We start from the raw sequence: 55,266 nt of genomic DNA on the forward strand, positions 1-55,266 counted from the left end.
ACGGCCGACACCACGACGAGCATCCTCAATAACGCGCCACGGTGGTCCCATCCTCATGGCAACACGGCGGTCCCATAGCCGTGGCAAATGACAACTCGGTAATCGCAGCCCTTGCAGCGATCTGAGGATGAGTCGTCGGCACCAGCCGGCGTGAGCCGCAGCGGCGAACCGATCGCGTCACAATCTCTCAAGGCCCCTGGGCGACCGACAGCTCCGAGAAGTGCAATTCCGCGATCTGGGCCGGTTACTCGGGTGTTGTGTCTCCCCTACCGGTTGGGTCTCGGATGAATATCCCCTGCCGTGACTACCGCTCCTACGCCGACGCGCTGTCAGACATCGACAACTGGCCCGGCTGGCACTACTGGCCGTAGGTGTATCGCAGGTTGGCGTTGATCAGGGTGCCGATACGTTGGTAGAGGTGACGCAGTTGGCGATCATCCGGTGCGGGCTGGTCGGTGAGCAGCGTCCACCGCAGATCGGTCGGTATTGAAGGCAGCGATGATCGCCTTGACTCGCAGCGGTCAGGTCCTCAGCGCAGCGCGGCCACGACCTGATCGGCCATCGCCTGCTGGCCACGAACGTTGGCGTGCATCGCCGGGAAGCTGACGGCTCCCAACGTCGGCTCCACCCATCGCCGATCGCCCGCGCAGGCATCGTGACCGGCGGAGACCTTGGTCATGTCGACAAAGGTCGCGTGAGTGGTCGCGGCGGCTCGGCGCATGGCGTCGTTGAGGGCCGCAAAGGCCCGGTGCAGATATGCGGTGTCTCCGGGTGCCGTGAGCAGCGACGCTGAGCAGAGCACACTCCCGGCGGCCGGGAAGATCTGCGGATACCCGACGAGCATGACGCGGGCGCGCGGCGCGGCGCGGTCGATGTCACGCAAAGCGTTCACCAGGGCGGGGTAGGTCGAGGAATTGATCTTGTCCACCAACGAGGTACCGAACTCATCGCGGCACGGGGCGGCCGACAACGGCGCGGACATCCAGGCCTGCTGGCAGGCCGAGGTCGAGTCGTTGAACAGACCGTTGTTGTTCGCGCCGATCGTCAGAGTGACCAAACGGGTGGCCGGTCCCACCGCGTTGATCTGCGGTCCCTGCCATCGGTATTGCGATTGGGTCAGGTGCTCGGTCGTCGCACCCGCGCAACTGACGTCGGTGACCGGGGTCCCGCGTCGCTTGGCGACCAGGCTGGAGTAGTTGACCAGCGAGTTCGAACAGAAGGTTGCCGCCCGCGTCGCCTGAGGGAACACTGCTGCGCCCGCGCTGTAGCTGTCACCGAGATTCACGTACGGGTACCCGTCCGCTGCATGAGCCCCGCCGGCCTGGGCGAGTCCGCCGACGAGGGCGACGGCGGTGGCCACCGCGGCCACCACGGTTCGGATGCCGAGGCGTCGGCGAGGGCTGCGGCCGTACGACATAGGCATTCGATAGCTCCGGATCATGGTGCTCGAGTTACTCAAGTTACTGATGGTGCTTATGATACTAACACTATCGGGTCGACGAACCCGCCTCGTCTGCGCGTGGTCAGAGCGCGGCGACCAACAGTGCCGGGAAGAGCAGTGATCACCGACCGGAAACGTCAGTCCCCCAGTCCTGAAGCGATTCGTTCGATCCGCGGCAATGCGATTGCCAGTACCGGCAGGTAGGCCACCGCCCAGGCCGGCGCGCCTAAGCTGAGAACGCAGCCACCCGCCACCGGGATCACCTCGTGCCGTGTCGCGTTCACGCCGGCCACCTTCCAGGCCCACGACCGTCCATCGACGAACTCGGTGATCTCAAAGGGCAGGGGCACCCCCGCGATGGTCGTGATCGTGCCGCGTGTCCCCGACGCCAACTCGACGTCACCATCCACACGTGCGCCGACGACCGTGGGCCCCCATGACGGCCAGGCCTGCACATCGGTGATCGTGGCCCACACCGCCTCCGGGGGCAGGTTCGTTCGCAAGTCGGTGGTGGGCATGCCACGCCGCAACCCAGCTCGAACTCTCAGCGCCGACCGCAGCGGGGTGTGAGTCACCGAACGTCCGACCCCTCGGAGAGGCACTCCCAGGTCCGCTCATCGGCTCGTGGCATTCCCACCCATCCCGGTTGATCCGGAATACCGTGGCCGAACGCGTTTCGCATCATCGACCCATCGTCGCAGAAGGATCCCGGCCCGGCACCCATGGACCTGATCCCGCGACAGCACACCATCGGTGGATACAGCAGTCGAGCCCACCGTGGTCCAGCTTTGTCGAACCGTGCAGGTGGGAATGGACATGACCCGGCCAGACCTCACCGTGCGATGGTTCGCGGCTCCTCGACCCCAGCGAGCTTGTCCGGATTGCGCATTGCGTAGATCTGTTCGATCACGCCGTCGACAATGTGGAACGTGAAGACGCCCTGCAGTTTTCCGTCGAAGTACACGATCATGCCCGGTTCGTGATTGAGCAGGGCCACCTCGGCACGATAGTCGTCGATCGTCGTCCCCAACCGTGCGAAGCCGGCGAGCAGGCGTGCCACCGGCAACGAGCCCTGGATGGGCCGCTTCACCGCCGTGGCCTTTCCGTCGCTGTCGGCGGTGAACACGACGTCGGGTGAGAGCAGCGCGATGAGCGACTCGATCTGACCCGACTGCGCGGCGTCGAGGAACTCCTCGACAACCGCTCTGGCCCGTTGCGCGTCGACCGGGTCGAAACGGGGCCGCCGTGACTCGACATGCGACCGGGCGCGGTGCGCGATCTGGCGCACCGTGGCCGGAGGTTTCGAGACCATCGACCCGATCTCGGTGTAGGAGAAGCCGAAGACCTCGCGCAGCACGAACACCGCACGCTCGTCGGGACTCAGCGACTCCAGCACCACCAGCATCGCCGTGGACACCGACTCGGCGAGTACGACGTCGTCGGCGAGGTCACGATCGTCGAGCAGGATCGGCTCCGGAAGCCACGGGCCGACGTACTCCTCACGACGCCGCGAGCGAGACCGCAGCGCATTGAGCGCCTGGCGTGTGACGATCTTCGCGAGGTAGGCCTTCGGATCGACAACATCGGCGTCATCGACCTCCGCCCACCTCAGGTAGCTCTCCTGCAGGACGTCGTCCGCGTCGGCCGCGGACCCGACGATCTCGTACGCGACGGTGAACAGCAGCGGCCGGAGGTCGGCGAACCGAGCTGCGCGACGGTCGGATTCGCCGTGTGCCATGGACACCCCCTTCTCCGTCCGTTCGCTGGTCATCGCCCTGCCGGTTCAGGCTCGACGGCTGTTGCCTTCGCGCCGCTGAACCAGCTGAACCTACCGGGTCGCGCGGCCTCACGCCGGATGTTCGCCACGGTCTGGCGGCAGACCAACTCCTTGGTCAAGGCCGCGAGGCGACCTGTCACCACGGCACGCGTCGGTGCATCGTCACGGCGCGTGAACTGCAGAGTGGCCGCGTGTCGGCCGATGCTGGCGCACTGCGCGACGAAGCCCTGGTCGACGAGGTTCGGCTGCTCACCGGCGATCCTCGCAAGCACCGCGTCGGCGGCCTGAGCGCCCAGCGGCTCGGCGGCCTGGCAGCTCATCCGCAACGAGATCCCCTCGACCGCAACCGCATCACCGGCGCCGACCACCCGATCGTCGTCGATGCTGCCCAGCGTTACGCCGGCGCGGAGACGGCCGATCTCGTCGGTCGCCAGGCCGCTGGCGGCTGCGAGTTCCGGAGCCTCGAAGCCGGTGGCGAGAATCGTTGCCGCGCTCGGAAGTACGGTGTGTTCGCCGTTGAGGTCGACAGTGACGGTCCGCTCCCCTATCTCGACCGCGCGTCCCTGATCCACGACATCGACACCGAGTCGGTGCAGCTGCTTCTCCGTGGCGCGCCGGGCCCGGCCGCCCACCGAGGTCGCGATCCCTCCGCCGCCCACCAGCCGGACGTCGTGTCCGCTCTCGGCGAGTTCTGCTGCGACTTCGATCCCGGTGAGCCCCCCACCGATGACAGTGACCGTCTCGTGCGCCCCCAGACCCCCGACGCGTTCCCGGATGCGTTGTGCACTCGCCCAATCGGCGATGAACAGAGCATGTTCCGCTGCTCCTGCGATGTCCGGGGTGCGGTGCCGGCTCCCGATCGCGTAGATCAGGTAGTCGTAGTCGAGGTGTGCGCCCGACGCCAGATGAACCCGACGCCCGCCGGTGTCGATGAGCGTGGCGGTGTCGACGACAACGCGAATGTCGTCGGCCAGCATGTCGTCGAGTCCGACCTGGGGATCACCTGTTCCCGAGGCGAACTGGTGAAGCCGGATGCGCTGCACGAAGAACGGTTGCGGGTTCACGATCGTGACGGCAACGGAGGGGTTGCGCCGAAGCCTGTTGGCCGCCATCGCGCCGGCGTAGCCCGCGCCGAGGACGACCACGCGTGGCCGTTGCGGGTCGACCCGCTCGTCGTCGATCCGTGTGATGCCGGTGGTGTTCATGATCCTGCCTTTCGTCGATGTTCGAAGTGCTCTCACCCCCAAGACACCGACGGCATCGGGAATGTGACAGCCGTCGACCGCGACATCGACATCTGCGTCGTCTGCGGCCACCACCCAGGACGCGGCCGCGACCGCTGCGACGATCACGTCGTCCGTTCAAGCGGCTCAGGCGTTCCTGACCACCCTGACCGACGAACAGCGTGAGCAGGTCACCTACGACTACGACGACGAAACCAAGACGACGTCATGGTCGAACTTTCCGGTCACCCTCGTCGACCGCGCGGGCGTGAATCTCGCCGATCTGAGCGAACAGCGGACCGCCGCACTGAGAGTTCTCGATGCACTGCTCAGCGACGAGGGGTACGCCACAGTCACCGGAATCATGGGTGGCGACGAGTACCTTCACGAGAAGAGCAGTTCGACAGAGGACTCCCTCGGGCAGTACTACATCGCCTTCTTCGGCGACCCATCTGACTCGAGTGCTTGAAAGATTCAGTTCGGCGGGCACTGACTCGAGTGCCTGGGAGATTCAGTTCGGCGGGCACCACCTCGGCATCAACGCCACCCTCGACGGTTCGATCGACGAAATCATCTTCGCCCCGACACATCTGGGGATCCAACCCGCGGTGTACACCGCTGGCGACGGCACCGAGGTTCAACAGATCGCGGCATCTCTCGACGAGACCTACGTCAATTGGTCCGGAGCCACCACCTACGACATGACCCAGGGTGACGGAATCTACTTCCAGATCTCCGGCCCCGATGTATACATCGAGTTCGCCGCGCAGCAAGGTTCGGCCGGCGCCGATGTCGACGGTGTCACGACGTCGGGCTGGGGACACGTCCACACGATCTACCGTGACCCGATTGGCGACTACGCCGGCAGCGTCACCCAGCAGGCCGCCACCGGAATGGGTTCGGGCGGTCCCGGCGGCGGCCAGCCTCCCGTCGGTGCAGGACCTACCAGGGGCTAGCTGTACTGACCCGGGACGTTAGGTACGGGGTTCGGCGAGCCTGCGTGACATAGGGAAGACCTCCGAGTGAGGTGTGGAGCTGTCTAGGAACCGCTCCTCATCCCGGAGGTCTTCATGTCTCACCGTAATTCACCGTTGTCCCCAACTGGTCGGCTGCGTCTGGCTCGGTGTGTTGTCGAGGACGGGTGGCCGCTACGGCGTGCGGCTGACCGTTTCAACGTTTCGGTCACGACGGCCAAGCGGTGGGCCGACCGCTACCGCAACCTGGGGCCGGCAGGGATGGTGGACCGATCGAGCCGGCCGCGGTCGTGTCCGCATCGCACCAGTCGCCGCCGGGAACGCCGGGTGGTCGGGTTACGCGTGTCGCGTCGCTGGGGACCAGCCCGGATCGGGTTCCACCTGGGGTTGAACGTGTCCACGGTGCACCGCATCCTCACCCGCTACCAGTGTGTGCGGTTGTCGTGGACCGACCCGGCCACCGGAGCGCCGGTGCGTGCACGACGACGTGAGGTTCGCCGGTATGAACGCGACGCTGCCGGGGACTTGATCCACGTCGACATCAAGAAGCTGGGCCGCATCCCCGACGGTGGTGGGCATCGCGTACACGGCCGCGCCCAGGGCACCCGCAACTCCAGTGCTCATCGCGATGCTTCGCGTCCGCGCACCGTGCATGGCCGTCCCAACCTGGGATACGCCTACCTGCACCACGCCGTCGATGATCACTCCCGGTACGCCTATTCGGAGATCCTGGCTGATGAGAAGAAGGAAACCGCGACCGCGTTCATGGCGCGGGCGGTGGCTCACTTCGCCTCGATCGGTGTTCCCACGGTACGGGTGATGACCGACAACGGGTCGTGTTACCGGTCGAGAATGTTTCGGGAGTTGTTGGCAGGCAACGGGATCAAACACAAATGGACGCGACCGTACCGGCCGCAAACCAACGGCAAGGTCGAACGATTCAACCGCACACTGCAAGAGGAGTGGGCCTACGCCCGCCCCTACAGCAGCGAGTCCGAACGCGTGGCCGCCTTTGACGAGTTCCTGCGCATCTACAATCACGAACGCGGCCACACCGCACTCAGGGGCAACTCACCCGCCGACCGCGTACCCAACCTGGCGGATCAGTACAGCTAGCCCGAGCCGCCGGAATCCGGATCGACATCGGCCCGATGATTCGGGTGGTTCCTGCTCACGGAGCCTGCTTCCACCATGCGATGACATACAGCGCGAGCGATGCGACGAGACCGCCGAGGACCCAGAGCACCACCGAGTAGTCGACCCACGACCCGAACGGAGGCGATCCGGGAAAGATGTTGCGCAGCGGGAGCACGGCGAACAGCATCACCGCGAACCAGGTGACCATCGGGGGTTGAAATGCCTTGCGACGCCGCACGGTTTGAATGGAGACGAAGAGAGTGCAGATCGGTAAGACGACCAGCATCACGCACAACGCGAGATCGAACGTCAGGGATCCGGCCGTCCTCGACGACGTGATCGTGAACGCCTGCCCACCGGCGTAGTCGCTGTCGGCCGCTCCGACGTGCCAGCCGATCAGTGAGTCGGTGACAGCGACCTCCGTCGGCAATTCCACGTCACCCGGGCCGTACGCCTGGACGGTGACCGAATCCGACACGTAGCTGTCGAATGGCCACAGTCGGATGTCACCATCGCTGTACATCGTCACCGGGAGGGTGCCCGGCCGCGTACCCGCAGAGAACTTGAGTTCGGTCGACGAGGTCAGCGGTGAGACGTCGATCGTCACATCCTCGTCGAGGTCACCACGCGCATCGAGCAGATCGTCCCCGGCATAGACCGTGATGTGACCGCCGATTTCGAAGGCGCCACCGTTCACGGCGTCGACGTCGACGTACACGAGTACCCCGTTCGCCGCGGGTTTCCGTGTGTCCGAATCATCGCCGGAATCGCCGGCGGCATAGACCGCCAGAACGGCGACGTACAGAATCAACAGACCGACAACGATCGCCAGACCCTTGACCCACGCCTTGTGCTCACCGGCTTGCGCCATCCGCCAGCCTCCACGATCGTCGTCGTTCGGCGGCCGCGGATCAGGCGCCGGTTGGCGGTGAGTGTATCGGCAACTCTCAGGAGCCGACGATCGATCCGGAAACGTCCGCCGTGGTGGCGTCGAGATGCTGCGATTCTGTGCCCATGTGTCCCATGCCGACCAGATCACGCCCACCGTGGGTCCCGGCCGACCGATACTGATCCCGTCCAGATCACCTTCACCGAACGCGAGGAGAACCGATGTCGATCAGCGAGCCCGCGGGCGGCCGCGGCACATTCTTCGGCGACCCGATATCGATCGATGAGCGCACCACGATGATCCCCGTGTCGCGCAGCGGGTTCCGCGGTCGACCGGTTGCGATCGGCGCCTATACGGTGACCGATGGCGCGACGACCTGGACCCCGGCAGTCGACGGCGGCCAGGTAGCCCTCATCGGGGTGATCACCGGCCTCGTCGCAGCAGCACTGGGATCGGCCGCGGTCCTGCGGCAACCGCCTTGGCCTCGCATGACCATCGAAAAAGGCCATCGCCCCGGCCACTGATCACCGACGAGCTTCGTTCGACACGAGTTCGACTTCGGCGCACCGACGTTCGACCACCACGTCATCCGCCCGCGAAAACCGTGCGGCCCCTTGCCCAGATCCGCCACAGCAGCCAGATCGTGAACCCGTTCGTCAGCACGAAGCCGACGAAAGGTATCGACGAACCTATTTCGGGTCCGTGTCATCTGCTCACCCGCAAGTCGGTGTACGCCTCAACCTTCGTGGGTTGCACGCGTCTCCGCCAGAGATCGCTCGAGAAGCGTTCGCAACACCGCACGATCCACGTCGTCGAGGCGGGTCAGATGCAGGCACGACTTTCCTACACGATTCTTTCCGAGCGTCTCGACGAGATCTGGCCACCGGGTCGCGAAATCGCTCACCAGGTAGATGGTGTGATTCTTGGGCCCTGTTGCGAAGGCGAGTTCGGGTGCCCGGCCGCAGTGTCCGCTGGCGTACCGGTACTCGTATTCGCCGAAGCCGACCATCCGGCCGGCCCACACCACGGGCTCCCTCCCGGTGACCTCCGACAACAACGAGAGCAGTTCGTCGGCCTCACCTCGACGCGGACCAACCGCCCGGTCGAGTGCTTCCCCGATCGGTACCGCCGACGGACTCATCGTCGGCGCTGCGCCTCGGTTGCGCTTGTTGTCGTTCACGGCAATCACTTCCAGTTCGATCGTCAGCGAGTCGATTGTCCATCACTCCCTCCGTCGGAGCGACCTCCCCGGTGAATCGACGATTCGCCCGGCATCATCCCGGCGGACCACGACTGCAGCCTCTGTGATGTGAGTCGCTACCAAGATCGTAAAGCGGCACGACCGTGCAATAGTTAGGCAATGCTTGCCTTAACTGAGAGCGCCGGTCCGTGGTTGATCGGCGTCTATCGCATGGTCATCGGTTTCCTTTTCTTCTGTCATGGGACGACAACGCTGTGGGCGTGGCCGATCGAACCGTACGGTGGCGCGACTGCGGAATTCGGCGCTTGGCCATCCTGGTGGGCCGCCGCGATCCAAGTGGTCGGCGGTTTGCTGATCATGATCGGCGTGGGAACCCGGGTTGCCGCCTTCGTCAGCGCGGGAAGCATGGCAGTCGCATATTTCTGGAAGCACCAGGGCGATGGCCTGCTGCCGGTTCAAAACGACGGCGAGTCCTCGGCGCTCTTCTGCTGGGCGCTCCTGATCCTGGTCGTGATCGGGCCCGGAAAGCTGGCTGTGCAGCCTGTGCTCGATCGTCTACGCGGTCGAGCGACACCCGCGAACACGACTGGCTCGGGCACTGTTCCACAGGCACCCGAGCCATCCATGGCTCAGCACTGAGACGCGGACCCGACAGCTACGGCCTGCAACGGTCTCGGTGTGACCGCTTGCGCACCTCCGCGGCTGCAAGTGCCGATGAGTTCTGACCATCCCGAGGGTCTGCCTCGGTGCGGACAATGTCGTCCGCACCGAGGCACCGATGTCCGCGGACGTCGACGACCAGAAGGAAGGTTCACGATGACCGACACCACCGGGGCTACCCTCACCTACACTTTCGCCGCTTCACCCGACGCCGTCTTCGACGCGTGGACGACACCTGAGCCCTTTGCGACCTGGTTCGGAGGCGGAGCGAACGAGGTGCCCGTCGACTCGGTCACGCTCGACGCCCGCCCCGGAGGCACCTGGACGGCAACGATGATCGTCAGCGACGACATGCCCGAATTCCACTGGCGCGGCGAGTACATCGAGGTTCATCGACCGACCAGGCTCGTCCTGACGATGACCGACGAACCCGGGGACGCGCGTGAACGCCTCACCGCCGACTTTCTCGCCGTCGACGCCGGCACCGAGGTCCGATTCGGTCAGACGGGCGGGAACCTCACGGACGAGCAGTACGAGTACGCCGCCGCCGGATGGCGCGCGGCGTTCGAGACGCTGGACGCATTGTTGGGCGAGTAACCGGGCGCCGTCAGGACTCGGTCGACGACGCCGAGGTCCGAGCAACTCCGGGACCGGTCGCGCTCACTCCCAGCCGGCGGTCTCGGCCGCCGCCTGGTGGGTTTGGCGAAGGAATTTCAGCACCACGGCGTCCGGATCCGGCGCTTGGCGAACGAGGTGATACGGCAGGACGTACTCCCCCAGCGCGGCATCCCAGTGCGCCGGGGCCTCCACCGCAGGGTGGGTGTCGTATCCCTCGGGATGCGGATACGCGTAGGCGTAAAAGGCACCTTCTTCGGCGCCTCCCGGCCAGTATCCCGCGCTCGACACCTCGTCGCTGTAGGCCTCGTGCATGACCCAGTCGGGACAGTTCGGAACCCCGCCGGGATGCTGCGGCGCGCTCCGCCCCGAAAAACGAGTGACCGCCAGATCGAAAGCGCCCCAGAAGAAATGCACAGGCGACGACTTACCTCTGAACTCACCACGGAACGTCGACAACACCCGCTGAGCGCTGACGAGCGACCACCAGAACCTCGTCATGGCTTGCGGGTCGTAGGACGAGTGGACTGTGTCCTCTGCGAACGGGGTGGCGTCAGGCAGTTCGACGGGGGTCCCGACGATGTCGATGTCGAAACCGAGGTCGGTCAGGTGGCCGGTGTATTCGGCGTAGAAGTCGGCCACCGTCCGCGGTTCGAGCTTCATCCGACGAGTGGTTCCGTCGGTGACCAGGAAGATCAACTCGTGGTCCACGAAATCGAAGCGGATCTCGAGCCCGCGAGTTCCGACGGCCATCAGCGAGGTGGTGAGTCCACGCCCGTCGACATACAGCGGTACGCCCCACCAGTGATTGATCTCGGGACCGAGAGCGAGACGCGTCTTACCGACGATCTGGGTCCACAACTGCACCGTGTCCCTGGTGTCGCTCCACGAATCAACCGGTAGCGCGGGCCAGGCCTCGTATTGGGTTTCCATGACTCCATGATCCCGAACGCGTCAACTCGACGAGCGCTCCGCAAGACGCGGCGGGATCGGTGATCGTCCTCCTCGGTCCGCCGACGTCGCCTCATGCCTGTGGAGACCCGGCGCGTGTCGATCGTCAAACCCCATACCCTGTCGACATCGAAGCGCCCGTCAACTCGGTGCGCTACACCGTGAGGAGGACAAGGTGCCGCGCATAACCCTTGGTGCGATTCTCGTTCTGGTCGCGATCGGAAGCACGATGATCGTCGCCCTGCTCGGGGCACCCGACTGGTTGATCGTCGTCGTACTCACCGGACTCTGCGTGTCCGCCCTTGTGCTTCCCACGGCGATCCGAGAATTCAGGCCGGATCCGCAGCGCGCTGCCGACCGGCCAGATTTCGAGGATTCCGAGAGTCCCCGTCCGACTCCGGCGCACCAACGCCGGAGTGTCCAGGGTTCCGATTCGTCCTCGAGTTGGTTCGGCTTCGACGGCGGGTGGTCGGGTGACGGCGGTTCCGACTCAGCGGGCGGCAGCTCGAGTGGCGGCGAGTGACTGACGGTGAGTCAGATTCAGCACGACGTCGAGTTCGCTGATGGCCGGTGAGGTGTCGGGGACCGAAGTACTTCAGCGAGGGTGCTGGATCGCCTCGACCAACTGCCGGCAGTGACGGGTGACCTCGGCGGCGGTCAGGTCATGATGCTCTGTCCACCAGTCGATCACCGCGGACACGACGCTGAACCAGCATGCGAGCAACAGCGAATGTGTCTCTGACGACATCGGACCAGCCCGCACCGACAGGACCTCGGCCACCCCTTGCGAACCCAGGGCGTTGAGCGCCTGCTGGTAGTGGCGCGTTCGGTCATGTGCGGCACTCGGCTTGGGCGGGGTGAAATCGTAGAGCACCCGCCATTTCTCGGTACCGCCGTCGAGCGCCTCGACGATCGCTGTCAATGTCGCCAGAGCGCGCAGGTGGGCCCCCTGCACCTGTTGCGCAGCGGTCACCGCCTCGACGAGTTGCTCCCCCGCCCGCTGAACGCACGCCGCGTGCAGACCATCGCGCGACCCGAAGTAGGTGTAGATCAACGGCTTCGAGATACCTGCCGTCGCCGCTATGTCGACCAGGGAGGCGTTTGCGTAACCGCGTTCGGCGAACTCCGCCGTCGCGACATCGATGATCTGTTGCTCCCGCACCGCACGGGGCACACCTTTTGTTCCCGCGAGCGTCAATCACTTCTCCTCCCGTGACGTAACGATGAGCTGCCGCACCCTCGTTGACTTGAGAGTAAATTACCGTAGAGTCAACGCCGCTGTCACGTCGTCGGCATGGGTGCGCGATGGTCGACTCGGCACCGTGAACAGAGAAGGAGATCCGATGAGCAGGATCGGCACCGAGCTGCAAGCGGTTCTCGGCAGGAGCGTCGGGATGGCGCTACAACGCCGCACCCTGCTACCCCGCGTGGTTTCCGAGGCGATCGCCGGTGACGGGCGCGATGTCCAGGGGCTGACGGTGGTGGTGACCGGCGCATCGGCAGGGATCGGGCGGGAATCGGTGCGGCAGCTCACCGCCCGCGGCGCGCACGTGATAGCCGTCGCACGACGCCGACAGGAACTGATCGAACTGTCCGAGGAGACAGGTTGTGACCACACACTCTGCGACCTCTCCGACGAGGTGTCGACCGCGGCGTTGATCGACGAACTTCGCAGTGAACCGATCGACGTGCTGGTCAACAACGCAGGCCATTCGATCCGTCGGACGATCCTCGACTCCACCGACCGGCTCCACGACTACCAGCGCACCATGCGTCTCAACTACCTCGCCCCCGTTCAACTGTCGCTCGGCCTGTTGCCGGACATGGTCGACCGTCGGTCAGGACATATCGTCAACGTGTGCACGTGGGGCATCATGGCGAACACCTTTCCCAGGTTCTCTGCATACGCCGCGTCGAAGAGTGCGCTGGCCATCTTCGGCCGTAGCCTCAACGCAGAGAATCCCCATCCACAGATTCGGGCCACGAACGTCTACTTCCCCCTCGTGCGAACCGAGATGATCGCTCCCACAGCCGCTTACGACAACACCCCGGCACTCACCGTCGAGGAAGCCGGGCGGTGGATCGTCCGCGCGATCACCCATCGTCCGACCTCGGTGGCGCCGGCAGCTGTACGCACGCTGCTGCCTGTCATCGACTATCTCGCACCGACGGCCGCCGACAGGGCGATTGCATCGCTCACCTGACGGCCCGTCGTCAACGGTTCACGGGTGCTCCACGTAGCGGAGATTCGTTCACATACGGACCGCCGTCCCTATTTCTGATCGTCCTGCGGCCATTTATCCATGTGATAGACAGTGTCGAGACCGTGAGGCGGCGAATCGATGACGAAGCGATATCTGCGGACCATTCTAGTGCTCATTCTGGCGGCCGGGATCGGACAATGGTCACCGGTCGCCGGTGCAGTCCCGGATCCGGGCGGCGCGACCGTCCTGACGCTCGACCCTGCATTCCGTTCCCTGCCGATGAATTGGCTGCGCGGCGAGTTGTTCGCATCACCGAATCGCGTCGTGAAGGTGCCCTATAACAACTTCCCCGGCGCGACGAACACCCACCGCGGGCGGGACAAGCTCAACGAGATGCTGCACGAGATCCCGGGCCGGAAGATCGTAGTGGGTCACAGTCAGGGTGCGCAGGTTCAAGACGATTGGCTGCGCACCTATGGGCCCACGAGCGACATCGACCCCGCCACAGTGATGTTCGTACTCACCGGTGATCTCGAATCCAAATACAACGGATGCGCCAATCAAGGCGGCTGCCGAGCAGACTATGGCGGAAACAACTTTCCCGACAACACCCGATACACCGTCAAGATCGTTGCGAGGCAGTACGACTACTGGGCCGACGCACCCAACCGCGATCTGATGACCGACGCCGCTCGTCGAAACCACAGCGCGTCGAATTCTGTTGGTGGACAGGGCGAAGGCCGTCCCGTGCATAACGACTACAGCATGATCGGACTCCACGATCCGGCCAACAAGACCTTCGTCGAGGGCAACGCCACGTACATCCTCGGGTCTCCGGCCACCTACTATCTGCCGATGGTCACCCAGATGTGGACCACTGCAGCCCGCAAGGCGACCGAGGACGCCCGACTCCGCCCAGAGGTCGAGAAGGCCTACGACCGGCCGATGGGGGCGCCACCGGCAGCCTCGGGTACCTGAACCGCTCCTCGTGTCGCGAGAATCAGGCGGAAACCGAGCTCGAAACAGACGCCGACATCTACCATCAGGTGCACCAACCGGACGATGTGGTGAAAGAGGACCGGCATGAAAAAGACTCTGAATTCTCTGTCAGAGAGCGAATATCTCCTCGTCCGGGAGACCAAGAAGTCGCAGATGGCCGGGCTCGACGAGGACGGTTTGATCGACCTCCACTCCCGCATCCGGCGCGCTCGGAACAAACACGTCACCTTGTACCGACGAGCTGGGGCCGAGAAGGTCAAGGCCAAAGGCGGGCGCGGGAGCGCCAAGGCAGCGAATGTCCGGAACGCCGCCAAAGCGGAGGTGTTCGAGGACGCCCTGAGCCGGGTGAGTAGGCGATTGGCCCGGGTTTCCCGCGACGCGGCCCTCGAGCTGAAGGCCGAGCGATTGGCACGCGCACGGACCGAGAACCCGGAACCATCCACGGACGGCGGCAAGCCCCGCAAGAACAAGAACGACAGCAAGGGCAAGGTCGCCTCGTCGGGACGAATCCGTACCGACGACACCCGCGACTCGCCAGGCCGCAAGAAGTACGAGGCGTCGACCATCGCGGCCGGCGCACGCCGCCAGACCAAGAAGGACCGCCGACACGACTCCTGACCCCGGCGGCAAACGTCGGCCCGGCCCGTCGCAGCGCTCAGCGAGGACCGATTCGCGACCCATGTGCCCGCGGACGGACGCAGTCTCGACCAGATGGTCGAACACATCGGAAACAGCGCGCAGTGTCGCTATGGAACCGCGCGGCGGCGCAGGTGTAGAAGCGGGAACGGCCGGCCATCCGAGTCGACCGGCGAACGCCCCACCTGGTCGAAACCTCTGCGCCGATAGAATTCCACGGCACCCGGATTCTGCTCGTTGACGTCGAGCTCGTCGATGCCCACGCGTTCCACCGCATGATCGAGCAGCACCGTGCCGATGCCCCGGCCGTGGGCGGCAGAATCGACGAACAGCATCTCGAGCCGGTTGTCGGCTGTCCCGCTGAAGCCGACGATGACTCCACCGACCTCAGCGACGACCAATTCCACCGCGGGGAAGAAATCCCGCGCGAGTCGACTGGCAAAGCCGTCGATGTCAGCGGGAGTCAGAAAGTGGTGCGTTGCCTCGACCGCAGAGCGCCACACGGCCACCAGTCGGTCCGTGTCCGCGCCGTCGGCCTGTCGGAGCCTCACCTCAGCCATACGTCATCAAGGGGGATCTCGGTCCACGGGTCGGTGAATGCACGCCCGGCACAGTAGTAGGCACGGGTCCCGATGGACAAGGGTATTTCGATCTCGCACAAACCCCGGCGTCGACGTCCCCGGCGGATATCGTGATCACGACACATCCGCAGGGACAAGGGGTATCACGTGCTCGAGATCCATGGTCTGTCGAATGAAACGGTCGTGCTCGACGGGGAGTGGTTCGAGAAGCTCCGGGGCGGCACCTCCAAGACACGGTTGCCGGCGGCGTCGTTCGTATCTGCCGAGGTCACGGAGACCGATCGGCGGAAAAAGTTGTTCGGCGGCGAACGGGAACAACTCCTCCAGGTGACCCTCACCTTCTCGCGTCCGCCGTTCGTCGGGCTGATGACATCGGCGGAGAACCGGGCGAAGGTCGACGCTCTCGTGGCCGGCCTCGAAGCCGCACGCGACGCGGGCTGAGTCCGGCCGCGCCCGTCATGGTGGTCCTGCGGTCCGATCCTGTTGCGCTCGAATCAGTTCGAGCAGCAACCGACGAAGTTGTGATTCCGACTCACCGATGGACGCGATCAGCGCCGGATCGGTTCGCTCTCGCTCGAGGAGTGCGTGATAGACCTCGGTCCCGGCCGGAGTCGAGCTCACGTGTTTACGCCGCTCGTCGTCGGGGTCGACCTGCCTGCGTACATAACCCATGCGTTCGAGTCGTTCGATGGTGCGGCTCGCCGTCTGATCCGTCACCCGCGCCTTCCTGGCGATCTCCCGCTGAGTGGCAGGCCCCGTACTCACCACATGCAGAACGACGAGTCCGGCGCTGGAGATGTCGTACTCCCGCAGTACCGCCTCCCACGCGTGTTCGACCATTCTCGCCGCCGCCGACAGCAGCCGACCCGTCGGCCAGCCGTCCATCCCGTCGTTCCCGTTGTTCACCGCGTCCTGCCGATTCTCTACGTCACACTCCACAGACTTGCAATTGTTCAGCCTGCTGAACATCATGGTGCTGTCCCGAGTCAGCCGCAACCAACGAACGGAAGCTCCGTGAACCCACCCACTCCTGCTCGACGAGTCAGTCGCTTGCGATGGATTCTGCCAGCCCTGTTGGTCATCGGATGGCTGGCCCTGGGCTCTGTCGGCGGACCCTTCGCCGGAAAACTCGGCGACGTGCAGGCGAACGACAACACCTCGTTCCTGCCCGCGTCCGCGGAGGCCACCGAGGTCTCCCGCCTCGAAGCCGATTTCGTGGACTCCTCGGAGATCCCCGCCGTGGTCGTCGCCGAGCGAACGAGCGGTATCACCGACGCCGACCTCGCATTCGTCTCCGATGCGGTGGCCACCGTCGCCGGTACCGACGGGATCTCTGAACGAACCTCCCCGCCGATCCGCTCGCAGGACGGTCAGGCGATCCAGATGATCGTGCCCGTCGACTCCTCGGGCGAGGTCTCGGAAAGCGTCGAGGCCCTGCGCACCGAACTCGCGAACGGCCCGCCCCAGGGGTTGTCGGTGTACGTGACCGGACCGGCGGGTACCGCGGGTGACCTCACCACCGCGTTCGGCGGCATCGACGGACTGCTGCTGCTGGTTGCCGGCGCGGTCGTCATCCTCATCCTCATCGTGGTGTATCGCAGTCCGATCCTTCCGTTCGTCGTGATCGTCTCCGCCGTCTTCGCGCTCGGGCTCGCGAGCCTCCTGGTCTACGTGCTCGCATCGAACGATGTGCTCACCCTCAACGGTCAGAGCCAGGGCATTCTTTTCATCCTGGTGTTCGGCGCAGCCACCGACTACGCCCTCCTACTGGTCTCTCGCTATCGCGAGGAGCTACGACTGACCGACGACAAATATGCCGCGATGAAGGCGGCGTGGCGCGCGACCCTCGAACCGGTCGCTGCCTCCGCCGGCACGGTGATCGCCGGTGTGCTGTGCCTCTTGCTCTCGGATCTCAACTCCAACCGTGGACTCGGCCCGGTTGCCGCCATCGGTATCGCGGCCTCCTTCCTGGCGTCGATGACGTTCCTGCCGGCCGCTCTGACACTGTTGGGGCGCACCGCCTTCTGGCCCAAGCGGCCCGTCGTCGACCCGGAGTCCGCACAGCGTGAGGACGGCAGCAACCATCGATTCTGGGGCGCCCTGGCCAACCGCATCGGACGACACCCCCGCCGCTTCTGGGTCGCCACGACGTTGTTGCTCGTCTTGTTCGCGCTGTTCCTCCCCCAGTTCAAGGCCGACGGGGTCGCACAGTCCGACACCTTCCTTCTGCCGGTGGAATCACAGGAGGGCCAGGAGGTTCTCTCCGCCCACTTCGACGCCGGAGATGGTTCGCCCGCGGTCATCATCGCCAACGGCGCATCGCTCCAGCAGGTTCAGAGCACGGCGACAGGCGTCGACGGCGTCGCCGAGGTCGTCCCGGTCACCGAACCAGGTGGCGCACCGAAGACGGTCGACGGACGGGTCGCGCTACAGGCAACCCTGACCGACCCGGCGGATTCGCTGGCCGCCGAGGAGACCATCGAGCGCCTTCGCGACGCGGTCGGGAATGTGAACGGCGCCGAGGCACTCGTCGGCGGACCGACAGCCGTCGACCTCGACACGAAGACGACCGCCATCCACGACCGGAATCTGATCATCCCGATTGTCAGCATCGTGGTGTTGCTCATCCTGTGCGCACTGCTCCGCGCGATCGTCGCGCCGATCCTCCTGATGGCCACCGTCATCTTGAGTTTCGCGGCGACACTGGGAATCTCGTCGATCGTGTTCAACCACATCCTCGGGTTCCCCGGTGCCGATCCGGTCGTACCGTTGTTCGCGTTCGTGTTCCTGGTGGCCCTGGGCATCGACTACAACATCTTCCTGATGACCCGTGTTCGCGAGGAGGCTCTCCAGATAGGTACGCGCCGAGGCGTTCTCCGCGGACTGACCGTGACCGGCGGAGTCATCACGTCCGCCGGCGTGGTCCTCGCCGCGACGTTCTCCGCCCTGGCGGTCATTCCGCTGATCTTCTTGGCGCAGATCGCGTTCATCGTCGCCTTCGGCGTCCTCCTCGATGCCCTGATCGTCCGGACGCTCCTGGTCCCGGCGCTCGTCTACGACATCGGCCGACCGGTGTGGTGGCCCAGTGCGCTGGCCAAGAAGGAGGACGTGCCGGAAGAGGAGGAACTCGTCGAGGCAGGCTCGACCGAGCGATAGAACACCTCCGATAACCAGGTCGAACGGTCCCGGCTTCCTTCGAAGCCGGGACCGTTCGCGCGTCGCATGCCTTCCGGGTCAGCCCAATCGTTCGTAGATGGTCGCGTTGGCGAGTCCACCTGCCTCACACATGGTCTGCAGGAGGTAGCGACCCCCGCGTTGTTCGAGGGCGTTGAGTCCGGTGGTCGCGAGGCGGGCACCACTGGCACCCAGCGGATGACCGAGCGCGATCGCACCACCGTTGACGTTGACCTTGTCGACGTCCACACCGAACTCCCGAGACCACGCCAGCACCACCGGCGCGAAGGCCTCGTTCACCTCGAACAGGTCTATGTCCTCGAAACGCAGTCCACTGCGCGACAGCGCCTTTCGGGTCGCCGGGATGATACCGGTTAGCATCAGCAGCGGATCGTCGCCGGCGACTGCGATGGTGTGTACCCGGGCGCGCGGGCGCACACCGAGTTCGGCGGCCTTCTCGTCGCTCATGAGCAGCACCGCCGAGGATCCGTCGCTGATCTGGCTCGCGCTCGCGGCGGTGATCTCCCAGCCGATCTCGGGGTATCGGCGTGCGATCGTCTCGTCGAAATAGGCGGGCTTCAACCGCGCCAGATCATCGAGACTGCCTCCGAGACGGATTCCCTCGTCCGACGTCAGGCCCGCAAGAACAGCCAGCTCGTCGTCGAAGAGTCCGTTTTTGGTCGCGGTGGCGGCCAGATCGTGTGACCGCAGCGAGAATTCGTCGATCTCTCGTCGCGAGATGTTCCATCGGGCTGCGATCAGTTCGGCCGAGATGCCCTGCCCGACGAGCCCCTCCGGGTAACGCTCCTCGAACGCCCGCCCGTTCAGATCGGCGGTGCCGGCCGCGGCCGAGCCCATCGGTATCCGGGACATGGATTCGACCCCCGCCGCGACCGCGACGTCGTAGGTGCCCGCGATGATGCCCTGCGCGGCGAAAGCGATGGCCTGTTGACCACTGCCGCACTGGCGGTCGACAGACACCCCCGGCACCGATTCGGGATAGCCCGCGGCGAGGAGCGCCCGCCGCGCGAGGTTGAAGCTCTGCTCCCCCATTTGGCTGACGACTCCGGTGATCACATCGTCCACGCGTCCGGGCTCAACACCCGAGCGGTCCACGATCGCGCGCAGGCTGTGCGCGAGGAGGTCGACAGGGTGGACGTCGTGCAAGGCGCCGGTGGGCTTGCCCTTCCCGATGGGCGTACGAACGGCGTCGACGATGACCGCTGATCTCATGACTGATCCTCCATCAGTGCGCGGGCCGGAACAGGCGCCGGCCCGGATACCGGCTGACTTTTGTCTGCCATAGTCAGGACTACGCTCTGACTATGGTTCTGTCAAGTCAGGGTAGAGTGGGGTCATGATGCACCTGAAGGGACCGCTCGCCGAGCGCGACAGCTGGGAGGCGAGCGACTGCTCGATCGCCAAGGCGATCGACCTGGTGGGGACCCGGTCCGCGATCCTCATCTTGCGCGAGGCCTTCTACGGCGCAACCCGGTTCGATCAGTTCAGTCGCCGTGTCGGGATCACCGACGCGGTCGCGTCGAGCCGCCTCCGAGAACTCACCGAGGCCGGGATCTTCACCAAGGTGCCCTACCGCGAAGCCGGTCAGCGGGAACGGTTCGAGTATCAGCTCACCGACAAGGGCCGCGACCTCTTTCCGGTGGTGATGTCGTTGATGCAGTGGGGTAACGACCATCTCCAACCCGGCGGTGCGCCACTCACCGTGACCGACACGGAGCAGGCCCCCGTTCGGGTCGGGGTCGTCCCCGAACACACTGCCCTGCTCTCACCCGAGGACGTCGAGGTGCGTGTCGCCCGGCGCACCCGCCCGGTCCCGCGCCGACCGGAGCGGTCGGAATGATCCTGCCCACGATCTTCGATCCTCGCCTGGTCACCATCCGTCGTGGCGGGACGCTGACCGACGCCGATCATCACTCCCTTGCGCTCTGGGCAGCGACATGCGCCGAGCACGTCCTCCCCCTGTTCGAGTCGGCCCGTCCCGAGGACGCGCGACCCCGCGAAGCCATTGCCGCCGTCCGCGCGTGGACCCGGGGCGAGCTGGCGATGATGGCGTCGCGGGCCGCCGGCGGACATGCCATGGGTGCCGCACGCGACCTGCGTGGTGCACCGCGCTTCGCCGCATACGCCGCCGGGCAGGCGGCGGTGACGGCCCACGTCGCATCGCACGATCTGGGCGCCGCGGCCTACGCGATCAAGGCGGTGCGAGCGGAGCACGGGACCGATGCGGGCAAGCTCGAATGCGCTTGGCAGCGTGAACAACTCCCGGACCGGCTGCGCGAGCTGGTACTCGACGACCAGCGTGCCCGGAATGACCTGTGCTGGTTGGCCTTCTCCGTCGACTGACACCGGTACCGATGTCCGCGATTGGCTTTCTGTGCGGCAACACTGATAGTGTCGTTATCACGCTCACGCGGTGCTGTAACCCGCATGTCGAGCCAGAGGCCGGGGTGATTACAGAAACCCCCGGTCTTGTCCAAACTTCCACGGTCGTGCCACGGTTTGCGGCTGCCCCCAGCGGGTATGCGCCCGAGCATGACCTTCCATCGCGACGTCGTACCAGGCATTCACTGGCTGGAACACGCGCACACGAATCAGTACATCGTCGAGGACCGAGACCGGCTGGTCCTCGTCGACTGCGGACTCCCCCGGTCGTATCAACCCCTCGTCCGGGCCATCCGCGAACTAGGCCGGGACACCGACGCCGTCTCCGATCTGATCATCACCCATGGCCACTTCGACCACGTGGGCACGGCGCGCCGTCTGGCGCGCGAATGGCGGATACCAGTCCACGTTCACCGTGACGATGCCTGGCTGGCATCGCACCCCTACCGTTATGCACATCAGAACGCCACCAGATTCGGAGTGCCCCTTCGTCATCCGCGGTCTCTGTCCCTACTCGGGCGGATGGCGGTGGCGGGCGCGTTCACAGTCCGCGGCGTCGATCACATGGACGTGACGAGCTTCGGCGACGCCGCGGTACTCCCCGGCGGCGCGCAGGTGATACCCACCCCGGGCCACACGTACGGCCATGTGTCACTTCACTTCCCGCTACGTGATGCGGTGATCGCCGGCGATGCCCTGGTGACTCTCGATCCCTACACCGCGGCTACCGGCCCCCGCATGATCGCCGGGTCCGCGACCGCCGACCTCGGTCGCAACCGAACGTCGCTCGATGCCCTGGCAGCGACGGAGGCGAAGTCCCTCCTTCCCGGTCATGGGGTGCCGTGGCATCACGGAGTGGACGTCGCGGTGGCCCGGGCGCGCGAGACCAGCGGCTGACCCCGCAGACAGACGTGAGGGCGGGCCGACGCGTGTCGCGTCGCCCCGCCCTCACGGCTTGGTGGCGTCCCCACCGATGATCGCCGGCGTGGCTCGGTCTATGCCGAGGCTGTCCGACGCAGCTTGGTGTTGACGAACTCGCCCATACCCCAGCGCCCGAGTTCACGACCGTAACCGGATCGCTTGACCCCGCCGAACGGGAGGCCCGGCAACGTGGTGCCGTGCTCGTTGACGTAGGCCATCCCGACCTCGAGCCGGTCGGCGACCTTCTCGGCGCTGTCGATGTCGTCGCTCCACACCGACCCGCTCAGGCCGAACTCGACGTCGTTGGCGAGCGCCACGGCGTCCTCCGCGGAGGCGACCTTGTAGATCATCGCGACGGGACCGAAGATCTCCTCGGAGTATGCGTCCATCTCCGGGGTGATGTCCGTCAAAACGGTGGGTTCGAAGAACGCGCCGTCGCGCTGCACCGGCTTGCCACCCGTCCGCAACGTCGCACCCTGATTCACGGCCGTGTCGACCTGCTCGGCGACGGTATCGCGTGCCGAGAGCGACGACAGCGGTCCCATCTGAGTGGACTCGTCTGCCGGATCACCGACGGCGGTCGACTCGAACTGTTTCACAACCCCGTCGACGAAGTCGTCGTACAGGTCATCGAGCACGATGAAGCGCTTCGGTGAGTTGCAGGCCTGCCCGGCGTTCGACAATCGCGCCCGGGCCGCGATCTTCGTCGTACGTTCCATGTCGGCGGAATCGAGGAGGATGAACGGGTCGGATCCCCCGAGCTCGAGCACGGACTTCTTCAGGTTCGCTGCCGCCACCTTGGCCACGGCTGCACCGGCTTTCTCGCTTCCGGTGAGCGACACACCGCGTATCGCATTGTGCGCGAGCAGGTCTGCGATTTGATCACTGCTCGCGTACACGTTGATGTACGCGTCTCCAGGCACGCCCGCGTCGTGCAGGATTTCGGCCATCAGGGCCGACGAGGCCGCGCAGATCGACGCGTGCTTGAGGATGACGGTGTTGCCCGCCAACAGGTTCGGCGCGGCGAATCGCGCGACCTGATAGTACGGGTAGTTCCACGGCATGACGCCGACGAGCGGACCGATCGGAGCGACCTGCACGATCGACGACTCCGCACCCTGCCGAGCGAGCGCCTCGGTTTCGAGGAGATCGGGCCCGTGCTCGGCGTACCAGCGGTAGATGTCGGCGGCGAGCTGCACCTCCCCGGCCGCCTCCTTGGCGGGCTTTCCCATCTCGGTCGTGATCACGGACGCGAGCTCGCCGGCTCGCTTCTCGTACAGATCAGCAGCCCGCGCGAGCACCGCGGCACGTTCGGACGCTTCGGTCGAACGCCAGTCTTGATACGCGGCCAGGGATCGTTCGGCAACCGTGGCCACCTCGGCGTCCTCGAGCCCGGAGAACTCCCGGTCGGTGACACCGGTGGTCGGATTCGCGGTGACATATGTGCTCACAGAGCACCTACCTTCCTCTGTCGTTGAGAATCCCGACTGTCGACAGCCCGGAATCGTTCGGGTACCCGGATCGCATGGACCAAAACCCGGCCGTCGGCGCGCTCCGGGCCCACAAGCGCCGCCGACCTGTTCTAATGGGTCCGCGGTCCGTGTTCGGACCGGTGATCGACCGACACACGATGAACGCCGGACGTCGACCTGGGGGTGGGTCGCCGGCTCGTGACGGGCAGTGCCCGAGGGGGAACGAAGAGTGTCACGCTGGCAGCGGGCCGTAGGGCTCGGTTGTGCATTTCTGATCGCGGTCGTCGCGAGCCTGTCGACGGGGCAACCGGCGGGGGCGACTCCACCGAGGCTCGCCGACACGGCGCGGATTCTCGCGGTGTCCCCGGAGACCGCGACGCGGACGACGATGACCGTGTACTCCGCGGCCATGAAGCGGCCTGTTCGGGTGAGTGTGCTCGTCCCCCGCGACCGGACCGGGCCCCGGCCCACCGTTTACCTGCTCGACGGGATCGATGGTGGGGTCTACACCAACTACACGCAGAGTGGGTGGACGTTCCAGACCGACCTCGCGCGCTTCGTCGCCGACAAGAAGGTCAACGTGGTCCTGCCCATCGGGGGTACGGGTTCGTACTACACCGACTGGCGCCGACTCGACCCCGTCCTGGGCCGGAACATGTGGGAGACCTTCCTGACCGAGGAACTCCCTCCACTGGTCGACCGACGCTTCCGAGGCAACGGGCGGAACGTGATCGGCGGGCTGTCGATGGGGGCGCTGGGTGCGATGTCCATCGCCGTGCGCAATCCGGATCTCTACCGGGGCGTCGTCGCCTTCAGCGGGTGTCTTGATCAGGGTTCGCCGGAGTTCCGGCAGGCGACCGCCACATCGGTCAGCACGAGAGGTGGGAACCCGGAGAACATGTGGGGACCGCTCGATCACGACACCTGGGATGCCCACAATCCCGCCGATCATGTGTCCGCGCTGCGTGGTAAGCCCGTGTACGTCGCGGTCGGCAACGGCCTGCCCGACCCAGCACTCGGACTGGCCGGGCTGGCGTCACCCGTCGGCGGCGTCCTCGAAGGCATCGTCGCCCGATGCACCGAGAGCTTCAAGCGTCGCGCGGACCGTGCCGGGGTCGACATCACCTACGACTTCCGTGCCGGTCTCCACTCATGGGGTTACTGGAATCAGGATCTGCATCGAGCCTGGCCCACGATCGCCCGGGCGCTGAACAGCTCGGGCTGACACGAGTCATCGTCAACGCGCACTTTTTCTCTTCCGAATCAACGAGACATCGTCGCGTGCCCGCTTTCGCTCCCGGCGTTCCTTGAGTTCTTGTCGACGCTTTTTCGAACTCGAATTCTTTTCTGCCACTTTTCCTCGATGGGTTGTCTTCTACAAACGGGTCGGTCCCGCTCACCTCCGTGACCATAGCCCAGAAACCAGAGAAGTCCAGCCCACCCACATTCCTACGATCTAATCCGCTCTAATTCGGTGTTGCACATCATTTTTCGTAGCCGACAGGTTCGCGACAAACGCCGGACTGGCTTTTATTTATTTCTGGGCTAGAGTCCATGGCACCGGTCGCAGATGGCCGGAAACAGCGAAAGGAAGCGTGGCCGTGAAAGCGGTTGTGATGGAGTGCCGGATACGCGTGTGCGGTTCCCCCGGTCGGGTGAAGGAATTCGTGGATCGAGCGTCGATTCGCGCTCGGGACGCCTTTCCCCACCCCGCGAGGTGTTCAATTGTCGTCGAGGGGTCGGACTCGTTGCTCCTGCGACGCCAATGGCACCGTGAGAACGACGTGGACGTGTTCGGAGTGCCGGAGGGGCGGGATGTGTGCTTCGGTTTCGCGGACTCGTCCGGACGGTTGACCGTCGCGAGACTCGAGAGTCTGTCACGCGACATCCTGAGCCACCTCGAAGTGGATCCGTGGGTGTCCGACGACACCGAGTCCGTGCCGTGGATCCTGACTCTCACCACCGGTGCCGATCCGAGGTCCAGGCGTGAGATCGTGACCCGCCATCCGTCGCTCGAGGTGCGACGACCTGTTCTCGCGCCTTCGTGATGGCGCACCACGGTGCGACCTGACTGCGTGTCGGAAACGAGCGGCCCCCGACCACCTCACCCCGATCAGGTCACCGCAGACACACCCGTTGTCACCGTCTGTCGGACCGGTCTGCGGTCGAATTCCTGTCACTCGATAGGGTGCGGGTGGCGACGTGCCCATCCGGGTACGTCGCCGTCCCACACGTATCGGAGAAGGAAGTGGTCGCCATCGTGGCCGTGCTCGACGAGAAGATCAGCGATCTGTACGCGCAGGTTGTTGCGCGAAACCCCGGGGAGGCCGAATTCCATCAGGCCGTCCGGGAGGTCTTCGACAGTCTGGGTCCGGTCTTGGCGAAACACCCCCACTACGCGGACGCCGGGATCATCAAGAGACTGACCGAGCCCGAGCGCCAGATCATCTTCCGGGTGCCGTGGGTCGACGACCAGGGTCAGGTACAGATCAACCGCGGGTTCCGGGTGGAGTTCAACTCCGCTCTCGGCCCGTACAAGGGCGGGTTGCGCTTCCACCCGAGCGTCTACCTGGGCGTGGTCAAGTTCCTCGGATTCGAACAGATCTTCAAGAACGCCCTGACCGGACTCCCGATCGGCGGCGGCAAGGGTGGCGCCGACTTCGATCCCAAGGGACGCTCCGACGGCGAGGTGATGCGCTTCTGCCAGTCCTTCATGACCGAGCTCTACCGCCACATCGGCGAGTACACCGACGTACCCGCCGGCGACACCGGCGTGGGCGGCCGCGAAATCGGTTATCTGTTCGGTCAATACAAGCGCATCACCAACCGCTACGAATCCGGCGTCCTCACCGGCAAAGGGCTGGCGTGGGGTGGGTCGCAGGTGCGTACCGAGGCGACCGGGTACGGCGTCGTGTTCTTCGTCCGCGACATGCTCGCCGCAGCCGGTGACGGTCTCGACGGCAAGACCGTGGTCGTCTCCGGCTCGGGCAACGTCGCGATCTACGCCATCGAGAAGGTGCAGCAGCTCGGTGGCCGTGTGATCGCCTGCTCGGACTCCGGGGGTTACGTCGTCGACGAGGCCGGGATCGACCTGGATCTGCTCAAGGACATCAAAAACGTTCGGCGCGGACGCATCTCGGACTATGCCGACGCCCGCCCCGATACTGCCCGCCACATCGCATCCGGCTCGTTGTGGAACGTGCCCACCGACATCGCCATCCCCTGCGCGACACAGAACGAGCTGAACGGGGTCGACGCCGCCGAACTGGCGAAGAACGGTTGCCGCATCGTGGCCGAGGGAGCGAACATGCCCAGCACCCCCGAGGCGGTGCGCATCTTCTCCGAGGCAGGCGTCAGCTTCGCGCCGGGCAAGGCCGCGAATGCGGGCGGGGTGGCCACGAGCGCACTCGAGATGCAGCAGAACGCCTCCCGAGATTCGTGGACGTTCAGCCACACCGAGGAGCGGCTGTCGGAGATCATGACGTCGATCCACGATCACTGCCTCCACACGGCGGACGAGTACGGGGCGCCCGGCAATTATGCGGCCGGAGCCAACATCGCGGCCTTCACCCAGGTCGCCGACGCGATGCTCGCACTGGGTCTCATCTGACCCGACACCGGAGTTCGGACATCAGCGGGGTTCGGACATCAGTCGACACTTGACCTTCAGGTAGGTCGAAGCCGGATGATCTCCGATATGCCTTCTTCCGTCACCGAACACGGCGAGCTCGTCCCGATCGGCGCGTTTGCGCAGCGCACCGGGTTGACCGCCTCCGCGTTGCGGTTCTACGCCGACTCGGCGGTGCTCACCCCGGCCAGCATCGACGCGTCGACGGGATACCGCCTGTACAGCACGGCGCAGGAAACCCGGGCCATCACACTCCGCCGACTCCGCGAGATCGGGATGTCCCTCGCCGACATCCGCACGGTCCTCGACGCCGAGCCGACCGCCGCGCGCGAACTCATCGACGACCATGTGCGAACAGTCATGACGGACGCCGCCCGGACCCGGCGCGAGGCCGCGGCCATCACGACGGCCATCGCCGCAGAAGCAACAACACTGCTCACGTCCGTGCGCGGGCCCGTACTCGCAGCCGCAATCGGCCAGGTGCTCACCGCCACGGCACGCGACGCCGAGCACCCTGTACTCGACGCCGTCGAGTTGCGCTTCGAGGACGGGGCGGTGACCCTCACGTCGACCGATCGCTACCGAATCTCCTCGCGGTCACTGCCGACCGGCGAACCGAGTGACACCCGGTGGTCGGGAACGCTGTGTGCCGGGGACCTCCGCGATGGTCTGTCCGACCTGGCCCGGGGTGGCGCTGTCGGAATCGAGGCCGGGACCCGCGCGGTACGGTTCCGACTCACCGGTCGGGACGATCTGTGGTGCCGCTTGCTCGACGACCCCTTCCCCTCTCACCACGCCATGGTCGACGCACTGCCACCGGTGACCACGCGCGCGAGCGTCGCCACATCCGGTGTGCTGCAGTATTTGGAGGGCTGCGTCGACGAGCGAGTACACCTGGACTTCACGTCGACAGCACTGGTGTTGAGCGACGCAGCGTCGGTGGGGGTCACCACCCTGCCCGCCGACATCCACGGGCCGCCGGTCGAGATGTGGTTCGAGGTCTCGACCCTCTTCCCCGCGGTCGGTGTGTCCATCGGCGCCGAGCTGTTGCTCGACGTGCGGGCCGCCGACCTGCCGATGACGATTCGTTCCGCCGACGGCGGCGATCTCACAACGATCGTCATGCCGGTCTGGCACCCGACCGCATCGATCGATCACCAAGACAGGGGCCGGTGACATGACCGAACCCGTCGAAGACTCCACGATGCACGAACTGACCGAGGCGGTGGCCCTCGGACGGGAAGGCGAGACGGCAAGGGCTCGAGAGAGACTCCTCGCCCTGTGGGAGACGATCGGCGTCGACGGTGACGCGCTCCATCGATGCACTCTCGCGCATCATCTCGCTGACCTGTACAGCGACCCGGCGGACTCGCTCGCGTGGGATGTACGTGCGCTCGACGCCGCCCTTGCACTGACCGATGAGCGGGTGCGGTCTCACCACGCCGAACTCTCCGTGGCAGGTTTCCTTCCCTCTCTCCACCTCAACCTCGCCGATGATCATCGGCGGTTGGGGTCCTTCGACTCGGCCCGCCGGCATCTGGCCGCGGCGGCCCGAGCGACGGCTGACTTGCCAGAAGGTCCGTAAGGCAGAATGATTCGAGGGCTGATCAAGGACATCGACGCCGCGGTCGAGCGCCGGGACACGACTGCCAGACAATCACATCCGGGGATGTCCGGTTCCGAAGGCAGAGCCGGGTGACAGGTCCGCCATGCTGACGACGCGAACATCTTTCGATGACGAGCGCGCGGGTCACACGGCTCGGCGTCGAACCATCTCGGCGATCCACACCGGCGCGTACGGTGATGTACAATCCGGCGAGGTCGGATAGTCCTCCAGCACCCGCAACCGCTTTCCGATGTCGACCGCGCGGGAGCGAGAGTCAGGACTCTCGATGCCGATGGTCGCCAGGCACGTGTTCATCGCCCACTGCAGACGTGGCGGAGCTTCCGCCATCTGGGACTCGATGGTGTCGAGGAGGGCGGTGAGGTCGAGATCATCCGGACGTTTGGCCACCCGATCGGAGGTCAGGGCCCAACCCGCCGCTGCGACAACGGGATCGGGGTCGTTCATCCACGACGTCCGCAACTCCTCGACGTGCGCGCTCTTCTTGACGACGTAGTTGACGAACCAATCGTGCACCTTCGGCCGATCGGCCTCGCGGACCATCGTGTCGAGCGCCACGGCGTCGAAGGCCTTCGGCCGGCAGATCAGCAGCGCGAGCAGCCGCGCCGCGGTGTCCCCGGTCGCCCAGAGCGCCGCCGCGAGCTCGGGTTGCGTCCGAAGCCGCTTCGCCGTCGCCCTCAGTTTGGTGAGGTTGACGCCGTGATCATCACCGTGCCGCTCGTTGACCGCCCGGATTCTCGGATCGTCGAGTGCTCGCAGCTCGCCGAGAACCTCGGTGAGCGTCGGCTCGATGTCGGTGCTCCTGGTCATGGCCCCTCCCTTGTGTGGCGCGTGCACAGCCTACGACGGCCATCGGCGACTGAGCCGGCCGTCAGTCCGGCGCACCCGCCAGGACCCGCATGTCCGCGACGTCGTACTCGGCCACCGTCGCCGAAAGGATGGCCCGCGCCTGGTCGTCGCCGACCCCGGCACCCCGGAAGGCCTCGACAGCCGACTGCGAGTCCCACCGCTCGAAGATGTTGATGCGGCCCGGGTCCGTCGAGTCCGCGCTGATCGCGAAGTCTCGACATCCCGGTGCCCGGCGGGCCGCTGCGACGACGCCCTCGCATCCTGCGAGGTAGTCCGCGCGCCCGCCCGGGTCGACCCGAAGACAGCCGGCAACGATCACCATTTGTTCCTCCTTCGATTCGCCATACACCTGCCCTGCCGGCGTCGGCTTGCACCCCTGCAGGCAGACGCACCAGGAGTACAGACTCGTCGACCCGGGCGAAGTCATCGCACCGATCGACGTGGCCGCACGAGCCGACGCGACGGCCTACTCTGATCGAATGGCTTTGGTTCTGGGTCCGATCCTCCGGCACGTCGACGAGACCTCCGCGCTGGTCTGGGTGCAGACCGACGAACCGGGCGAGGTGGAAGTCCTCGGGTGCGGAACCCGGACCTTCCAGGTATCCGGTCACCATTTCGCGTTGGTCGAGGTCACCGGCCTGGTACCCGACACCACCACCGAGTACCAGGTCCGCGTCAACGGCGCCCTCGAGTGGCCGCTCCCCGACACGGAGTTCCCGCCCAGCGTCATCCGGACCCGTGGCCCCGAGACCGCAGACCGGCACCGCTTCGTGTTCGGATCCTGCCGGTACCCCCGGGCCGAGGATCCGAAGCTCGACGAGAAACTCGGACTCGACGCGCTGGACTGCTATGCCATCCGCATGCGCCATCTCCCCGTCGAAGAATGGCCGGACACGCTCATCCTGCTCGGCGACCAGGTGTACGCCGACGAGCTGACCCCGCAGGTGAAGGAGTCGCTCGAATCGAGTCGGACGTCGACCGCCGGACCGGCGGACGAGGTCGTCGACTTCGAGGAGTACGAAGGCCTGTATCGACACACCTGGGGAGACCCCGAGATCCGGTGGATCCTCTCGACCGTGGCGACCGCCATGATCTTCGACGATCACGACATCCGCGACGATTGGAACACCTCCGACACCTGGCGTCGACAGATGGGTGAGAAGCCCTGGTGGCAGGACCGGATTCGTGCGGGCCTGGCCTCGTACTGGGTGTATCAGCATCTCGGCAACCTCTCCCCGGCCGAACTCCGCGAGTCCGAGGACTACCGCCGCGTCCGCGACATCGACGGCGACTGTTGGCCCCACCTCGTCGACGTTGCGGATCGCGCCGATCGCGAGACCGACGGGACCAAGGGCATCCGGTTCAGTTTCCGCTGGGATCTGGGCAACACCCGGCTGGTCATGATCGACTCCCGCAACGGGCGCATCCTCTCCGGCGGAACGCGGAAGATGTTGAGCGACGTCGAATTCGAGTGGGTCGAGAACCAGGTCGAGGATAATCTCGAACGGCTCGACCACCTCGTGCTCGGTTCGTCGCTGCCGTGGTTGCTGCCTCCGGTCATCGGTGATGCGGAGACCCTCAACGAGATCGGCGCCCGGCAGTCGGGGCGTCGAGGACGACTGGCCGAGAAGATCCGGCAGGGGGCCGACCTCGAGCACTGGCCGGCCTTCTTCGACTCCTTCGTCCGGCTCAGCGAGATGATCCGCCGGGTCGCGAGCCGCGACCCGGGACCGGCGACGATCAGCGTGCTGTCCGGCGATGTCCACCACAGCTATGCGGCGCGTGCCGCGTTTTCGGATGCGACCAGTGCGGACGTGCACCAGTTGGTGTGTTCGCCGGTGCACAACGCGATCCCGCCCTATATCAAGGTGGTGTTCCGGGTGGGGTGGTCCACTCGGCTCGCCTCCGTTGTGCGTCGGTGGGCCCGTCGCGGCGGATCGCCCGACCTACCGGTCGCCTGGCGCAACACTCTCGGCCCACTGTTCGGCAACACCATCGCCACGCTCTCGGTGGAGGGGCGTTCCGCCGAGGTCACCTTCGAACAACCAGACCTCGACGGGGCGCTGGGCAGGGCCGGAAACATCTCCCTGACACCGGATTCCGTGGCGACAGAGCGGACATAGCGCGCTCTGTCGCGTCCAGACCCCTAGTCCAGGCAGAACTCGTTGCCCTCGGGGTCCTGCAGAACGATGTGCCCCTCGCCGAGCGGTGGTGCGGGGTCGTGCCGTTCGACCCTGGTCGCGCCCAACGCGACGAGCCAGTCTGCCTCGGCTTCCAAGGCGGCCATCCGATCATCGCCGCGCAGACCGGGCGCCGCACGAACATCGAGGTGTACCCGGTTTTTCGCCGCCTTCCCCTCGGGGACGCGCTGGAAGAACAACCGGGGCCCGCGTCCGTCGGGATCGATCACGCCCGACGCGTCGTTCCGGCGTTCCGGCGGGACACCGAAGGCCTCGAGCGCGGCATCCCAGCTGTCGAAGCCGGGCGGTGGGTCCTGGAGCCGGTAGCCGAGCACCTCGGCCCAGAACCCCGACAACGAAGCCGGGTCACCACAATCGAACGTCACCTGAATGTCTGTCGCCATGGGAACCACTCTGCGTCATCGCGAGGACAGCCCGTGTCCTAATTCGTCATCGCAATCTCGTCGACCCCGGCGCCGCCACCTCAGCGAAGACGTTCGCCGTACACCCGGTCCACCGACATGACCATGAGAACGCGACGGTCGGCGACCATCACGCTGCGGTATTCGTCCCAGTCCGGGTGTTCGCCTGCGGCCTTGCGGTAATAGTCCACGAGCGCCTCGACCTCGGGTCCGTCCGGTTCGGTGCCCGGGCCGATCAGCGTGACGGTGCCCTCCGCGGTCGCCCAGGTGTAGCGGTCGGGCCCGGTGATCTCCAGGGCCGCGCGCGGATCGCGCCTGAGATTCGCGGTCTTGGCCCGGCCCTCGGTCATCGAGACATAGATGGTCTCGGCGTCGCGGTCGTAGAAAGGGGTCACCGGGGACAGCTGCGGAAGTCCCGATGCCTTGATCGTGGCGAGGACACCGAGACCACCTTCGGCGAGGAGATCACGGGGGTCATACGTGGAGTGGGTCATGCCTGCGGCAACCCGGCGAGCGGAACGGCTATTCCGGGACGTCGGCCGCCATGCCGCGATCGCCCAGCCGGGCCATCGTTGCGACATTCTTCAGATCCTGTGTCTTTGCACGTACGATCGTCGACATGCATGTGCGCGAGATCCTGCCCACCACACCGACCACGACCGCCGAGGCGCTCGACCTGTTCGACTCCTCCCCCGCGGTCGAACCCGACTTCATGATCGGCACCTGGCGCGGTGCCGAGCTCCCGACCGATCACCCGCTGGACGGGTTCCTGGCCGCAAGCGGCTGGTGGGGAAAACAGTTCGTGGATGCCGAGACCGTGCACCCCCTGCTCTTCCCGACCCGCGACGGTTCGGCGCTGTGGGCGATGAACCCCGCGATCGCCTTCGGCGGACTCGGCGTCGCCGAGAAGGCACCGGGGGTCACGTCGATGTCCTTCGCGACTCCGATCGCGGCAACCCGTCTGCTGAGCCAGACCCGGCGGTCACGCGCCCGGTTGCGCACCACCCGGTACCGCGGCACCGACACCGCGACGATGTCGTATGACCAGTTGCCGATCAACGACGTCTTCCACCGGATCTCCGACGACGCCGTGTTGGGCGCCATGGATCTGAAGGGTTCGCCGAAGCCGTACTTCTTCGTGCTCCGACGCGACGACTCGCTCCGCCTCCTCGGCCATTGACCGTCGCTTTCGATTTCGCATCGGCATGGCCGATCCCAGGTCATGGAGATGGCACGGGCGTTCGCTGGACAGATGAGCACCACACTCGACTCTCGATATAGGCACTGCGCCGCACCGGCGGCCGCGGTTGCGATCGCCGGAGTACTCACCCTTGTCGCCCCGGGGACAGCACTGGCCGCCCCACCGATGCCGAGCGGGTACTACCGCGGCAACGTCACCAGCGCACCCATCGCCGACACCGTGTGGTTCGGCAAGAACTTCACCGGCTCGCGTGTCGTCAACAACACCGCGGTCGGCTGGGCCTTCCCCGGTGCGGTCTACCGCGGCCGCTCGGTGCAGGACGGCGCGCCCGTCATCGTCGTGGACTATTCGGGGACAACCGTCGGATTCGTGCGCGACGAACTCCGGGCCGACGGCCGGGGCGGGTATTGGGGTCGCGCGCTCAACGGCAGCACCGAGTTGCTGCGCTTCCATCTGACGCGCTGACCTACGGCAACGGCGACGCGGAGGCACCGCGGCGACCTCAGAGCTCGGCGAGCGCCGCGCGGATCTCGTTGGTGGCCGCGACCGCCTCACGGAGAGCGATCCGCGCCTCGGACCGCCCCTGCTCGGCGGTCGAGAGACGTTGCCGCGCAAAGCGCAACGATTCCTCGCACCGCGCCAGCTCCGCCCGCAGTTCCTGGGCTCGGCCGCCGATCTCGTCGACCTCCGACGACACGCCGTCCACCGTGTCCGACGCATCCTCGAGGTGAGATCGCGCTGCCCGCTCGCCCGCCTCCGCGTCGGTCAACCGGGCTTCGAGCTCCCGACGTTCGCGGTCGGATTCGCGGTCGGTGTCATCGGACAACGAGGGTTCCGAATCGTCGGCAGCACTTGACGCGTCGCGCGTCTCGGCCTCGCTCCGATCGGCTTCCGGCGACGGCTCCGGAACCACGAAGACCCCGGCGGGTCCGAAGCCGCTGTACTCGGCGGATGCGGTGAGGTTGCCCCGCAACACCTGCTCGAGCACGTCGTGGTCGGCCACTGCGGCGCGCAATGTCTGCGTGACCTCGCGAATGGCGCTGTCTGCCAGCCGCACCCGACGGTCGGCCGCGGCCCTCGCAACCGCGGTCACCGACGAGTTGATCAGTTCCTGGCGGCGTCGGGACAACGCGCGCATCTTGTCGACCGCCGAGCGACGCTGTGCCACGGTCAGTTCCGACGCCAACTCGGCGATGAGCGCACTGTCGTCGGGATGCGCGCGCACCCATTGATTGATGGCCCAAGCCGCTTGCGTCGGTCGACGGAGCTTGTCGATCCGCCCGGCGAGTTCACGATCACCGTCCGCCTTGGCCTCGCGAGCGAGTTCGTTCCGGCGCTTCACGAACGCGTCGGGCGCGAGACCGTAGAGCTCGTCGACGATCTCGTCGAATCGGCTCACCGGGTCACCCGCGCACGAGTCGGCGTCGCAGTCGGCATGGCCCGATCTTACGACGCCGAGCCTGCGTGATCGGCACCTCACTTTCTCGGTAAACTTGAATGATTCCAGAAAAATGGGCACGATGGACGCCATGCTCACCGACGACGACTGCACCCGGCATCTCCGGGCGGCCGGTTTGCGGGTGACCCGTCCACGCATCGTGGTGATGCAGTCCGTACGTGCCCACCCCCATGCCGACACCGACGAGGTACTCCGTGCCGCTCGCGAACGGCTGCCCGAGGTCTCGCAACAGACGGTGTACGACGTTCTGGGCGTGCTGACCTCAGCCGGGCTGATCCGGCGTATCCAACCATCGGGCCACGCGTCTCGATATGAGTCACGCGTCGGGGACAACCATCACCACGTGATATGCCGTACATGCGGATTCATCGGCGACGTCGACTGCGCAACCGGCGAAGCCCCGTGCCTGACCCCGTCCGACGACCGGGGTTTCGTCATCGACGAAGCCGAGGTCATCTACTGGGGCTACTGCCCCGACTGCACCCCCGGCTCCGGCCGATAGCCCGACAACACACTCCGCTCCCGGTCTGTGATCACCGCCCCGGCGATCGCAGTTCTCATCGTGCCCGAAAGGAAACCCAGATGGCACCGCACGACCCCTCGTCCGTCTCTGCTCCGCCTTCCCCGGAAGCCCGGGAGCATCCCCCGATCGCCGAGGCGAACACCGAGCCCGCCGGCGGGGGCACATGCCCGGTCGCGCACGGCCGGCTCAAACCCCCCACCCAGGGCGGCGGCAACCGGGACTGGTGGTCGAACCAGTTGAATCTCAAGGTGTTGCAGCACAATCCGGATGTCGCGAATCCGATGGACGCCGACTTCGACTACGACTCGGCCCTGGAAACCCTCGACGTCGAAGCGCTGCGCGCCGATCTGACCGCACTCATGACCGACTCCCAGGACTGGTGGCCCGCCGACTTCGGCCACTACGGCGGCCTGTTCGTTCGCATGTCCTGGCACGCCGCGGGCACCTACCGGGTGGAGGACGGCCGCGGCGGCGCCGGTGCCGGCATGCAGCGATTCGCCCCGCTCAACAGCTGGCCGGACAACGCCAACCTGGACAAGGCGCGCCGCCTGCTGTGGCCGATCAAGAAGAAGTACGGCACGGCGTTGTCCTGGGCCGACCTGCTGGTCTTCGCCGGGAACGTCGCTCTGGAGTCGATGGGATTCACCACCGCCGGCTTTGCCTTCGGGCGCGTGGACGAGTGGGAGCCCGACGAGGTCTACTGGGGACCCGAACTCGAGTGGCTCGCCGACCAGCGGTACTCGGGCAACCGTGACCTCGAGAATCCGCTTGCCGCGGTGCAGATGGGTCTCATCTATGTCAATCCGGAAGGGCCGAACGGCAATCCGGACATTCTCGCGTCTGCGGTGGACATCCGGGAGACGTTCGCGCGCATGGCGATGAACGATGTCGAGACCGCCGCCCTGATCGTCGGCGGCCACACCTTCGGCAAGACCCACGGCGCCGGTGACGCCGGACTGGTGGGTCCCGAGCCCGAGGCAGCAGGCGTCGCGGACGCCGGCCTCGGGTGGACCAGCTCACACGGGACGGGCAAGGGCGCCGACGCGATCACCAGTGGCCTCGAGGTGATCTGGAATCCCACCCCCACCACCTGGGACAACGCTTTTCTCGAGACCCTCTACGGTTACGAGTGGGAGCTCTACAAGAGCCCGGCCGGTGCCAACCAGTGGCGTCCGAAGGACGGGGCCGGGGCGGGCACCGTCCCGAAGGCGTTCGGCGAGGACACGACCCACCCGTCGATGCTGACCACCGACCTGGCGATGCGGTACGACCCGGGTTTCGAGCAGATCACCCGTCGCTGGCTGGACCATCCCGAGGAGCTGGCCGACGAGTTCGCCAAGGCCTGGTTCAAACTCCTGCACCGCGACATGGGACCCGCCGTCCGCTATCGCGGACCGCTGGTACCGGCCGAGACCTACCTCTGGCAGGACTATGTCCCGGCGCACGAGGGACCGGTCGTGTCCGCGACCGACGTCGTGAACCTGAAGGCGACGCTGCTGGAGTCGGGATTGACTGTCGCGCAACTCGTCAAGACCGCCTGGGCGGCGGCGTCGAGTTTTCGCGGTAGCGACAAGCGCGGTGGTGCCAACGGCGGCCGCATCCGCTTGTTGCCGCAGTCCTCGTGGGAGGTCAACGAACCCGACGAGCTGGCACCCGTGGTCCGCACGCTCGAGGGCATCCGGGACTCGTTCACCGGGGAGTCCGGGGCGACGATCTCCTTCGCCGACCTGGTGGTCCTCGGCGGCGCGGCGGCCGTGGAGAAGGCCGCGCGAGACGCCGGCATCGACATCACCGTGCCGTTCACACCGGGGCGTACCGACGCCTCGCAGGAGGAAACGGACGTCGATTCCCTGGCGCACCTCGAACCGAAGGCCGATGGGTTCCGCAACTACGTCGGCAAGGCCGGCGTCCTCCCGGCCGAGTTCGCCCTCGTCGACAAGGCGGCGCTGTTGACCCTCAGCGCTCCCGAGATGACCGTGCTGGTGGGTGGACTCCGCGTGCTGGGCAACAACTTCGGCGGCTCGACCGCCGGTGTCCTGACCGATCGCCCCGGCGTCCTGACGAACGACTTCTTCGTCAACCTGCTGGACATGTCGACGGCCTGGTCGGCGTCGGATCAGGAGAACGTGTACATCGGTCGCGATCGCGCCACCGGTGAGCAGATCTGGACCGGCACCCGCGCCGATCTGGCGTTCTCGTCGAACTCCCAGTTGCGTGCCCTCGCCGAGGTCTACGCAACCGACGATGCTGCCGAGAAGTTCGTGAACGACTTCGTCGCGGCCTGGGACAAGGTGATGAACCTCGACCGGTTCGACGTCTGACGGAAGCCGGCACATCTGGTCGAGACGTCCGGGACGCGGCGGCGGCACCCTCGGTGGGCGCCGCCGCCGTGGCGTTCGGCATCGCCGTTCGGCATCACCCGGCGGACACGGGCATCCGGAACTATGCTGGCGCTTTCCCTGAAGTGGCGGGTGACCGTCTCGACAGAAGGTGAGGACGACGACGATGTCCGGCGAGCACAGGTCCCTGGGCCACATCCGACTGACCTCACACAGCGGCGGGATCGACGCGCCGCCCATCCGCTGGGGGGCCGGCACCGCGGCCGACCGCGGTCCCGTCATCGGGACGACGGGCACGCGAGCGCATCGCAACGTCATCGGCACCCACAGCGGCTCCTACAGCGTCTATCGCGCACTGGCCGTCGCCGCCGGCGCCCTCGCACGAGAACACCGGGCCGATCTCACCAACACCTCACCCACCGACCACATCGGGCCGTATCCGCAATGGGGTGACCCGCGCGCCATCGTCTCGCTGGATCCCTGGGGAGCAACGGTCGCAGAGAGTTTCCCCGACGAGATCCGCCGTGGGTACGACATCCGGCCGACCATCGCGGTGACCAAGGCCCACGTCATCCTCCCCGAGATCGCCGAGGCCATCGAGAAGGGCCGTCTCGTCCCCGACGGCGAGGTCCTGCTGCCCAACGGCGCCGCCCTGGTCACCAAGGCGGCGGTGGAACCGGTGTGGCACCTCCCCGGGGTGGCCGATCGTTTCGGTTGCTCCGAAGCCGAACTGCGTCGGGTGTTGTTCGAGGAGACCGGGGGCATGTACCCCGAACTCGTCACGCGCTCGGACCTGGAGGTCTTCCTGCCACCGATCGGCGGACAGACGGTCTACATCTTCGGCGACGCCCGCGACCTCGCCGATCCCTCGGTGGAACTGACCGCACGGGTGCACGACGAATGCAACGGCTCCGACGTCTTCGGCTCGGACATCTGTACGTGCCGTCCATATCTGACACACGCGATCGAGGAGTGCATCCGCGGCACCCAGCGCGGTGGCGTCGGCCTGGTCGCCTACTCCCGCAAGGAGGGGCGTGCACTCGGCGAGGTCACCAAGTTCCTCGTCTACAACGCACGTAAACGGCAGCTCGGTGGTGACACCGCAGACCAGTACTTCGCACGCACCGAATGCGTTGCGGGCGTGCAGGACATGCGGTTCCAGGAGCTCATGCCCGACGTCCTGCACTGGTTCGGCATCACCAGAATCCATCACCTGGTGTCGATGTCGAACATGAAGTACGACGCCATCACCGGCTCGGGCATCGAGGTCGGCGAGCGCGTCAACATCCCCGACGAACTGGTCCCCGCCGATGCCCGGGTCGAGATCGACGCGAAGATGGCCGCCGGCTACTTCACCCCCGGACCGGTCCCCGACGCCGAGCAGTTGCGGCAGGTCAAGGGCCGGGGGTTGTGATGACCGGCGCGCCAGAGGTGGAGTTGTCGGCGTCGCAGGCGGCCCGGTTGCTGCGGTCGACCGCCACCGTCCGGAGCCGGTCGCGACAACTCCTCGAACGGGCGCGGGCCGGTGACTCCCCGTGGTTCGTGGTCCACGACGTGAAACTGGACGCGGTGGCCGACCTCGTCGCGGAGACGACCGCATCCCGGTATCCCAACGGGGACATACCTTTTCACAGCCGGTGGCGACACTTCGAGGCCGGCGGCGTCGACCGTCTCGGCGCTCTCGACGCCGCTTTGCCGACGGCCGGTTCGGCCGAGCGGGCCCGGGCCCTCATCGACGTCGTGCTCGTCAGTGTTCTGCTGGATGCCGGGGCCGGACCCGAGTGGTCGTTTCGCGAACAGTCGACCGGGCTCGTCCTGACGCGTTCGGAAGGACTCGGGGTCGCGAGCTGGGCGGCGTTCTGTGACGGACTGTTCTCGAGCGACCCGGCGGATCCGCTACGGGTCGATGCCGCGGGCCTGAACCGGATCAGCGCCGATGCTCTCGGCGCCGCCTTCCAGGTGGGTCCCGACAACTCCCTCACCGGACTGTCCGGACGGGCCGACCTCCTGCGTCGCCTGGGCGAGGTCCTGGCCGGCCGGCCCGAGATATTCGGTCCGGACGCACGACCCGGCGGCCTGTTCGATCACCTCACCCGCGGTGGGCGCGCAGAGGTGTCCGCGGTGGACATCCTGAACGCGGTCCTCGACCACCTCGGCGCGATCTGGCCGTCGGACAACGCGATCGACGCCCATCCACTGGGCGACTGCTGGCACCACGACGCGGTCGTCGGTCCGGGCCGCACCGCCGGCTGGGTGCCGTTCCACAAACTGTCGCAGTGGCTGACCTATTCACTGCTCGAGCCGTTTCGGTGGTCCGGTGTCCAGGTGACCGGACTCGACGAGCTGACCGGTCTCCCCGAGTACCGCAACGGTGGCCTGCTGCTCGACTCCGGTGTGCTCGAGCTCCGCGACGCGAGCTGGGCGGACCATGAGTGGGAGGTCGGCGACGAACTCGTCGTCGAATGGCGCGCGCTCACCGTCGCGCTCATCGACGAGGTCGCCGACCGCGTGCGCGCGCGTTTCAGCGCGGATACGACCACCATGCCCCTTGCCTGCGTGCTCGAGGGCGGAACCTGGTCGGCCGGCCGGATCCTGGCGGGCCGGCTTCGACACGGACTGCCGCCGTTGTCGATTCGAAGTACCGGCACCGTGTTCTGAGCGCAGCATCGGCACACGGCCGGATCCGCACACCTCATCTACCGACGACCGAGAGGTTTCCATGAGCAGCGTCGCCGTCATCGACCATCCGCTCGTGCAACACAAACTGACACTGATGCGTCGCAAGGAGACGTCGACCAACGACTTCCGTCGCCTCCTCGACGAGATCTCCATCCTCATGGCCTACGACGTCCTGCGCGACATCCCGATGCACGAGATCACCATCGACACACCGCTCGAGACCACCACCGCGCGGGTCATCGACGGCAAGAAGCTGGTGTTCGCCGCGGTGCTTCGTGCCGGTGCGGGCATCGCCGACGGCATGCTGACCGTGGTTCCCGGCGCGCGAGTCGGACACATCGGCCTCTACCGTGATCCCAAGACCATGGTGGTCGTCGAGTACTACTTCAAGATGCCGTCGGAGCTGTCCGAACGTGACGTCGTGATCGTCGATCCGCTTCTGGCGACCGGACATTCAGCGGTCGCCGCGATCGACCGCATCAAGGAGTACGGTCCGAAGTCCATCAAGTTCGTCTGTCTGCTCGCCTGCCCGGAGGGCATCGGGGTGCTCCACCGCGCGCACCCCGACGTGCCCATCTACACGGCCGCGGTCGATCGGGAACTCGACGACAACGGCTTCATCCGTCCAGGACTCGGTGATGCGGGAGACCGCATCTTCGGAACCGCTTGATCGTGCCGAACGCGAGTGAGGCGGTCGCTGGTCCCTGAGGTTTTGCGTTCTGCCGGAAGACGGAGCGGAGGCTTGCCGGTCTACGACACCTGCCACGCCACCGCGGCGCCGATGGCCCCGGTCGCGTTCAAGGCCCAGTGCAGCGCGATCGGCGCGAGGAGACTCGTGGTGCGCTGGCGCAGCCAGCCGAGTACGAAACCCGCGGCCCCCGTCGCCACGACGGCACCCGCGATCCCGGCGATCTGCGCAGGCATCCCGGAGCCGAGGATGCCGCTCAGGCCCTCGTTGCCCGCGGTGAGGCCCGTCGAGGAGAGGATGTGCCACAGGCCGAACGCGACCGCGCCGACGACCAGCGTCGTCAACGGGGCGAACAACCGGCCCAGAACTCCTTGCAGCACACCGCGGAACAAAACTTCTTCGGGCAGAACGGTCTGCAGCGGAATGATGACGAACGCCGCGAGGAGTGCCTCGGAGGTGTCGTCGTATCGGTCGGACAGGAAGAACTCGCGCGTCGCCGGGATGGCCACCGCCGTCGAGACCACGGCGGCGACCACCAGGACCGCAGCAACCGCGACCGGGATGCCGGCGCGTAGTTCGGCGCGGCTCAGGCCGAGGTCGCGCCAGCCGAGGCCGGCCAGGCGGGCGATGACCACGGCCACTACGGCTGCAGCCGGGACGATCGCCACCGACAACACGCCGTCGGCGACATGCGCGCCGATGTTCACCGCGACGAGGAGCGCGACCACGACGACCAGGAGCGCGGCGTCGGTACGCCGGGACGGGGTGGTCACCCGTCGAGTCTGCCGTACCGCGCCACCGCGGTGTCGATGAACGAGTGTGCGGTGTCGCAGAATGATGCGGTGCCCGATCCTGCGACCGTCGTCGATCGTCTCGAACGCCATCAGGTCGCGCTGTATCTCGCCGCCATCCTCGCCGGACTGGGGGCCGGACTGCTCGCACCGGGCGCCGCCGAAGGTCTCGAGGCGGCGATCACGCCGCTGCTCGCCGCTCTGCTCTACGTCACCTTCTTGCAGATCCGCCTGTCCGACCTGCTCGCTTCGTGGCGCGACCGCAGGTTCATGCTCGCCGTGCTGCTGGTGAACTTCGTCGTCGCCCCACTCGTGGTCGCCGTGCTGTCCCTCGGACTACCCGCCGACAATGCGATACGCCTCGGCGCCCTGCTGGTCCTCTTGTGCCCGTGTGTCGACTACGTCGTCGTGTTCGCCGGTCTCGGCGGCGGCGACGCCCGCCGGCTCCTCGCGGCCACGCCGCTGCTGCTCCTCGCCCAGATGCTCTTGACACCGCTCTACCTGCTGGTGCTGCTCGGCGACGGGCGATCGGTGATCGAGCCGGAACCCTTCCTGTGGGCGTTCCTGATCCTCATCGTGTGCCCGTTGGCCTTGGCGTGGACCACCCAGGCGTGGGCGAACCGGTCTGCAACCGGCCGCCGGATGTCGGCCGGGGCCGACGCATCCATGGTTCCTCTGATGGTGGCCGTGCTGTTCGTCGCCGTGAGTTCTCAGGTACCCCTGGTCGGTTCGCGGTTCGCCGACATCGCCGGCGTCATCCCGGTCTACGCCGCATTCCTGGTCATCATGGTGGCGATCGGATTCGCGGTGGCGCGCCTGTTCCGACTGGCGCCGGAACCGGCGACCGCGGTCGTCTTCTCCGGTGCCACGCGGAACTCGCTCGTCGTCCTCCCACTGGCATTGGCCGTGCCGGTCGGCGCGGAACTCGCCGCGGCGACGGTCATCACGCAGACGCTCGTCGAACTGATCGGGATGGTCGTCCTGGTGTGGGCCTTCACTTGTGCGGCACGTCGGCGCTGAGGCCGCCGTCCATCACGAACTCGGCACCGGTCGCATACGACGACTCATCGCTCGCCAGGAACACCACGAAAGTCGACACCTCGCGTGACTCCGCGGCCCGGCCCATGGGGACGGTCACCATGTCATCGGGAATCCCCTCGGTCATCGGGGTGCGGATGAGACCCGGGTGGATCGAGTTGACCCGCACGTTGTGCGGGGCGAGTTCCAGCGCAACCGATTTCGCCAGACCGCGGACACCCCACTTGCTCGCGACGTAACCGTGCGCCCAGGGACTTCCGCGCAGGCCCTCCACCGAGGACACGTTGATGATCGACCCCCCGCCCGCGTCGATCATCAGGTCGGCGACCGCCTGGATGCCGAGGAACGTGCCGGTCAGGTTCACGTCCAGGATCTGCTTCCACTTGTCGAGCCGGAACTTCTGGATCGTCGACCCGTTCACGATGCCCGCGTTGTTCACCAGGACGTTGAGCTTCCCGAACTCGTCGACCGCGGTCGAGACCACCGTCTGCCAGTCCTCGGGCGAGGTGACGTCGAGGTGGACGTAACGTGCCGCATCCCCGAGTTCGGCGGCCAGGGTCTTGCCCTCGTCGTCGAGGATGTCGCCGATCACCACCTTCGCGCCCTCGGCAACGAGGGCACGGGCGTGCTCGGCACCCATGCCCCGTGAACCGCCGGTGATCACTGCAACCTTGTCGTCTACGCGTCCCATGGGCGGCAACGCTACCGCGACCGGAACGAAAATAGAACAGGTTCCACCGAGAAATGGTCTACTGAACAGACAAACGTCCGGACAGGTGTACACCGCGCCTACCGGCGACAACCGAATGCAAGGAGTCCCACGCCATGACCATCCGGGTAGCTCTCGTCGGAACCGGCAACGTCGGCCGGTTGTGTCTCACCCAGCTGATCGAGGACCCGCGGTTCGAACTCGCGGCGGTGTCCGTGTCCACACCGGAGAAGGTCGGAGTCGACGCCGCGACGCTGGCCGGAGTCGATACGCCCACCGGAGTCCTGGCGGTGGGCGACGTCGACGAGGCGATCGCCACGAAACCTGACTGCGTCGTCTACTGCGCCATGGGCGACACCCGTCCCGTCGAGGCATTCGACGATGTGGTGCGCATCCTCGCCGCCGGTGTCCATGTCGTCGGGTCCTCCCCCAACACCCTGCAGTACCCCTGGGACGTGATGCCCGCGAAGGCAATCGCCAAGATCGAGGAGACCACCGCCGCCAGCGGAGCCGGCCTGTTCGTGACCGGCGTCGACCCCGGCTTCGCCAATGACCTCATCCCGCTCGTCTTCGCGGGCACCTGCCAGCGGGTCGAGCAGGTGCGCTGCATGGAGATCGCGGACTACGCCACGTATGACGGGGCCACGGTGATGTTCGACGTCATGGGCTTCGGCAAACCGATCGACGAGACGCCGATGCTGTTCCTGCCGGGTGTGCTCGGACTTGCGTGGGGGACGACGATCCGGCAATTGGCCGCCGGTCTCGGCGTCGTCGTCGACGACATCGAGGAGGTCTCCGAAAGCGAGCCCGCCCCAGAAGATTTCGACATCGCAGCCGGCCATATCGCCGCAGGCACCCGGGCTGCCGTCCGTTTCGAGATCATCGGCAAGGTGGCCGGCGAACCGGTGATCGTCATCGAGCATGTGACGCGGCTCCGGGGCGACCTCCGGCCGGACTGGGCCCAACCCGCCCAGCCGGGTGGGTGCTATCGGGTCGAGATCACCGGTGAACCGTCGTACACCGTCGACATCTGCCCGACGAGCCGGAAAGGCGACCACAACCACGCCGCCATCGTCGCCGCCGCGGGCCGGATCGTGAACGCCATCCCCGCCGTCGTCGACGGACCCCCGGGACTTCGCACGACACTCGACCTCCCGCTGGTGACGGGACCAGGGGTTTCGACAGGCTCAACCGGCAGATAGGGGGCTCAACCGGCAGATAGGGGCTCAACCGGCAGGTGAGGGCTCAACCGGCAGATAGCGGCTCAACCGGCACGTGAGCGCCAGGCGACGGTAGTTCTCGGCAGACCCACGCGCTCACACCATCCCGGCATCGTGCATGAGGATCGCGACCTGGACTCGGTTGGTCGCATCGAGCTTGGTGAAGATGTGCGAGATGTGCGCCTTGACGGTCGCGAGACTCATGTAGAGGCGTTGGGCGATCTCGGCGTTCGACGCGCCGCGGGCCAGTTCGACGGCCACGTCGCGTTCACGTGCCGTGAGCTGGTCGACCCGCCCGGACGCGGACGACGCACGACTGCCACCGGTGCTCACGACCTGCTTGATCAATGCGGCGGTCACCGAGGGACTGAGCGCGGGCCGACCGTCGAGAACCTCGTGGATGGCGGCGACGATGTCGTCGGGCGGTGTGTCTTTGAGGAGAAAGCCGTCGGCGCCCATCGCGAGTGCGCGGACCACATAGTCGTCGGCGTCGAAGGTCGTCAGGACGATGACCGCCGGCGGTGAGGTCAGCTCCTTGAATCGGCCGGTCGCCGCGATCCCGTCGAGGACGGGCATCCGCAGATCCATGAGCACGAGGTCCACGGGCGCGGCGCCGTGGATGTCGAGGGCCTCCTGACCGTTGCCGGCCTCGGCGACGATGTCGAGACCTGGATCGCCCCCGAGGAGAAGCCGGAGTCCGGAACGGACGAGCGGGTCGTCGTCGACGATCATGATGCGGGCGGTCATGACTGCCACGGTAGCCAGACGTGCAGCAGGAAGCGTTTGTCCTCACTGACCGTCGCCGACTGCCGGCCGCCGTGCAGCTGCACCCGCTCGGCCAGGCCGACGAGGCCGAATCCGGGTGAGGAAGCATTCGAACCCATCGACAGCGGAAGTGGGTTCTCGACGAGCAGGTCCACCCCGTGCTCCGGTCCGCCGCGGATGTGCAGGGTCACCGGCGCACTCGGTGAGTGGCGGCGCGCGTTGGTCAAGGCCTCCTGCACGCATCGGTACAACGTCCGCGAGATCCCCGGGCTCAACGAACTCACGTCGATGTCACAGCGGCTCTCCAGACGCATGCCCAACCGGCGGGCCTCCTCGATCAGCGCCGACAGGTCGGGCACCCCTTGCGGTTCTTCCGGAGTGGCGTCGCCGGGCCCTTCGCGCAGAACCCCGAGCACCTCCCGGAGCTCGGTCAGCGCCAGATGTGAGGTCTCCTGGATGGTCTGCGCCGTCTCGCGGATCTGCTCGCCGGACAGATCCGAGCGGTAGGCCAACGCACCTGCCGACATACTCATGGCCGAGATGCGATGCGCGAGGATGTCGTGCATCTCCCGGGCGATCCGCGCCCGCTCCAGCGAACGCGCCTGCATGACCTTCGCCTGCTGTTCCGCCTCGGACGCGAGAGCGCGCGCCTGCCAGCTGGCGAGAAGCTCACGGCGCGAACCGATGTAGAGGCCCCAGGCGACCATCGCCGCTGTCGCGACCGCCGTCACCGCGTACTGGACGATGATCGGGCCGTTTTGTTCGGCTGGGGTCGCGAAGAAGGTGAGTGCGATCATCCCGGCTCCGAAGGACAGGACAGCCTGCGGGATGATCTCGACCCACCGCCGTCGAGAGGACAGGGACACCATCGCGAGAAGGCCCGGTCCGAGCGTCGTCGACGACACCATGCCGACGATGTTGGTGAACGTGGTCACCGGTACGGGATACGTACGCCGCCACCAGATCACGATGTAGGACAACACCCCGAACGCGAGATCGATCACAAACCACCAGCGTGCGTTGTCCCACAAGTAGGCGGCACGGGTCCCGAAGGCGACCCCGGACACGACGAGCATGACCGCGAGCCGCCACAGTCGGCCGGTCCACGTCATCGGGGGTTGATACTGCTCGGGACGCACACCGTCACCGTAGTCGTACTCCGACGTGGTCTGCGTCCGACCGATGGGTGCCCACCCCTACGACTTTCGGCCGATACGGCGGTGTCCGGACGCCCGATGTGCGCTTCACGCGGGAACGACACGATGGACGACATGATCACTGTGAAGAATCTGACGAAGCGCTACGGCGACTACGTCGCGGTCGATGACGTGTCCTTCACCTGCCGCCCCGGGCAGGTGACCGGATTCCTCGGCCCCAACGGCGCCGGGAAGTCGACGACGATGCGGATCATCGCCGGACTGACGCCACCGACCTCCGGAGTGGCCCAGCTGTACGGCGTCGACTATCGGACGATCCCGAATCCGGCGACGCAGGTCGGCATCCTCCTGGACGCCTCGGCACAGCACGCCGGCCGAACCGGCGCAGAGGTGCTGCGCTTGTCGGCGATGACGATGGGCATCGGCCGCGACCGCGTCGACGAGATGCTCGAACTGGTCAGCCTCACCCCGGAGGAAGCCGGACGACGAGTGCGCAACTACTCCCTCGGTATGCGTCAGCGGCTCGGCATCGCCGCGGCACTGCTCGGCGATCCGAAGATCCTCATCCTCGACGAACCGGCCAACGGACTCGACCCGGCCGGTATCCACTGGATGCGAACCCTGCTGCGCGGCTATGCCGACCGCGGCGGGACGGTGCTGCTGTCGTCGCATCTCCTCCACGAGATCGAGATCGTCGCCGACGACATCGTCGTGATCGGCCAGGGCCGGATCGTGGCGCAGGGCACCAAGGACGAGTTGCTCGCCGGCGCCGGCACACGCGTCCGGTCGCTCGACGACGCCACTCTCGGTGAGGCGCTCGTGGCCGCCGGTATCACCGTGCAACGCAACACCTCCGGTGGACTCGACGTCGATGCCGATCCGGTCGACGTCGGCCGCGCGGCGGCCGCTGTCGGGGTCGTCCTCACCGAACTGCGTCCGGCCGACGGCGCCGAACTCGAGGCCATGTTCCTGCAGTTGACCGCCGAGACCCAGCGCGAACACACCACTCTCGAAGGAGCAAACCGATGACCCTCGCCGACTTCGGTACGCCCGTACCGGCGGCCGACGCGATCGACGTCAACCGTCCCGGGATCCCGTTCTCCCGGCTCGTCCGGGTCGAACTCCGCAAGCTCGTGGACACCCGTGCCGGGTTCTGGCTGACCGCCTCCATCGGGGTCATCGCGGCCGTCGTGGTGGTCGCGATGCTCATCGCGAACCGCAACAGCCCCGAGAACCTCAACCTCGGACAGTTCTTCGGGATGATGAACATCCCGACCGGCATCATCCTGCCGATCCTGGCGATCCTGCTCGTGACCGGCGAGTGGAGTCAGCGCACCGCCCTGACGACGTTCACACTCGAGCCGCGACGCCAGCGCGTCATCGGGGCCAAACTGGTGGCGGCGCTCCTCACCGCGGTCGCGGCGGTCGCGGTCGCGCTCATCCTCGGCGTCATCGGCAACGGAATCGCGGGTCTGGCGTTCGCCGATCCCGCGGGCGCCTGGGACCTCACCGTCGCCGGGTTCGTCAATTCGTTTGTGTCGCAGACCTTCGGCTTGCTGCTCGGGTTCGGATTCGCCGCTCTTGTCCTGAACACCCCGGGCGCCATCGTCGCCTACTTCGCGTTGCCCACCGCGCTGACCGTGGTGAGTCAGCTGGTTCCCTGGTTCAACGACAACCTCGGGCAGTGGGTCGACACCGGACTGACCAACGTGCCCTTCCAGGAAGCCGACTGGGCAACCGGGGGCGAATGGGCGAGGATGCTGGTCTCCGCCGTGATCTGGATCGGATTGCCCCTCGGTGTCGGTGTCCTGCGAATCCTGAGGTCCGAGGTCAAGTAACGGACGCCGACCGGTGGCACGACGGTCACGGTCGCCGTAAGCGCCGCTGCCACACCGCGACCGGTGCTACGGTTTTCGGGTTCTCGAGAAAAGAGGAACCCGTGTCGTCGACAACACCCACCGCGCAGCCACCCGCCGCTCCGGAACCGGATGAGTCGCCGGTCCCGGAGCGCGTCGGCGTCACCGGTCCGGCCGACGAGTCGAAGCCGTCCTGGTGGCGACGCCGACTCCACCGGTATTCGTGTGTCGGGCTGACGGTCGCGCTCCTCTTCTTCTGGTTGGCGGTGACACCGTCGCTCCTGCCCCGCGGTCCGCTGTTCCAAGGCATCGTGAGCGGGGCCTCGGCGGCCGTCGGGTACGGCCTCGGCGTCGGCGTCTCGTGGCTGATCCGCTACATGATCTCCCGGGACGATCCGTGGCCGCACCGATGCGCCGCCTCTGGGTGGCGCTCGGCCTGGCGGCGATCGCCGGGACGGTGGTCATGCTCGTCGCATTCCAGCGATGGCAGGACCAGGTCCGGACCATGATGGGCGTCGATCTCCTGTCGTGGACCGCCTACCCGCAGATCCTACTCATCGCCGTCGTGGTCTTCGCCCTGCTGATGACCATCGGACAGGCGTGGGGCGACGGTGTCGTGTGGCTCGTCCGGAAGCTCAACCGTGTTGCGCCTCCGCGCATCTCGGCATTCGCAGCGGCCACGATCGCCATCATCGTCACGGTCCTGGTGCTCAATGGCGTGGTTGCCAACTACGGGATGCAGGCCCTGAACTCGTCGTTCGCCGCGGTCAACGACGAGACCACCGCCGACTCCAACCCGCCGACGACCCCGCTGCGTTCGGGCGGACCGGGCTCGCTGGTGACCTGGGATTCGCTCGGGCGTCAAGGTCGCATCTTCGTATCCGTGTCGCCGACGGTGGCCGAGCTGAGCGAGTTCAACGGAACGCCTGCGATGGAACCGATCCGCGCCTACGTCGGACTCGGGTCGGGCAGCGACCTGCGAGCCAATGCCGAACTGGCCGCGGACGAACTCGTTCGCGCCGGTGGGTTGCAACGCAAACTCATCGCCGTCGCCTCCACCACCGGAACGGGCTGGATCAACCAGGCCACCGTGGACTCCCTCGAGTACATGTACAACGGCGACACCGCGACGGTCAGCATGCAGTATTCGTACCTACCGAGCTGGCTGTCGTTCCTCGTCGACAAGGAACGTGCCCGGCAGGCAGGACAGGCGCTCTTCGAAGCGGTCTCGGAACGGGTGAGCGAGGTGCCCGAGGCCCAGCGCCCGAAGCTCGTCGTCTTCGGTGAGAGCCTCGGATCCTTTGCGGCCGAGTCCGCGTTCGGGACCATCCCGGCGTTGAGCGCGCGTACCGACGGCGCCCTGTTCAGCGGCCCGACCTTCAACAACAAACTGTGGGTGGACACGACCGGGGCACGAGACGACGGGACCCCGGAGGTGTTGCCCACCTACGACGACGGCCGGCAGGTCCGATTCATCGCCGACGCCCCGGACCTCGACGAGCCGACCGCCGAATGGGTGTCACCGTCGGGTCGCGCGGTGTATCTGCAACACGCCTCCGATCCGATCTCCTGGTGGAATCCGCGGTTGATCCTGCGCGAACCGGACTGGCTCGAGGAGGATCCCGGCCGCGACGTGCTGTCGGCGATGCGCTGGATTCCGTTCGTGACGTTCCTCCAGGTCAGCGCGGACATGGCCGTCTCGGTCGGTGTCCCCGACGGGCACGGCCACAACTACCTGTCCGCGATCCCCGCCGCCTGGGCCAAGATCCTGCAGCCACCGGGTTGGACCGAGGCCAAGACCGAACGATTGATCCCGCTGCTGACCAGAGACTGATCCGCCGCCGAGGCCGGTGGAGCAATTTCGGTCGGGCGGGCGGGGGTCCTGCGGTTCCATACTCAGATGGTGACCTCCACCCCGGCCGACCGTGACCGCCTCCGGCAACTACTCGATGCGGTGCTGTCCGACGACAACACGTCGCTCGACGACATGGCCGCGGGCGCCTATGCGTCGCCGTTCCACTTCACCCGGCAGGTGCGGCGCGGCGCAGGCGAGGCACCGGTGGCCCTGCGCCGCCGGGTGCTCCTCGAACGTGCCGCGTGGTTACTGCAGCGCGGGCAGTCGGTGACCGATGTGGCCTTCGAGTCCGGGTACTCGTCGGTGGACGGCTTCGCACGCGCGTTCAGCCGCGCCTTCGGGCACAGTCCCGGCCGGATGGGCGCGGTGGGCGAGCACAGCCACTGGCTGCCTGCGCCGAACGGCATCCACTTCCACTCGCCCACTGCGCTCTACGTCGACAGCGGCTCACCCACGACCGAGGACGCCGGCAACGTGGTGATGCTCATGGTTCGCCACGATCTCGACGACATCGAGGCGCTCCTGGACGCCGCGAAGAATGTCGACGTCGCATCATGGACCGCACCGCGCCTGGCCGGGAACCAGCTGCTGTCCTGGAGTGGGCCGGAAGAGAATCTCGCTCAAGTGATCTCGCATCTGGTCGCGGACAAGCTCCCCTGGTTGTCGACGATCGAGGGAGCCGACCTCCCGCCGGCTGCGCCGACCGAGTTGACCGACCTCGTCGACCTCCATCGCGACATCGCACCGCGCTGGCTGGCTCTGGTCCGCGACATCGATCGCCGCGGCGCATGGCAGGACCGGGTCATCGATGCGTTGTGCGATCCACCCGAATCGTTCCTGCTCTCGCAGATCGTCGCGCACGTCCTGACGTTCTCCGCACACCGTCGGCTCATCGCCCGGTGGATGTTGCGGGAGTCCGGCGTCGACGTGTCCGCGCCGACCCTCGACCCCGACCCGATCATGTGGCATCGCAGACACTCCGGAGGATTCTGATGGCATTCCGCTACTACACGGCGACCACCCTCGACGGCTTCCTCGCCGACGACCACGACAGCCTCGACTGGCTGTTGAGTCAACCGCAGGAAGAGGGCGGCCCGATGAACTACGACGACTTCTTCCGGCATGTCGGGGTGGCCGTCATGGGTGCGACCACCTACCAGTGGATCCTCGACCACGAGGTCTCGGACGGGAAACCCTGGCCATATGAGATCCCCACGTTCGTCTTCACTCATCGGCCCCTCACGCCGGTGTCGGACACCATCACGGTGGTGGGCGGGGACCCCGCGGACCTTCGTGACCGTCTCACCGACGCCGCGGGCGGTCGTGACATCTGGATCGTGGGCGGTGGCGACCTGGCCGCGCAGTTCGCCGAGTCCGGCATGCTCGACGACGTCGTGGTCTCGATCGCACCCGTCACCCTCGGATCGGGACGGCCACTCTTCCCGCGGCGGTACGACTTCGAGCTCCGGGAATTCGACCGCAACGGCGCCTTCCTGTGCGCGCGCTACTCGCCCGTCGGTCCACGATCGGCACCCGCCCAGGTCTGAGCATCGGGGATCCGACCGGCTACAGATCCGAGCGGCTCTTGGTCCTCGACCGACGAGTTCAGCCCTCGCCGACCGACTTTCGCATGGCCTCGGGCACCTCGCCGCGGGCCCATCGGGGAAGGATGAAGATGCCCTCGGATTCGGCGGTGACCTCACCGTCGACCGAGATCGTCCCGGTGACGAAGGTCTTCACACCCTCCACCCGATCGACCCTCGCCTCGCCGCGGATCGGGCCGAGCGGCGTGCCGCGTCGGTACCGCACGGTGAGGGTCCCGGTCATACCGGGCACACCCTGGAACTCCGCGGCCGAACCCAGCAACTGGTCGAAGACGAGCGCGAGCACACCGCCGTGAACGAGTCCGGCCGGCCCCTCGTACTGGGGACCGAGGTCGACCTCGAGCCAGCTGTGGTCGGTCTCGTGACGGATCTCGACCGGCGGTGCGATCGGGTTACGCCGGCCGAGGACGGCGTTGCCCCAGGACCGCTTGGTCCCGTCCGCGTTGAACCGGATGCCGAACGGCCCCGGCAGCTGATCTTTCCGAAGGATGTCGGTGGCGGCGGCGATGAGGCGCCTCGCCTCCGCGATATCGGCTTCGCCGACCTCGGTGCGCACCGTCGCATCGATCAGTTCTCGGACGCTGCCCGCGATCGCGGACGCGAGTTCGGTCCGGTGCGCGAGCTCCTCCGGGTCGATGTCTTCCTGGATGTATCCGCTCATGTCCACATCTAACAGGGTTGGCGCGGTGTGACCGTCGGTGCCCGGTGACGACCTGGCCCGAACCGGGGCGCTGCGGGTCGGATCCGGCCACGAGCGGTTCTGACCGCCGAGTAGGCTCCCTCGCATGACAGACCACGCCTGGAACGACCGCGCCTGGACCGCATTCGATGTCACCGTCTCCGATCACATCGCCGAGATCACCCTGATCGGCCCGGGCAAGGGCAATGCCATGGGGCCGGACTTCTGGCAGGAACTGCCCGAGCTGTTCGGACACCTCGACACCGACCCCGGAGTGCGCGCGGTGGTGCTGACCGGGTCGGGCAAGAATTTCTCCTACGGCCTCGACCTCGTCGCGATGGGCGGAACGCTGTCGGGCGTCCTCGCCGGTGACGCGAAGGCAGCGCCGCGCACCGAGTTCCTCGACTCGCTCCGGAAGCTGCAGGCCGGGATCACCGCGGTTGCCGACTGCCGCAAACCGGTCGTCGCGGCCGTGTCCGGCTGGTGCATCGGTGGCGGCGTCGACTTGATCTGCGCGGCGGACGTGCGCTACGCGAGCGCTGACGCCAAGTTCAGTGTGCGCGAGGTCAAGGTCGGCATGGTCGCCGATGTGGGGACGCTCGCTCGCCTTCCGTTCATCATTGGCGACGGCCACCTGCGTGAGCTGGCGCTGACCGGTAAGGACATCGACGCCGCCCGCGCCGAGAAGATCGGTCTCGTCAACGACGTCGCCGACGATCAGGACGCCGTCCTCGAACTCGCCCGGTCGACCGCCCGCGAGATCGCCGACAATCCGCCGCTGGTCGTCCACGGCATCAAATCCGTCCTCGACCATTCGCGCAGTGCCGCCGTCCACGACAGCCTCCGCTACGTCGCCGCGTGGAACTCCGCGTTCCTGCCCAGCGAAGACCTCTCCGAGGCAATCGCCGCCGTCTTCGAGAAACGCAAGCCCGAGTTCAAGGGTCGCTGAGCCGACAGGTCACCCCGCGCGGTACACCTCCCCGGACAGCGGGTGCGTGGCGTCGAGGTCGGCCAGGAGTCGGACGCCGTCGAAGGGCCGGCCGTGCGGCGGCGCCACGGACACCCCGGGGGCACGACGAGACACGTTGTCGACGAACCGGTTTCGAAGTCGGTCACTGGCCGACAGCACGCCGCCCACCCAGCTCACGCGTGCGGGATCACCCGCTTCGCGTCCGCTGCGGTCCATTGCGGTGACCGCCGACGTGGCCAACTCGTCGGCGGCGTCGTCGATGATCCGCTGCGCCACCGCATCCCCGTCCTCCGACGCGGCGTCGACGGTCCGTGCGAAACCGGCGACGCGGGCGACCCGATCGGGATCGGCCTGCACCGACATGTACAACTCGGGCAGCGGACCGAATGCCTCCTCGGTGGCCGCGCGGAGTGCCGTGTCGGGTCCCCGGCCGTCGAATGCGCGCAGGGCCGCCGCGATGCCCGCGCGTCCGATCCAATACGCGCTGCCCGCGTCACCGAACAGGTGACCCCAACCGTCCACGCGGCAGACACCGCCCCGGCCGACGCCGAGCGTGACCACGCCGGTCCCGACCGCGGTGACCGCGCCGAACTCGTGCCGATTCGCAGCCAGGTACGCGGTCACCGAATCGTGCGCCAGCGCAACGGAAACGACACCCGCCCCGGCGAGCGCCTCGAGAAGGTCGACTGGGCGTGAGGCGCCGGGGGTGAGTCCGGATACGCCGGCCGCGACCCTCCACCGGCCCGACGGATCGTCGTGTCCCGGCGCTTCGGTCCCCGCCTCGATGATGTCCCGCACGGTCGCGGCTATCTGTTCCACGACCGGTCGGTCCGTATGGATCGGCGACGCGTCGTGGTCCGCGGCGTCGACGGCCGACTCGACCCGGACACGGGTCCCGGTCTGGCCACCGTCGATCAGGATCCGCGTCGCGCTGTCACCGGTCGTCACGGTGCGCAACGCTACCCGGATGTCCGCCGGCCCGGAGGGCATCACGTCGGTCCGGCGGCACCGGCCGAGCCGTCTGCGGGCACGTCGACACGCCGTCACGAGGTCCGGGGAGTCGATGCCGGGGCCGGAACGTCATGGCACACTGGGCGGATGAAGGTGCGGCGCGGACTCGCGGTGAAGATCGGTTCGATCACCTGGATGCCCCGCTTTCTCCCGCAGATCGTGAAGTGCGACAGCGTCATCCAATCCGTGTCGGGCCACCGGCTCAGCCTGCTCGACATCGGCGACCTGCCGAACATCACGATCCGCGTGCCGGGACGGAAGAGCGGCGCGATTCGGACCACGCAACTGCTCGCCGTCCCGGACGGCTCGGACTGGTTGATCGCCGGCTCCTATTTCGGCGGGCCGACGATGCCGGCGTGGGTGTTCAATGTCCGTGCTGCCGACGAGATCGAGATCATCGTGCACGGTGAGGTGTCCGTGGCCGTGGCCACGGAGCTGTTCGATGCCGAGCGGGACGCGGCCTGGCAGACGTTGCGCTCGGTGTGGCCCAACTTCGATCTGTACGAGCAGCGCACCGACCGCCGTATCCCGGTGTTCCGTCTGCGGCCTCGCTGACCCGTTGCCGGTCAGCCGTCGGTGACGAACTCGGGCCGGCTCTCGGTCAGGTCGACATGGCCCACGAGATACTGCTCGTCGGTCGTCTCGACCCGCGGACCGTCGGCGTCGTAGTCCGGGGTGTAGGAAACGCGCCAGCGTACGGGCCCGACGACGTCGACGACGCCCGGGTCCGGGCCGCCCGCAGTGCCCTGGCTCGCGGGTGC

59 protein-coding genes and 1 pseudogene (1 of these 60 only partly in view) are annotated in these 55,266 nt (G+C 66.7%); 36 read left to right on the forward strand and 24 right to left on the reverse strand.

The features are described from left to right. Positions 1-529: 529 nt before the first annotated feature. The 4 genes from ABIC25_RS21000 to ABIC25_RS21015 form a co-directional block, all read right to left on the reverse strand. Positions 530-1,423 (reverse strand): SGNH/GDSL hydrolase family protein, encoded by an 894-nt coding sequence (locus ABIC25_RS21000; RefSeq protein WP_354562998.1) that lies wholly within the window; start codon positions 1,421-1,423, stop codon positions 530-532. Between the two features lie 155 nt (positions 1,424-1,578). Continuing rightward, a complete protein-coding gene (locus ABIC25_RS21005; protein WP_354562999.1) occupies positions 1,579-1,959 on the reverse strand; it encodes an SRPBCC family protein in 381 nt (126 codons plus the stop codon). Between the two features lie 314 nt (positions 1,960-2,273). Continuing rightward, the gene (locus ABIC25_RS21010; RefSeq protein WP_354563001.1) at positions 2,274-3,179 is read right to left on the reverse strand and encodes an RNA polymerase sigma-70 factor; all 906 of its coding nucleotides are present in this window, start codon (positions 3,177-3,179) and stop codon (positions 2,274-2,276) included. Between the two features lie 29 nt (positions 3,180-3,208). After that, entirely contained in the window at positions 3,209-4,423 is a 1,215-nt protein-coding gene (locus ABIC25_RS21015) for an NAD(P)/FAD-dependent oxidoreductase (RefSeq protein ID WP_354563002.1), read from the reverse strand. A gap of 184 nt (positions 4,424-4,607) precedes the next feature. On the opposite strand from ABIC25_RS21015, the gene ABIC25_RS24975 reads away from it, so the two are divergent. From ABIC25_RS24975 to ABIC25_RS21025, 3 genes are all read left to right on the forward strand, one after another. After that, positions 4,608-4,910: a DUF3500 domain-containing protein gene (locus ABIC25_RS24975; RefSeq protein WP_502916476.1), complete on the forward strand. Its 303-nt coding sequence runs from the start codon at positions 4,608-4,610 to the stop codon at positions 4,908-4,910. Continuing rightward, positions 4,903-5,397: a DUF3500 domain-containing protein gene (locus tag ABIC25_RS24980; RefSeq protein ID WP_435529118.1), complete on the forward strand. Its 495-nt coding sequence runs from the start codon at positions 4,903-4,905 to the stop codon at positions 5,395-5,397. Before ABIC25_RS24975 ends, ABIC25_RS24980 begins: the two co-directional genes overlap by 8 nt. A gap of 114 nt (positions 5,398-5,511) precedes the next feature. Next, on the forward strand, positions 5,512-6,531 hold the full coding sequence (locus ABIC25_RS21025; protein ID WP_354563004.1) for an IS481 family transposase: 1,020 nt from the start codon (positions 5,512-5,514) through the stop codon (positions 6,529-6,531). A gap of 55 nt (positions 6,532-6,586) precedes the next feature. Here the strand turns inward: ABIC25_RS21025 and ABIC25_RS21030 are convergent, their stop codons facing one another. After that, the gene (locus tag ABIC25_RS21030; protein ID WP_004018654.1) at positions 6,587-7,423 is read right to left on the reverse strand and encodes a DUF4436 family protein; all 837 of its coding nucleotides are present in this window, start codon (positions 7,421-7,423) and stop codon (positions 6,587-6,589) included. A 239-nt stretch (positions 7,424-7,662) separates the two neighbouring features. On the opposite strand from ABIC25_RS21030, the gene ABIC25_RS21035 reads away from it, so the two are divergent. Next, positions 7,663-7,965 carry a hypothetical protein gene (locus tag ABIC25_RS21035; RefSeq protein ID WP_354563005.1) on the forward strand — a complete coding sequence of 101 codons (303 nt, stop codon included), beginning with the start codon at positions 7,663-7,665 and terminating at the stop codon, positions 7,963-7,965. Positions 7,966-8,177: 212 nt separating this feature from the next. Here the strand turns inward: ABIC25_RS21035 and ABIC25_RS21040 are convergent, their stop codons facing one another. Then, complete coding sequence (locus ABIC25_RS21040; RefSeq protein ID WP_354563006.1) at positions 8,178-8,621, reverse strand: DUF1801 domain-containing protein; 444 nt, start codon at positions 8,619-8,621, stop codon at positions 8,178-8,180. Between the two features lie 180 nt (positions 8,622-8,801). Between ABIC25_RS21040 and ABIC25_RS21045 the strand changes: the two genes are divergently transcribed. Both ABIC25_RS21045 and ABIC25_RS21050 read left to right on the forward strand, forming a co-directional pair. Next, positions 8,802-9,281, forward strand: coding sequence for a DoxX family protein (locus ABIC25_RS21045; RefSeq protein ID WP_354563008.1), 480 nt, complete (start codon positions 8,802-8,804; stop codon positions 9,279-9,281). Between the two features lie 177 nt (positions 9,282-9,458). Further along, positions 9,459-9,899: an SRPBCC family protein gene (locus ABIC25_RS21050; protein ID WP_354563010.1), complete on the forward strand. Its 441-nt coding sequence runs from the start codon at positions 9,459-9,461 to the stop codon at positions 9,897-9,899. Between the two features lie 63 nt (positions 9,900-9,962). Here ABIC25_RS21050 and ABIC25_RS21055 read toward each other — a convergent pair whose 3' ends face one another. Continuing rightward, complete coding sequence (locus ABIC25_RS21055) at positions 9,963-10,850, reverse strand: DUF5996 family protein (protein ID WP_354563011.1); 888 nt, start codon at positions 10,848-10,850, stop codon at positions 9,963-9,965. 193 nt (positions 10,851-11,043) lie between these two features. Between ABIC25_RS21055 and ABIC25_RS21060 the strand changes: the two genes are divergently transcribed. Continuing rightward, on the forward strand, positions 11,044-11,391 hold the full coding sequence (locus tag ABIC25_RS21060) for a hypothetical protein (RefSeq protein ID WP_143708041.1): 348 nt from the start codon (positions 11,044-11,046) through the stop codon (positions 11,389-11,391). Positions 11,392-11,463: 72 nt separating this feature from the next. On the opposite strand, the gene ABIC25_RS21065 is transcribed toward ABIC25_RS21060, so the two are convergent. Then, on the reverse strand, positions 11,464-12,030 hold the full coding sequence (locus ABIC25_RS21065; RefSeq protein WP_354563012.1) for a TetR/AcrR family transcriptional regulator: 567 nt from the start codon (positions 12,028-12,030) through the stop codon (positions 11,464-11,466). Between the two features lie 181 nt (positions 12,031-12,211). Between ABIC25_RS21065 and ABIC25_RS21070 the strand changes: the two genes are divergently transcribed. The 3 genes from ABIC25_RS21070 (at position 12,212) to ABIC25_RS21080 (ending at position 14,689) form a co-directional block, all read left to right on the forward strand. Then, positions 12,212-13,072: an SDR family NAD(P)-dependent oxidoreductase gene (locus ABIC25_RS21070; protein ID WP_354563014.1), complete on the forward strand. Its 861-nt coding sequence runs from the start codon at positions 12,212-12,214 to the stop codon at positions 13,070-13,072. Between the two features lie 138 nt (positions 13,073-13,210). Then, positions 13,211-14,050, forward strand: a complete 840-nt coding sequence (locus ABIC25_RS21075) for a PE-PPE domain-containing protein (protein WP_354563016.1) — start codon at positions 13,211-13,213, stop codon at positions 14,048-14,050. 105 nt (positions 14,051-14,155) lie between these two features. Next, a complete protein-coding gene (locus ABIC25_RS21080) occupies positions 14,156-14,689 on the forward strand; it encodes a hypothetical protein (protein ID WP_354563017.1) in 534 nt (177 codons plus the stop codon). Positions 14,690-14,817: 128 nt separating this feature from the next. Here ABIC25_RS21080 and ABIC25_RS21085 read toward each other — a convergent pair whose 3' ends face one another. After that, positions 14,818-15,267 (reverse strand): GNAT family N-acetyltransferase, encoded by a 450-nt coding sequence (locus ABIC25_RS21085; RefSeq protein ID WP_239399042.1) that lies wholly within the window; start codon positions 15,265-15,267, stop codon positions 14,818-14,820. 168 nt (positions 15,268-15,435) lie between these two features. Between ABIC25_RS21085 and ABIC25_RS21090 the strand changes: the two genes are divergently transcribed. After that, entirely contained in the window at positions 15,436-15,729 is a 294-nt protein-coding gene (locus ABIC25_RS21090) for a hypothetical protein (RefSeq protein ID WP_101822705.1), read from the forward strand. 15 nt (positions 15,730-15,744) lie between these two features. Here ABIC25_RS21090 and ABIC25_RS21095 read toward each other — a convergent pair whose 3' ends face one another. Continuing rightward, a complete protein-coding gene (locus tag ABIC25_RS21095; protein ID WP_239399045.1) occupies positions 15,745-16,260 on the reverse strand; it encodes a MarR family winged helix-turn-helix transcriptional regulator in 516 nt (171 codons plus the stop codon). Positions 16,261-16,302: 42 nt separating this feature from the next. On the opposite strand from ABIC25_RS21095, the gene ABIC25_RS21100 reads away from it, so the two are divergent. Continuing rightward, positions 16,303-18,444, forward strand: coding sequence for an MMPL family transporter (locus ABIC25_RS21100; RefSeq protein WP_435529117.1), 2,142 nt, complete (start codon positions 16,303-16,305; stop codon positions 18,442-18,444). 78 nt (positions 18,445-18,522) lie between these two features. Here the strand turns inward: ABIC25_RS21100 and ABIC25_RS21105 are convergent, their stop codons facing one another. Continuing rightward, on the reverse strand, positions 18,523-19,695 hold the full coding sequence (locus ABIC25_RS21105) for an acetyl-CoA C-acyltransferase (RefSeq protein ID WP_354563020.1): 1,173 nt from the start codon (positions 19,693-19,695) through the stop codon (positions 18,523-18,525). A 124-nt stretch (positions 19,696-19,819) separates the two neighbouring features. Between ABIC25_RS21105 and ABIC25_RS21110 the strand changes: the two genes are divergently transcribed. The 3 genes from ABIC25_RS21110 to ABIC25_RS21120 all read left to right on the forward strand — a co-directional run bounded on the left by ABIC25_RS21110 (position 19,820) and on the right by ABIC25_RS21120 (position 21,762). Then, positions 19,820-20,323, forward strand: a complete 504-nt coding sequence (locus ABIC25_RS21110; protein WP_354563021.1) for a winged helix-turn-helix transcriptional regulator — start codon at positions 19,820-19,822, stop codon at positions 20,321-20,323. Further along, the gene (locus ABIC25_RS21115) at positions 20,320-20,826 is read left to right on the forward strand and encodes a putative immunity protein (protein WP_004018672.1); all 507 of its coding nucleotides are present in this window, start codon (positions 20,320-20,322) and stop codon (positions 20,824-20,826) included. Before ABIC25_RS21110 ends, ABIC25_RS21115 begins: the two co-directional genes overlap by 4 nt. 189 nt (positions 20,827-21,015) lie before the next feature. Then, positions 21,016-21,762 (forward strand): MBL fold metallo-hydrolase, encoded by a 747-nt coding sequence (locus ABIC25_RS21120; RefSeq protein ID WP_004018673.1) that lies wholly within the window; start codon positions 21,016-21,018, stop codon positions 21,760-21,762. A 98-nt stretch (positions 21,763-21,860) separates the two neighbouring features. Here ABIC25_RS21120 and ABIC25_RS21125 read toward each other — a convergent pair whose 3' ends face one another. Beyond that, a complete protein-coding gene (locus ABIC25_RS21125; protein ID WP_354563022.1) occupies positions 21,861-23,237 on the reverse strand; it encodes an NAD-dependent succinate-semialdehyde dehydrogenase in 1,377 nt (458 codons plus the stop codon). Positions 23,238-23,487: 250 nt separating this feature from the next. Between ABIC25_RS21125 and ABIC25_RS21130 the strand changes: the two genes are divergently transcribed. From ABIC25_RS21130 to ABIC25_RS21145, 4 genes are all read left to right on the forward strand, one after another. Continuing rightward, the gene (locus tag ABIC25_RS21130; protein WP_354563023.1) at positions 23,488-24,483 is read left to right on the forward strand and encodes an alpha/beta hydrolase; all 996 of its coding nucleotides are present in this window, start codon (positions 23,488-23,490) and stop codon (positions 24,481-24,483) included. Between the two features lie 1,023 nt (positions 24,484-25,506). Further along, positions 25,507-26,868 carry an NADP-specific glutamate dehydrogenase gene (gdhA, locus tag ABIC25_RS21135; protein ID WP_354563118.1) on the forward strand — a complete coding sequence of 454 codons (1,362 nt, stop codon included), beginning with the start codon at positions 25,507-25,509 and terminating at the stop codon, positions 26,866-26,868. A gap of 87 nt (positions 26,869-26,955) precedes the next feature. Further along, on the forward strand, positions 26,956-28,062 hold the full coding sequence (locus ABIC25_RS21140; protein WP_354563024.1) for a DNA polymerase III subunit beta family protein: 1,107 nt from the start codon (positions 26,956-26,958) through the stop codon (positions 28,060-28,062). 1 nt (position 28,063) lies between these two features. Beyond that, positions 28,064-28,471: a hypothetical protein gene (locus ABIC25_RS21145; protein WP_354563025.1), complete on the forward strand. Its 408-nt coding sequence runs from the start codon at positions 28,064-28,066 to the stop codon at positions 28,469-28,471. 165 nt (positions 28,472-28,636) lie between these two features. Here the strand turns inward: ABIC25_RS21145 and ABIC25_RS21150 are convergent, their stop codons facing one another. Both ABIC25_RS21150 and ABIC25_RS21155 read right to left on the reverse strand, forming a co-directional pair. Continuing rightward, on the reverse strand, positions 28,637-29,320 hold the full coding sequence (locus tag ABIC25_RS21150) for a DNA alkylation repair protein (RefSeq protein ID WP_354563027.1): 684 nt from the start codon (positions 29,318-29,320) through the stop codon (positions 28,637-28,639). A 61-nt stretch (positions 29,321-29,381) separates the two neighbouring features. Beyond that, positions 29,382-29,681 carry a putative quinol monooxygenase gene (locus tag ABIC25_RS21155; protein ID WP_101822672.1) on the reverse strand — a complete coding sequence of 100 codons (300 nt, stop codon included), beginning with the start codon at positions 29,679-29,681 and terminating at the stop codon, positions 29,382-29,384. A gap of 157 nt (positions 29,682-29,838) precedes the next feature. On the opposite strand from ABIC25_RS21155, the gene ABIC25_RS21160 reads away from it, so the two are divergent. After that, positions 29,839-31,482, forward strand: coding sequence for an alkaline phosphatase D family protein (locus tag ABIC25_RS21160; protein WP_354563028.1), 1,644 nt, complete (start codon positions 29,839-29,841; stop codon positions 31,480-31,482). Between the two features lie 23 nt (positions 31,483-31,505). On the opposite strand, the gene ABIC25_RS21165 is transcribed toward ABIC25_RS21160, so the two are convergent. Both ABIC25_RS21165 and ABIC25_RS21170 read right to left on the reverse strand, forming a co-directional pair. Beyond that, positions 31,506-31,943, reverse strand: a complete 438-nt coding sequence (locus ABIC25_RS21165) for a VOC family protein (RefSeq protein WP_354563030.1) — start codon at positions 31,941-31,943, stop codon at positions 31,506-31,508. Between the two features lie 80 nt (positions 31,944-32,023). After that, complete coding sequence (locus tag ABIC25_RS21170) at positions 32,024-32,455, reverse strand: PPOX class F420-dependent oxidoreductase (protein WP_064570131.1); 432 nt, start codon at positions 32,453-32,455, stop codon at positions 32,024-32,026. A gap of 125 nt (positions 32,456-32,580) precedes the next feature. Here ABIC25_RS21170 and ABIC25_RS21175 point away from each other — a divergent pair, with 125 nt between their 5' ends. Together ABIC25_RS21175 and ABIC25_RS21180 are read left to right on the forward strand one after the other, a co-directional pair. Further along, complete coding sequence (locus ABIC25_RS21175) at positions 32,581-33,141, forward strand: DUF4334 domain-containing protein (protein WP_004018690.1); 561 nt, start codon at positions 32,581-32,583, stop codon at positions 33,139-33,141. Between the two features lie 72 nt (positions 33,142-33,213). After that, positions 33,214-33,627 (forward strand): hypothetical protein, encoded by a 414-nt coding sequence (locus tag ABIC25_RS21180; RefSeq protein ID WP_239399068.1) that lies wholly within the window; start codon positions 33,214-33,216, stop codon positions 33,625-33,627. A gap of 37 nt (positions 33,628-33,664) precedes the next feature. On the opposite strand, the gene ABIC25_RS21185 is transcribed toward ABIC25_RS21180, so the two are convergent. Next, positions 33,665-34,561, reverse strand: a complete 897-nt coding sequence (locus ABIC25_RS21185; RefSeq protein WP_354563032.1) for a hypothetical protein — start codon at positions 34,559-34,561, stop codon at positions 33,665-33,667. 130 nt (positions 34,562-34,691) lie between these two features. On the opposite strand from ABIC25_RS21185, the gene ABIC25_RS21190 reads away from it, so the two are divergent. From ABIC25_RS21190 to upp, 5 genes are all read left to right on the forward strand, one after another. Next, entirely contained in the window at positions 34,692-35,123 is a 432-nt protein-coding gene (locus tag ABIC25_RS21190; RefSeq protein WP_064570279.1) for a Fur family transcriptional regulator, read from the forward strand. 80 nt (positions 35,124-35,203) lie between these two features. Beyond that, a complete protein-coding gene (katG, locus tag ABIC25_RS21195) occupies positions 35,204-37,465 on the forward strand; it encodes a catalase/peroxidase HPI (protein ID WP_354563033.1) in 2,262 nt (753 codons plus the stop codon). A gap of 184 nt (positions 37,466-37,649) precedes the next feature. Further along, on the forward strand, positions 37,650-38,897 hold the full coding sequence (locus ABIC25_RS21200; protein WP_101822668.1) for a GTP cyclohydrolase II: 1,248 nt from the start codon (positions 37,650-37,652) through the stop codon (positions 38,895-38,897). Continuing rightward, positions 38,897-40,141, forward strand: a complete 1,245-nt coding sequence (locus ABIC25_RS21205) for a URC4/urg3 family protein (RefSeq protein WP_354563034.1) — start codon at positions 38,897-38,899, stop codon at positions 40,139-40,141. The genes ABIC25_RS21200 and ABIC25_RS21205 overlap by 1 nt, the downstream gene beginning before the upstream one ends. 61 nt (positions 40,142-40,202) lie before the next feature. Next, positions 40,203-40,832 carry a uracil phosphoribosyltransferase gene (gene upp, locus ABIC25_RS21210; RefSeq protein WP_004018698.1) on the forward strand — a complete coding sequence of 210 codons (630 nt, stop codon included), beginning with the start codon at positions 40,203-40,205 and terminating at the stop codon, positions 40,830-40,832. Positions 40,833-40,912: 80 nt separating this feature from the next. Here upp and ABIC25_RS21215 read toward each other — a convergent pair whose 3' ends face one another. Beyond that, a complete protein-coding gene (locus ABIC25_RS21215) occupies positions 40,913-41,623 on the reverse strand; it encodes a CPBP family intramembrane glutamic endopeptidase (protein WP_354563035.1) in 711 nt (236 codons plus the stop codon). A gap of 36 nt (positions 41,624-41,659) precedes the next feature. On the opposite strand from ABIC25_RS21215, the gene ABIC25_RS21220 reads away from it, so the two are divergent. Further along, on the forward strand, positions 41,660-42,661 hold the full coding sequence (locus tag ABIC25_RS21220) for an arsenic resistance protein (protein ID WP_354563036.1): 1,002 nt from the start codon (positions 41,660-41,662) through the stop codon (positions 42,659-42,661). Here the strand turns inward: ABIC25_RS21220 and ABIC25_RS21225 are convergent. Further along, positions 42,636-43,370 carry a glucose 1-dehydrogenase gene (locus ABIC25_RS21225; protein ID WP_004018701.1) on the reverse strand — a complete coding sequence of 245 codons (735 nt, stop codon included), beginning with the start codon at positions 43,368-43,370 and terminating at the stop codon, positions 42,636-42,638. The two genes, ABIC25_RS21220 and ABIC25_RS21225, sit on opposite strands and share 26 nt — an antisense overlap. A gap of 134 nt (positions 43,371-43,504) precedes the next feature. Here ABIC25_RS21225 and ABIC25_RS21230 point away from each other — a divergent pair, with 134 nt between their 5' ends. Next, positions 43,505-44,590, forward strand: a complete 1,086-nt coding sequence (locus tag ABIC25_RS21230; protein ID WP_101822662.1) for an NAD(P)H-dependent amine dehydrogenase family protein — start codon at positions 43,505-43,507, stop codon at positions 44,588-44,590. A 114-nt stretch (positions 44,591-44,704) separates the two neighbouring features. On the opposite strand, the gene ABIC25_RS21235 is transcribed toward ABIC25_RS21230, so the two are convergent. Next, the gene (locus ABIC25_RS21235; RefSeq protein ID WP_101822661.1) at positions 44,705-45,355 is read right to left on the reverse strand and encodes a response regulator; all 651 of its coding nucleotides are present in this window, start codon (positions 45,353-45,355) and stop codon (positions 44,705-44,707) included. Next, positions 45,352-46,485 (reverse strand): sensor histidine kinase, encoded by a 1,134-nt coding sequence (locus ABIC25_RS21240; RefSeq protein ID WP_354563038.1) that lies wholly within the window; start codon positions 46,483-46,485, stop codon positions 45,352-45,354. The genes ABIC25_RS21235 and ABIC25_RS21240 overlap by 4 nt, the downstream gene beginning before the upstream one ends. 150 nt (positions 46,486-46,635) lie before the next feature. On the opposite strand from ABIC25_RS21240, the gene ABIC25_RS21245 reads away from it, so the two are divergent. From ABIC25_RS21245 to ABIC25_RS21265, 5 genes and pseudogenes are all read left to right on the forward strand, one after another. Beyond that, positions 46,636-47,559, forward strand: coding sequence for an ABC transporter ATP-binding protein (locus ABIC25_RS21245; protein ID WP_354563040.1), 924 nt, complete (start codon positions 46,636-46,638; stop codon positions 47,557-47,559). After that, complete coding sequence (locus ABIC25_RS21250; RefSeq protein WP_354563041.1) at positions 47,556-48,368, forward strand: ABC transporter permease; 813 nt, start codon at positions 47,556-47,558, stop codon at positions 48,366-48,368. Before ABIC25_RS21245 ends, ABIC25_RS21250 begins: the two co-directional genes overlap by 4 nt. Positions 48,369-48,469: 101 nt before the next feature. After that, positions 48,470-50,220, forward strand: a pseudogene (locus tag ABIC25_RS21255) (alpha/beta hydrolase). A gap of 66 nt (positions 50,221-50,286) precedes the next feature. Continuing rightward, on the forward strand, positions 50,287-51,234 hold the full coding sequence (locus ABIC25_RS21260; RefSeq protein WP_239399087.1) for a helix-turn-helix transcriptional regulator: 948 nt from the start codon (positions 50,287-50,289) through the stop codon (positions 51,232-51,234). Next, the gene (locus tag ABIC25_RS21265) at positions 51,234-51,788 is read left to right on the forward strand and encodes a dihydrofolate reductase family protein (protein WP_354563043.1); all 555 of its coding nucleotides are present in this window, start codon (positions 51,234-51,236) and stop codon (positions 51,786-51,788) included. The genes ABIC25_RS21260 and ABIC25_RS21265 overlap by 1 nt, the downstream gene beginning before the upstream one ends. A gap of 58 nt (positions 51,789-51,846) precedes the next feature. Here the strand turns inward: ABIC25_RS21265 and ABIC25_RS21270 are convergent, their stop codons facing one another. Further along, positions 51,847-52,506: a PaaI family thioesterase gene (locus tag ABIC25_RS21270; protein WP_101822692.1), complete on the reverse strand. Its 660-nt coding sequence runs from the start codon at positions 52,504-52,506 to the stop codon at positions 51,847-51,849. A 124-nt stretch (positions 52,507-52,630) separates the two neighbouring features. On the opposite strand from ABIC25_RS21270, the gene ABIC25_RS21275 reads away from it, so the two are divergent. Continuing rightward, positions 52,631-53,473, forward strand: coding sequence for a crotonase/enoyl-CoA hydratase family protein (locus tag ABIC25_RS21275; protein ID WP_354563045.1), 843 nt, complete (start codon positions 52,631-52,633; stop codon positions 53,471-53,473). A 9-nt stretch (positions 53,474-53,482) separates the two neighbouring features. On the opposite strand, the gene ABIC25_RS21280 is transcribed toward ABIC25_RS21275, so the two are convergent. Then, entirely contained in the window at positions 53,483-54,484 is a 1,002-nt protein-coding gene (locus ABIC25_RS21280; protein WP_435529116.1) for an N-acetylglucosamine kinase, read from the reverse strand. Between the two features lie 108 nt (positions 54,485-54,592). On the opposite strand from ABIC25_RS21280, the gene ABIC25_RS21285 reads away from it, so the two are divergent. Then, positions 54,593-55,060 carry a nitroreductase family deazaflavin-dependent oxidoreductase gene (locus ABIC25_RS21285; protein WP_101821475.1) on the forward strand — a complete coding sequence of 156 codons (468 nt, stop codon included), beginning with the start codon at positions 54,593-54,595 and terminating at the stop codon, positions 55,058-55,060. Between the two features lie 11 nt (positions 55,061-55,071). Here the strand turns inward: ABIC25_RS21285 and ABIC25_RS21290 are convergent, their stop codons facing one another. Next, positions 55,072-55,266, reverse strand: partial view of a hypothetical protein gene (locus ABIC25_RS21290; RefSeq protein ID WP_354563049.1) — the 3' end only. 831 nt of this gene lie beyond the right edge of the window; only the last 195 of its 1,026 coding nucleotides appear in the window; the start codon falls outside the window, past its right edge; the stop codon is at positions 55,072-55,074.

The sequence above is a fragment of the Gordonia sp. PvP123 genome, assembly GCF_040547295.1.
Taxonomy (GTDB): domain Bacteria; phylum Actinomycetota; class Actinomycetes; order Mycobacteriales; family Mycobacteriaceae; genus Gordonia; species Gordonia terrae.

Bases quoted from the DNA above. Each gene is read 5' to 3' on its own strand.
- ABIC25_RS21140 (WP_354563024.1), top strand. From the start codon at position 26,956: ATGCCTTCTTCCGTCACCGAACACGGCGAGCTCGTCCCGATCGGCGCG.
- ABIC25_RS21030 (WP_004018654.1), bottom strand. From the start codon at position 7,423: ATGGCGCAAGCCGGTGAGCACAAGGCGTGGGTCAAGGGTCTGGCGATC.
- ABIC25_RS21205 (WP_354563034.1), top strand. From the start codon at position 38,897: ATGACCGGCGCGCCAGAGGTGGAGTTGTCGGCGTCGCAGGCGGCCCGG.
- ABIC25_RS21080 (WP_354563017.1), top strand. From the start codon at position 14,156: ATGAAAAAGACTCTGAATTCTCTGTCAGAGAGCGAATATCTCCTCGTC.
- ABIC25_RS21265 (WP_354563043.1), top strand. From the start codon at position 51,234: ATGGCATTCCGCTACTACACGGCGACCACCCTCGACGGCTTCCTCGCC.
- ABIC25_RS21110 (WP_354563021.1), top strand. From the start codon at position 19,820: ATGATGCACCTGAAGGGACCGCTCGCCGAGCGCGACAGCTGGGAGGCG.
- ABIC25_RS21165 (WP_354563030.1), bottom strand. From the start codon at position 31,943: ATGGCGACAGACATTCAGGTGACGTTCGATTGTGGTGACCCGGCTTCG.
- ABIC25_RS21275 (WP_354563045.1), top strand. From the start codon at position 52,631: ATGACAGACCACGCCTGGAACGACCGCGCCTGGACCGCATTCGATGTC.
- ABIC25_RS21005 (WP_354562999.1), bottom strand. From the start codon at position 1,959: ATGCCCACCACCGACTTGCGAACGAACCTGCCCCCGGAGGCGGTGTGG.
- ABIC25_RS21180 (WP_239399068.1), top strand. From the start codon at position 33,214: ATGAGCACCACACTCGACTCTCGATATAGGCACTGCGCCGCACCGGCG.
- ABIC25_RS21055 (WP_354563011.1), bottom strand. From the start codon at position 10,850: ATGGAAACCCAATACGAGGCCTGGCCCGCGCTACCGGTTGATTCGTGG.
- ABIC25_RS21070 (WP_354563014.1), top strand. From the start codon at position 12,212: ATGAGCAGGATCGGCACCGAGCTGCAAGCGGTTCTCGGCAGGAGCGTC.
- ABIC25_RS21075 (WP_354563016.1), top strand. From the start codon at position 13,211: ATGACGAAGCGATATCTGCGGACCATTCTAGTGCTCATTCTGGCGGCC.
- ABIC25_RS21240 (WP_354563038.1), bottom strand. From the start codon at position 46,485: ATGACGTGGACCGGCCGACTGTGGCGGCTCGCGGTCATGCTCGTCGTG.
- ABIC25_RS21230 (WP_101822662.1), top strand. From the start codon at position 43,505: ATGACCATCCGGGTAGCTCTCGTCGGAACCGGCAACGTCGGCCGGTTG.
- ABIC25_RS21085 (WP_239399042.1), bottom strand. From the start codon at position 15,267: ATGGCTGAGGTGAGGCTCCGACAGGCCGACGGCGCGGACACGGACCGA.
- ABIC25_RS21235 (WP_101822661.1), bottom strand. From the start codon at position 45,355: ATGACCGCCCGCATCATGATCGTCGACGACGACCCGCTCGTCCGTTCC.
- ABIC25_RS21270 (WP_101822692.1), bottom strand. From the start codon at position 52,506: ATGAGCGGATACATCCAGGAAGACATCGACCCGGAGGAGCTCGCGCAC.
- ABIC25_RS21000 (WP_354562998.1), bottom strand. From the start codon at position 1,423: ATGCCTATGTCGTACGGCCGCAGCCCTCGCCGACGCCTCGGCATCCGA.
- ABIC25_RS21285 (WP_101821475.1), top strand. From the start codon at position 54,593: ATGAAGGTGCGGCGCGGACTCGCGGTGAAGATCGGTTCGATCACCTGG.
- ABIC25_RS21280 (WP_435529116.1), bottom strand. From the start codon at position 54,484: ATGCCCTCCGGGCCGGCGGACATCCGGGTAGCGTTGCGCACCGTGACG.
- ABIC25_RS21120 (WP_004018673.1), top strand. From the start codon at position 21,016: ATGACCTTCCATCGCGACGTCGTACCAGGCATTCACTGGCTGGAACAC.
- ABIC25_RS21170 (WP_064570131.1), bottom strand. From the start codon at position 32,455: ATGACCCACTCCACGTATGACCCCCGTGATCTCCTCGCCGAAGGTGGT.
- ABIC25_RS21245 (WP_354563040.1), top strand. From the start codon at position 46,636: ATGGACGACATGATCACTGTGAAGAATCTGACGAAGCGCTACGGCGAC.
- upp (WP_004018698.1), top strand. From the start codon at position 40,203: ATGAGCAGCGTCGCCGTCATCGACCATCCGCTCGTGCAACACAAACTG.
- ABIC25_RS21260 (WP_239399087.1), top strand. From the start codon at position 50,287: ATGGTGACCTCCACCCCGGCCGACCGTGACCGCCTCCGGCAACTACTC.
- ABIC25_RS21050 (WP_354563010.1), top strand. From the start codon at position 9,459: ATGACCGACACCACCGGGGCTACCCTCACCTACACTTTCGCCGCTTCA.
- ABIC25_RS21155 (WP_101822672.1), bottom strand. From the start codon at position 29,681: ATGGTGATCGTTGCCGGCTGTCTTCGGGTCGACCCGGGCGGGCGCGCG.
- ABIC25_RS21025 (WP_354563004.1), top strand. From the start codon at position 5,512: ATGTCTCACCGTAATTCACCGTTGTCCCCAACTGGTCGGCTGCGTCTG.
- ABIC25_RS21220 (WP_354563036.1), top strand. From the start codon at position 41,660: ATGAACGAGTGTGCGGTGTCGCAGAATGATGCGGTGCCCGATCCTGCG.
- ABIC25_RS21145 (WP_354563025.1), top strand. From the start codon at position 28,064: ATGACCGAACCCGTCGAAGACTCCACGATGCACGAACTGACCGAGGCG.
- ABIC25_RS21200 (WP_101822668.1), top strand. From the start codon at position 37,650: ATGTCCGGCGAGCACAGGTCCCTGGGCCACATCCGACTGACCTCACAC.
- ABIC25_RS21190 (WP_064570279.1), top strand. From the start codon at position 34,692: ATGCTCACCGACGACGACTGCACCCGGCATCTCCGGGCGGCCGGTTTG.
- ABIC25_RS21010 (WP_354563001.1), bottom strand. From the start codon at position 3,179: ATGGCACACGGCGAATCCGACCGTCGCGCAGCTCGGTTCGCCGACCTC.
- ABIC25_RS21115 (WP_004018672.1), top strand. From the start codon at position 20,320: ATGATCCTGCCCACGATCTTCGATCCTCGCCTGGTCACCATCCGTCGT.
- ABIC25_RS21045 (WP_354563008.1), top strand. From the start codon at position 8,802: ATGCTTGCCTTAACTGAGAGCGCCGGTCCGTGGTTGATCGGCGTCTAT.
- ABIC25_RS21250 (WP_354563041.1), top strand. From the start codon at position 47,556: ATGACCCTCGCCGACTTCGGTACGCCCGTACCGGCGGCCGACGCGATC.
- ABIC25_RS21175 (WP_004018690.1), top strand. From the start codon at position 32,581: ATGCATGTGCGCGAGATCCTGCCCACCACACCGACCACGACCGCCGAG.
- ABIC25_RS21035 (WP_354563005.1), top strand. From the start codon at position 7,663: ATGTCGATCAGCGAGCCCGCGGGCGGCCGCGGCACATTCTTCGGCGAC.
- ABIC25_RS21015 (WP_354563002.1), bottom strand. From the start codon at position 4,423: ATGAACACCACCGGCATCACACGGATCGACGACGAGCGGGTCGACCCG.
- ABIC25_RS21160 (WP_354563028.1), top strand. From the start codon at position 29,839: ATGGCTTTGGTTCTGGGTCCGATCCTCCGGCACGTCGACGAGACCTCC.
- ABIC25_RS21105 (WP_354563020.1), bottom strand. From the start codon at position 19,695: ATGAGATCAGCGGTCATCGTCGACGCCGTTCGTACGCCCATCGGGAAG.
- ABIC25_RS21150 (WP_354563027.1), bottom strand. From the start codon at position 29,320: ATGACCAGGAGCACCGACATCGAGCCGACGCTCACCGAGGTTCTCGGC.
- katG (WP_354563033.1), top strand. From the start codon at position 35,204: ATGGCACCGCACGACCCCTCGTCCGTCTCTGCTCCGCCTTCCCCGGAA.
- ABIC25_RS21225 (WP_004018701.1), bottom strand. From the start codon at position 43,370: ATGGGACGCGTAGACGACAAGGTTGCAGTGATCACCGGCGGTTCACGG.
- ABIC25_RS21095 (WP_239399045.1), bottom strand. From the start codon at position 16,260: ATGATGTTCAGCAGGCTGAACAATTGCAAGTCTGTGGAGTGTGACGTA.